43 protein-coding genes (2 of these 43 cut by a window edge) are annotated in these 57671 nt (G+C 71.9%); 14 read left to right on the top strand and 29 right to left on the bottom strand.

Annotated elements, in window-relative coordinates; translation table 11 throughout:
* The 7 genes from ACGFT2_RS16515 to ACGFT2_RS16485 all read right to left on the bottom strand — a co-directional run.
* Positions 1 to 983: the 5' portion of a type III PLP-dependent enzyme gene (locus ACGFT2_RS16515; protein ID WP_393278397.1), read on the bottom strand. 244 nt of this gene lie to the left of the window's left edge; the window shows 983 of its 1227 coding nt (coding positions 1-983); its start codon is at positions 981 to 983; the stop codon falls past the left edge of the window.
* Positions 980 to 2317: a DUF6271 family protein gene (locus ACGFT2_RS16510; protein ID WP_393278395.1), complete on the bottom strand. Its 1338-nt coding sequence runs from the start codon at positions 2315 to 2317 to the stop codon at positions 980 to 982. The genes ACGFT2_RS16515 and ACGFT2_RS16510 overlap by 4 nt, the downstream gene beginning before the upstream one ends.
* Positions 2314 to 3345, bottom strand: a complete 1032-nt coding sequence (locus ACGFT2_RS16505) for a phytanoyl-CoA dioxygenase family protein (RefSeq protein ID WP_393278393.1) — start codon at positions 3343 to 3345, stop codon at positions 2314 to 2316. Before ACGFT2_RS16505 ends, ACGFT2_RS16510 begins: the two co-directional genes overlap by 4 nt.
* Before the next feature lie 159 nt (positions 3346 to 3504).
* Complete coding sequence (locus tag ACGFT2_RS16500; RefSeq protein ID WP_393278391.1) at positions 3505 to 4992, bottom strand: glycoside hydrolase family 3 protein; 1488 nt, start codon at positions 4990 to 4992, stop codon at positions 3505 to 3507.
* Positions 4993 to 5000: 8 nt separating this feature from the next.
* On the bottom strand, positions 5001 to 5831 hold the full coding sequence (locus tag ACGFT2_RS16495) for a carbohydrate ABC transporter permease (protein ID WP_393278389.1): 831 nt from the start codon (positions 5829 to 5831) through the stop codon (positions 5001 to 5003).
* Entirely contained in the window at positions 5828 to 6826 is a 999-nt protein-coding gene (locus tag ACGFT2_RS16490) for a carbohydrate ABC transporter permease (RefSeq protein WP_393278387.1), read from the bottom strand. Before ACGFT2_RS16490 ends, ACGFT2_RS16495 begins: the two co-directional genes overlap by 4 nt.
* Before the next feature lie 120 nt (positions 6827 to 6946).
* Positions 6947 to 8227 (bottom strand): extracellular solute-binding protein, encoded by a 1281-nt coding sequence (locus ACGFT2_RS16485; RefSeq protein WP_393278385.1) that lies wholly within the window; start codon positions 8225 to 8227, stop codon positions 6947 to 6949.
* Between the two features lie 312 nt (positions 8228 to 8539).
* On the opposite strand from ACGFT2_RS16485, the gene ACGFT2_RS16480 reads away from it, so the two are divergent.
* Positions 8540 to 9370 carry a GntR family transcriptional regulator gene (locus ACGFT2_RS16480; RefSeq protein WP_393278383.1) on the top strand — a complete coding sequence of 277 codons (831 nt, stop codon included), beginning with the start codon at positions 8540 to 8542 and terminating at the stop codon, positions 9368 to 9370.
* A 183-nt stretch (positions 9371 to 9553) separates the two neighbouring features.
* Here ACGFT2_RS16480 and ACGFT2_RS16475 read toward each other — a convergent pair whose 3' ends face one another.
* The 3 genes from ACGFT2_RS16475 to ACGFT2_RS16465 form a co-directional block, all read right to left on the bottom strand.
* Positions 9554 to 10036, bottom strand: a complete 483-nt coding sequence (locus tag ACGFT2_RS16475; RefSeq protein ID WP_393278381.1) for a DUF6299 family protein — start codon at positions 10034 to 10036, stop codon at positions 9554 to 9556.
* 95 nt (positions 10037 to 10131) lie between these two features.
* Entirely contained in the window at positions 10132 to 10530 is a 399-nt protein-coding gene (locus ACGFT2_RS16470) for a RidA family protein (protein ID WP_393278379.1), read from the bottom strand.
* Complete coding sequence (locus ACGFT2_RS16465; RefSeq protein ID WP_393278377.1) at positions 10527 to 11660, bottom strand: acyl-CoA dehydrogenase family protein; 1134 nt, start codon at positions 11658 to 11660, stop codon at positions 10527 to 10529. The genes ACGFT2_RS16470 and ACGFT2_RS16465 overlap by 4 nt, the downstream gene beginning before the upstream one ends.
* Positions 11661 to 12089: 429 nt before the next feature.
* Between ACGFT2_RS16465 and ACGFT2_RS16460 the strand changes: the two genes are divergently transcribed.
* Together ACGFT2_RS16460 and ACGFT2_RS16455 are read left to right on the top strand one after the other, a co-directional pair.
* Positions 12090 to 13682, top strand: coding sequence for an AMP-binding protein (locus ACGFT2_RS16460; RefSeq protein WP_393278375.1), 1593 nt, complete (start codon positions 12090 to 12092; stop codon positions 13680 to 13682).
* Positions 13683 to 13697: 15 nt separating this feature from the next.
* Positions 13698 to 14510 carry a PaaX family transcriptional regulator C-terminal domain-containing protein gene (locus ACGFT2_RS16455; protein WP_393278373.1) on the top strand — a complete coding sequence of 271 codons (813 nt, stop codon included), beginning with the start codon at positions 13698 to 13700 and terminating at the stop codon, positions 14508 to 14510.
* A gap of 33 nt (positions 14511 to 14543) precedes the next feature.
* Here ACGFT2_RS16455 and ACGFT2_RS16450 read toward each other — a convergent pair whose 3' ends face one another.
* The gene (locus ACGFT2_RS16450) at positions 14544 to 16907 is read right to left on the bottom strand and encodes a bifunctional salicylyl-CoA 5-hydroxylase/oxidoreductase (protein ID WP_393278371.1); all 2364 of its coding nucleotides are present in this window, start codon (positions 16905 to 16907) and stop codon (positions 14544 to 14546) included.
* A gap of 6 nt (positions 16908 to 16913) precedes the next feature.
* A complete protein-coding gene (locus ACGFT2_RS16445) occupies positions 16914 to 17741 on the bottom strand; it encodes an enoyl-CoA hydratase family protein (RefSeq protein WP_393278369.1) in 828 nt (275 codons plus the stop codon).
* A 314-nt stretch (positions 17742 to 18055) separates the two neighbouring features.
* Between ACGFT2_RS16445 and ACGFT2_RS16440 the strand changes: the two genes are divergently transcribed.
* Entirely contained in the window at positions 18056 to 18508 is a 453-nt protein-coding gene (locus tag ACGFT2_RS16440) for an ATP-binding protein (RefSeq protein ID WP_393278367.1), read from the top strand.
* On the opposite strand, the gene ACGFT2_RS16435 is transcribed toward ACGFT2_RS16440, so the two are convergent.
* The 3 genes from ACGFT2_RS16435 to ACGFT2_RS16425 form a co-directional block, all read right to left on the bottom strand.
* Positions 18468 to 19913, bottom strand: coding sequence for an amino acid permease (locus ACGFT2_RS16435; RefSeq protein WP_393278365.1), 1446 nt, complete (start codon positions 19911 to 19913; stop codon positions 18468 to 18470). The genes ACGFT2_RS16440 and ACGFT2_RS16435 overlap by 41 nt on opposite strands.
* Before the next feature lie 100 nt (positions 19914 to 20013).
* On the bottom strand, positions 20014 to 21021 hold the full coding sequence (gene argF, locus ACGFT2_RS16430) for an ornithine carbamoyltransferase (protein WP_393278363.1): 1008 nt from the start codon (positions 21019 to 21021) through the stop codon (positions 20014 to 20016).
* Positions 21022 to 21109: 88 nt separating this feature from the next.
* Positions 21110 to 22333 (bottom strand): arginine deiminase, encoded by a 1224-nt coding sequence (locus tag ACGFT2_RS16425; RefSeq protein ID WP_393278361.1) that lies wholly within the window; start codon positions 22331 to 22333, stop codon positions 21110 to 21112.
* Between the two features lie 129 nt (positions 22334 to 22462).
* Here ACGFT2_RS16425 and ACGFT2_RS16420 point away from each other — a divergent pair, with 129 nt between their 5' ends.
* Entirely contained in the window at positions 22463 to 23569 is a 1107-nt protein-coding gene (locus ACGFT2_RS16420) for an SPFH domain-containing protein (RefSeq protein ID WP_393278359.1), read from the top strand.
* On the top strand, positions 23566 to 24465 hold the full coding sequence (locus ACGFT2_RS16415) for a hypothetical protein (RefSeq protein WP_393278357.1): 900 nt from the start codon (positions 23566 to 23568) through the stop codon (positions 24463 to 24465). The genes ACGFT2_RS16420 and ACGFT2_RS16415 overlap by 4 nt, the downstream gene beginning before the upstream one ends.
* A gap of 42 nt (positions 24466 to 24507) precedes the next feature.
* Here the strand turns inward: ACGFT2_RS16415 and ACGFT2_RS16410 are convergent, their stop codons facing one another.
* The 7 genes from ACGFT2_RS16410 to eccD form a co-directional block, all read right to left on the bottom strand.
* Positions 24508 to 25044: a DUF5825 family protein gene (locus ACGFT2_RS16410; protein WP_393278355.1), complete on the bottom strand. Its 537-nt coding sequence runs from the start codon at positions 25042 to 25044 to the stop codon at positions 24508 to 24510.
* Positions 25041 to 26888, bottom strand: a complete 1848-nt coding sequence (locus ACGFT2_RS16405; RefSeq protein ID WP_393278353.1) for a RiPP maturation radical SAM C-methyltransferase — start codon at positions 26886 to 26888, stop codon at positions 25041 to 25043. Before ACGFT2_RS16405 ends, ACGFT2_RS16410 begins: the two co-directional genes overlap by 4 nt.
* Positions 26889 to 27085: 197 nt before the next feature.
* Positions 27086 to 29629 (bottom strand): polynucleotide kinase-phosphatase, encoded by a 2544-nt coding sequence (locus ACGFT2_RS16400; RefSeq protein WP_393278351.1) that lies wholly within the window; start codon positions 29627 to 29629, stop codon positions 27086 to 27088.
* The gene (locus ACGFT2_RS16395; protein ID WP_393278349.1) at positions 29626 to 31257 is read right to left on the bottom strand and encodes a 3' terminal RNA ribose 2'-O-methyltransferase Hen1; all 1632 of its coding nucleotides are present in this window, start codon (positions 31255 to 31257) and stop codon (positions 29626 to 29628) included. Before ACGFT2_RS16395 ends, ACGFT2_RS16400 begins: the two co-directional genes overlap by 4 nt.
* 71 nt (positions 31258 to 31328) lie before the next feature.
* Positions 31329 to 32447, bottom strand: a complete 1119-nt coding sequence (locus tag ACGFT2_RS16390) for a DUF4232 domain-containing protein (protein ID WP_393278347.1) — start codon at positions 32445 to 32447, stop codon at positions 31329 to 31331.
* Between the two features lie 283 nt (positions 32448 to 32730).
* Positions 32731 to 34182: a PQQ-binding-like beta-propeller repeat protein gene (locus ACGFT2_RS16385; RefSeq protein ID WP_393278345.1), complete on the bottom strand. Its 1452-nt coding sequence runs from the start codon at positions 34180 to 34182 to the stop codon at positions 32731 to 32733.
* Between the two features lie 460 nt (positions 34183 to 34642).
* Positions 34643 to 36145 carry a type VII secretion integral membrane protein EccD gene (gene eccD / locus ACGFT2_RS16380; RefSeq protein WP_393278430.1) on the bottom strand — a complete coding sequence of 501 codons (1503 nt, stop codon included), beginning with the start codon at positions 36143 to 36145 and terminating at the stop codon, positions 34643 to 34645.
* Between the two features lie 299 nt (positions 36146 to 36444).
* Here eccD and eccCa point away from each other — a divergent pair, with 299 nt between their 5' ends.
* Entirely contained in the window at positions 36445 to 40410 is a 3966-nt protein-coding gene (gene eccCa / locus ACGFT2_RS16375; protein WP_393278343.1) for a type VII secretion protein EccCa, read from the top strand.
* A gap of 438 nt (positions 40411 to 40848) precedes the next feature.
* Here the strand turns inward: eccCa and ACGFT2_RS16370 are convergent, their stop codons facing one another.
* The 5 genes from ACGFT2_RS16370 to ACGFT2_RS16350 form a co-directional block, all read right to left on the bottom strand.
* The gene (locus ACGFT2_RS16370; RefSeq protein ID WP_393278341.1) at positions 40849 to 41130 is read right to left on the bottom strand and encodes a WXG100 family type VII secretion target; all 282 of its coding nucleotides are present in this window, start codon (positions 41128 to 41130) and stop codon (positions 40849 to 40851) included.
* A gap of 58 nt (positions 41131 to 41188) precedes the next feature.
* The gene (locus ACGFT2_RS16365) at positions 41189 to 41530 is read right to left on the bottom strand and encodes a WXG100 family type VII secretion target (RefSeq protein ID WP_393278339.1); all 342 of its coding nucleotides are present in this window, start codon (positions 41528 to 41530) and stop codon (positions 41189 to 41191) included.
* Positions 41531 to 41638: 108 nt separating this feature from the next.
* Positions 41639 to 42877 carry a S8 family serine peptidase gene (locus ACGFT2_RS16360; protein ID WP_393278337.1) on the bottom strand — a complete coding sequence of 413 codons (1239 nt, stop codon included), beginning with the start codon at positions 42875 to 42877 and terminating at the stop codon, positions 41639 to 41641.
* A gap of 57 nt (positions 42878 to 42934) precedes the next feature.
* On the bottom strand, positions 42935 to 44746 hold the full coding sequence (locus ACGFT2_RS16355; RefSeq protein ID WP_393278335.1) for a hypothetical protein: 1812 nt from the start codon (positions 44744 to 44746) through the stop codon (positions 42935 to 42937).
* Complete coding sequence (locus ACGFT2_RS16350) at positions 44743 to 45195, bottom strand: hypothetical protein (RefSeq protein WP_393278333.1); 453 nt, start codon at positions 45193 to 45195, stop codon at positions 44743 to 44745. The genes ACGFT2_RS16355 and ACGFT2_RS16350 overlap by 4 nt, the downstream gene beginning before the upstream one ends.
* A gap of 527 nt (positions 45196 to 45722) precedes the next feature.
* Between ACGFT2_RS16350 and ACGFT2_RS16345 the strand changes: the two genes are divergently transcribed.
* From ACGFT2_RS16345 to ACGFT2_RS16330, 4 genes are all read left to right on the top strand, one after another.
* Positions 45723 to 46241 (top strand): hypothetical protein, encoded by a 519-nt coding sequence (locus tag ACGFT2_RS16345; RefSeq protein WP_393278331.1) that lies wholly within the window; start codon positions 45723 to 45725, stop codon positions 46239 to 46241.
* 75 nt (positions 46242 to 46316) lie between these two features.
* Entirely contained in the window at positions 46317 to 48644 is a 2328-nt protein-coding gene (locus ACGFT2_RS16340) for a hypothetical protein (protein WP_393278329.1), read from the top strand.
* Positions 48645 to 48691: 47 nt separating this feature from the next.
* Positions 48692 to 49234 (top strand): hypothetical protein, encoded by a 543-nt coding sequence (locus ACGFT2_RS16335; protein WP_393278327.1) that lies wholly within the window; start codon positions 48692 to 48694, stop codon positions 49232 to 49234.
* Between the two features lie 51 nt (positions 49235 to 49285).
* The gene (locus ACGFT2_RS16330) at positions 49286 to 49906 is read left to right on the top strand and encodes a hypothetical protein (protein WP_393278325.1); all 621 of its coding nucleotides are present in this window, start codon (positions 49286 to 49288) and stop codon (positions 49904 to 49906) included.
* A gap of 144 nt (positions 49907 to 50050) precedes the next feature.
* Here ACGFT2_RS16330 and mycP read toward each other — a convergent pair whose 3' ends face one another.
* Positions 50051 to 51316, bottom strand: a complete 1266-nt coding sequence (mycP, locus tag ACGFT2_RS16325; protein WP_393278323.1) for a type VII secretion-associated serine protease mycosin — start codon at positions 51314 to 51316, stop codon at positions 50051 to 50053.
* A 32-nt stretch (positions 51317 to 51348) separates the two neighbouring features.
* Positions 51349 to 52878: a type VII secretion protein EccB gene (eccB, locus tag ACGFT2_RS16320; protein WP_393278321.1), complete on the bottom strand. Its 1530-nt coding sequence runs from the start codon at positions 52876 to 52878 to the stop codon at positions 51349 to 51351.
* Between the two features lie 197 nt (positions 52879 to 53075).
* On the opposite strand from eccB, the gene eccE reads away from it, so the two are divergent.
* The 3 genes from eccE to ACGFT2_RS16305 all read left to right on the top strand — a co-directional run.
* A complete protein-coding gene (eccE, locus tag ACGFT2_RS16315; RefSeq protein ID WP_393278319.1) occupies positions 53076 to 54413 on the top strand; it encodes a type VII secretion protein EccE in 1338 nt (445 codons plus the stop codon).
* Positions 54410 to 55198, top strand: a complete 789-nt coding sequence (locus ACGFT2_RS16310; protein WP_393278317.1) for a hypothetical protein — start codon at positions 54410 to 54412, stop codon at positions 55196 to 55198. The genes eccE and ACGFT2_RS16310 overlap by 4 nt, the downstream gene beginning before the upstream one ends.
* A gap of 306 nt (positions 55199 to 55504) precedes the next feature.
* Positions 55505 to 57671: the 5' portion of an SCO5717 family growth-regulating ATPase gene (locus tag ACGFT2_RS16305; protein ID WP_393278315.1), read on the top strand. Its footprint extends 1637 nt past the window's final position; the window shows 2167 of its 3804 coding nt (coding positions 1-2167); its start codon is at positions 55505 to 55507; its stop codon lies beyond the right edge, outside the window.

Below are 57671 nucleotides of genomic sequence, written 5' to 3'. Positions count from 1 at the left end.
TCGGGCCGGGCGGGGAAGACCAGCCGGTGCGTCAGCTGGTCCATCTCGTAGAGGCCGTTGTACTTTCCGCAGCTCAGGTAGAGCCAGTGGTCGTCCGTGCCGTCCGGCCGCCGGCGCCGGGTGAGCCGGGAGACGTGGGCGCGGACGGCACCGTGGTCGGCGACCAGGTGGCGGCCCGGCTCCATGACGAGGGCGAGGGGTGCGGGGGTGACACCGCGCAGGTGCTCGACGCCCTCGCGGAGCACGGTGAAGATCTTGTCCAGGGGCGGTTCGAGGAGGTGGCCGTGCCGGTCCCGGTAGCCGAGCGCGGGCAGGCCGCCGCCGAGGTTGACGTGGTCGGGTGTGATCCCCCGCCCGGCCAGCGCGGTCAGGGTCCCGGCGAGGGTGTCCAGGGCCTGTTGCCAGGCCTCGCCGGTCATCTGCTGCGAGCCGACGTGGACGGACAGCCCGGCCGGCGTCAGGCCGGCCGCGCGTGCCGTGGCCAGCACGCGGACCGCGTCGTCCGGTGCGCAGCCGAACTTGCGGTTCAGGCCCCACAGGGCGCCCTCTCCGCTGGTGGCGAGGCGGCAGAACACCCGGGCGCCGGGGGCGTGTGCGGCGATGGCGGTGACGTCCTCGACGCTGTCGGTGGCGAAGGTGCGGATGCCGAGCCGGTGGGCCTCGGCTATGTCCCGGTCGGACTTGACGGTGTTGCCGTAGTGGATCCGGTCCGCCGGGGCGCCCGCGCGCAGGGCCTGGGCCACCTCGGCGGGGCTCGCCGCGTCGAAGCCCGCGCCCCGGTCCGCGAGGCAGCGCAGCACCTCGTCGACGGGGCAGGCCTTCAGGGCGAAGCGGACCCGGAGGCCGGGCAGTTCGCGCACCAGGGTGTCGTACTGGTTCTCGATGCCGGTGAGGTCGTAGACGACCCGGTCCTCCGCCGAGGCGTCCAGTGCCGCGGCGAGGGCCGCGCTGAGCCCCGGGCCGGGTGGTGTGCCGTTCTTCACGCCGGTCCGTCCCCGGGGCCGAGGGCGGTGGTGCGGGCGGCGCGCACGAGCGCGGGCCAGGCCTCGACGAGGTGGGCGAAGTCCGCGATGTCCGACTCCGCCTCGTCCAGCAGCCGGTCGCGTTCGGCGGCCAGCCGGTCGGCGAAGGCGGCGTAGCGGCCGCCCAGTTTGCGGTAGGCGGTGTCGACGCGGTCCAGCCGCCACACGTTCTCGGCGCGGTCCAGACCGGTGCTCTCGCGCAGCAGGGCGGTGACCGCCTCGGGGCGGACGCGCAGTGTCCCGTCCAGCAGCCGGTCGCCCTCGGCCGCCATCCGGTCGTAGACGTGGTGGAAGTAGAGCATCGACAGCAGGAACTTCACGAAGCGCCGCTGGTAGGCGGGGAAGCCGGTGTCGGAACGGCGTTCGGGGGTGTGGAAGTTCTCGATGTGCCGGTTGTGCAGGATGCCGGGCAGCCGCGCGTCGTGCACGAGGTGCAGGAGGAAGTAGTCGCTGCCGATGGTGTCGGTGGCGGGTGGCAGCGGGATCCGCTCGTACACCTCCCGGTCGAAGGCGATGTTGCACATGTCGACGCGCATCGGGTCGACGAGGGTGAGGGCCGAGTGGTCGCCGGTGAAGGGGGTGGTGCCCGCGCCCGTGAAGGACTCCTCGACCAGTTCCCGTTTGCGCTCCTCCGGCCAGCCGGGCGGTGCCCAGAGACTGACCACGTCGTGGTGGACGCCCTCGTCCAGGCGCCGTATCTCGCCGATGTCGACGGAGAGTTCACCGATGAAGGAGGCACCGGCGAGTGACACGGGGCGGTCGGCGAGGGTGGCGTCGAGGTCGGTGCGGGTGACGCCGGCCGCCGCCTCGCCGGCGGGCCGGCCCAGCCAGGGCAGTTCGTGGTGGACGGGGAACACCGGTCGGCCGGCGTGGAGTTGGTAGGTGCTGTCCGAGTCCCTGCGGTGCACGGACCGGCAGCCGAGGGCGGCGGCAAGCAGGAAGGCGCGGTTGGTGCAGGCGCCGTAGGAGACGGCGGCCGGCAGCATCAGGCGCAGCAGCCGGTCGGGGTCGGGCAGGCCCGTGGCCCGGACGACCCGGCGCAGGAAGTCCCGCTGTGGTTCCTCGCCGAGGTGGTGGACGCTCACCCCGGGGACGGCCGGCAGGCCGGCGACGACCCGTGCGTGCTCGGCGCGGGTGGGGTGGCCGGAGGAGTCGAGGACCAGCAGCCGGACGTCGGCGGCGAAGCGGCGGGCGGCGTAGGCGGCCTCCTCGTGGATCGCGGGGAGGGTGGCGGAGCAGGCCCGGTTGGTGGGCAGGGTGAGGCAGATGCGGGGTGCGGTGCGGGGCTGGTTCACCGTGCCGTCCCGTCCGTGGTCCAGGAGTCCAGGCCGAGCAGTCTGCGGCCGAGCGGGTCGAGCGTGGCGGGGCCGTAGCGCAGGGCCTCCGGTTCGCGGGCGTCGCCGAGCAGGGTGCCGTTCCAGTCGGGGGTGGCGAGGGTGCGCCAGGAGTGCACGCGGGAGTCGCGCAGGGCGGTGTGCTCCTCCAGCGCGGGCATCATCGACACGTACTGGACCGCCCGGACAGCGTTGTCAGAGAGGTTCGGGGCCACGCCGTGCGCCAGCAGGCCGTTGAAGATCAGCAGGTCGCCGGCCTGGAGGTCGGGGCGGACCACGGGGAATTCGGTGCGGTCGATGTCCGGGCGGATCGGGTCCCGGCCGGGTGGCTGGGCGAGGCGCCACTCCTCGAAGCGGCGGAAGAGTTCCGGGGCGCACTGGAAGCCGCCGAGTTCGGGCCGGGTGTCGGTGAGGGCGATGATGCCCTGGACCCGCTGCGGGAGCACGGCGAGGGTGGTGTCGACGTCCCAGTGCAGTTCGATGTCGAAGCCCTCGTCGGTGGGCTCGATCAGGGAGCGGGAACGGGTGCGCACGTTGGGCGGGTTGAGGTTGAGCCGGTCCAGGGTGACCCACAGTTCCGGGCAGTCCCAGACGTCGGCGAAGGCGCCGTGGACCCGCGGGTTCTGGCGGCTGTCCCAGAGCAGCTGGTGGTGGTACGCCTCGACGAAGCCGTAGATGTAGAGGTGCTGGTCGAGTTCGGAGCGGAACTCCGGTTCCGTGTACCAGGTCTCGGGACGGTCGGGGTCGAGGCCCTGGAACTGCCAGGCGAAGTCGAGCAGGCCCTTGGCCTCGCCTGGGGTGATGGCCTCCCGTACGACGACATAGCCGTAGGTCTGCCAGAAGGCGTGATCCTCCTCGGACAGCACCCTGAGGGGTTGTGTCCTGTCGAGGTGGCGCAGGGGCGTCTGGGCGAGGTAGGTCTCGCCGTCGGCGCTGAAGTAGGGGCGGCCGGTCGCCGCTCGGTGGAGGTAGGGGGCGGACGTCTGCATGCGATCGCTCCGGGGTGACGGGAGGGCAAGCACAACGGGTCGGGCGTGAGACATGTGCCGGTGGCAAGCGCCAGGGCGCGAGGAGCCACCGGATTCGCCGGGAGAGGGGAAGAGGTGGGCCGCCCGCGGGGAGGTGCGGGCGGCCGGTGGGCCGGCGGGTCAGCCGGCGACGACGGCCTCGGCCGCCGCCACGCCACAGACGCGCGCGGCGCCGTAGGTGGCGATGTGCAGGGCGCCGCGCGGCGGCGCCTGGGGCAGGCCCATCTCGACCACGACGGTGTCGGGCCGGGCGGCGAGCAGGGTGTCGAGGGCGGAGCCCATCCAGTGGTGCCGGTGTTCGTCGCGGACCACGGCGACGATCCGGCGGCCGGCGGCCGCGGCGAGCACGGCGGTGGCCGCGTCGGCGCCGGTGAAGGAGCCGGACGCGCTGCCGGGCAGCAGCCGCTCCAGCTCGGCGGCCACGCCCCAGGGGGTCTGGTCGCCGACGGCGATGTTGGGGGCCGGGTTGAACTGGGCCGCGTACACCGGCTCGGTGAGCGGTGCGGCGGCGCCGGTGCGGGTCACGGTCAGAGCGCGGCGGGCCGCGACCAGGCCGATGTCCGGGTCGGGCTCGGTCTTCCCGGCGGCGCCGCGTGCCTCGGCCGTCCAGCGGGCCAGCCGGCGCACCCGGGCGGCGGCGTCGGCCAGCCGCTCCTCGGGCAGTTCGCCGGAGCGTACGGCGGCCACCAGGGCGTCACGCAGCCCGAGCACGGTGCCCTCGTCGCACAGCCCGCCGCCCACGCAGATGGCGTCGGCGCCGGCCGCGATGGCGAGGACCACACCGTGCTCCAGGCCGTAGGTGCCGGATATCGCGCGCATCTCCATGCCGTCGGTGACGATCAGGCCCTGGTAGCCGAGTTCGCCGCGCAGCAGGTCGGTGAGGATGCGCCGGGAGAGGGTGCCGGGGCGGTCCGGGTCGAGGGCGGGCACGAGGATGTGCGCGCTCATCACGGCCCGGGTGCCGGCGGTGATGGCCGCGCGGAAGGGCGGCAGTTCCCGCTCGTAGAGGGTGTCGGCGTCGACGTCGATGCGGGGTACGGCGTGGTGGGAGTCGACGTTGGTGTCGCCGTGGCCGGGGAAGTGCTTGGTGCAGGCGGCGACGCCGGTGGACTGCAGGCCCTCGACCCACGCGGCGGTGTGCCGGGCCACCAGGCCGGTGCCGGCGCCGAAGGAACGGACGCCGATGACGGGGTTGTCGGGGTTGGCGTTGACGTCGGCGGAGGGCGCCCAGTCGAAGTTGACGCCGCAGGCGGCCAGCCGGCGGCCCAGCTCGCGGGAGACGGCCCGGGTGAGTTCGGGGTCGTCGACGGCGCCGAGGGCGTGGTTGCCGGGGAAGGAGGAGCCGGTGCGCACGTCGAGGCGGGTGACGTCGCCGCTCTCCTCGTCGATGGCGACCAGCAGGTCGTCGCGTTCGGCACGCAACTGGGCGGTCAGGGCGGTGACTTGCCCCTCGCTGACGACGTTGCGGCCGAACAGGGCGACGGAGGCGAGGCCTTCACCGAGGCGGCGGCGCACCCAGTCGGGCGCGGTGGTGCCGTCGAACCCGGGCTGCAGCACCGCGAGGGCGTCCCGGGTGAGGGTGTCCGGGCCGGTGGCGAGTGTGGTCATCGGGGGCGTCATCCCTTCACGGCGCCGTCGGTCAGACCGCTGACAGCCTTGCGTTGCAGGAAGATGAAGAGGATCAGGATGGGCAGCGCGAACAGCGACGAGGCGGCCATCGTGGCGCCCCAGTCGTCGCCGAAGGCGGTGCGGAACTGCGACAGCCACAGCGGCAGGGTCTGCTTGTCGTTGGCCTTGTTGAGGATCAGGACCAGCGGGAACTCGTTCCAGGCGGTGATGAAGCCGAACAGCGAGGTCGCCATCAGCCCCGGCGCCAGCAGCGGGAAGATCACCTTGACGAAGGCCTGGAAGCGGTTGCAGCCGTCGACCATGGCCGACTCCTCCAGCTCCTTGGGCACGGCGGCGACATAGCCGCGCAGCGTCAGGATGGTCAGGGGGAGCACCATCATCGTGTAGAAGACGGTGAGCGGGACGAGGCTGTCGAGCATGTCGTTGTCCCGGACGATCATGTAGATGGCGATGATCATGACCTCCCAGGGGGCCATCTGCGCCAGCATGAAGGTCACGATGAGCCCGCGTCGGCCCTTGAAGCGCATTCGCGTGAGGGCGAAGGCGGCGAACAGGGCGATGACGAGCGAGAACACCACCGACAGCACCGTGACGGTGACCGAGTTGAGGACCAGCGTCCAGAAGTGGTCGGCGGCGACCGCCTTCCTGAAGTGCTCGAAGGTGACGTCGGTCGGGAACCACACCGGGTCGTCGGCGATGATGTCGCCGGCCGGTTTGAAGGCCGTGGCGAACATCCAGTAGACGGGGAACACGAAGCCGACGAAGAGGACGACGGCGGTCGCGTTGGGCCAGATACGGCCGAGAACCGAGCGCTTCACAGCTCGTCCTCCTCTTGCTTGAGCACCATGCGCAGGTAGTACGAGGTGATGACCAGCAGGACCGCGATGGTCAGGAAGGAGATCGCCGCGCCGACCCCGAAGTGCTGGTTGCCGACGCCCTCGACGTAGGCGTAGATCGGCAGGGTCTCGGTGAGGTGGTCGGGGCCGCCCTCGTTGAGCGCGAAGATCTGCGTGAACGACTTGAAGACCCAGATGACCTCGAGGAAGGTCGTCGCGTACAGGAACGGCCGCAGGAAGGGCAGGGTCACCGAGGTGAAGCTCTTCCACGCGTCGGCGCCGTCCAGGGCCGCGGCCTCGTACAGCTCTCTGGGGATGGTGGTGGTGGCCGCGTAGAGGTTGATCGCCACGAACGGGATCGACTGCCAGACGATCAGCAGGGTGACCACGGCGAAGGTGGAGAACTGGGTCTCCAGCCAGTTGTGGTCGGCCATGGAGTGCCAGCCGAGCTTGTCCAGGACCCAGTTGACGACGCCGAAGCGCTGGGCGAACAGCCACTGGTACACGGTGGTGGCCGCGACGATGGGCATGGCCCAGGCGAGGACCAGGCCCAGCAGGAGCAGCAGCCGCATCTTCCTGCCGAGCCGGGCCAGCAGCAGTCCGACCAGGGTGCCGATCAGCATGATCAGGACGACGTTGGCGGCGGTGAAGAAGACCGAGCGCTCGACGACGTGCCAGAACTCCGACTCCCCCAGGACGTCCCGGTAGTTGTCGACGCCGTTCCACTCGGTGAGGTGCTGGATGAGCTGCCGCGGGTTGAGGTTCTGGAACGACAGCATGCCGTTCTTGACCAGGGGCCAGCCGAGCAGGACCAGTGTGGCCAGCAGAGCGGGCAGCAGGAGCAGGTAGGGGGCGGCGGCGCCCCGGCGGGAAGGTCCCCGGGAGGTGCGGTCCTCACCTCGCGGCGGCGCCGGCACCCGGGCCTTGTGGACAGCGGGCTCCCCGGCCGTGTCCGTGCCTTCGGTCTGCACTGACATGAGTTGTCATCTCTTCCGTGGCCGTACGAACGACTTCCTCGGCCGTGCCTACGGCGTCCGTGGCCGTACGCACGGCACATGACTGCCGGGGGCGCCCGTGCGGCACCCCCGGCGCGGTCATCAGTTCTGCTGGGCCAGGCGCTTGTTGATCTCGCCCTCGACCTGCTTGGCGGCGTCCGCCGGGGACTTACCGTTCAGCACCGCGGTCATGTAGGACTTGATCGGGTTCGGGGTGTTCTCCACCGCGGCCCACTCGGGGATCAGCGGAGTGGTGCCACCGGCCGCGGCACCCGGAGCGGCGGCCTCGGCGGCGCCGTTGCCCTTGAGGTTGGTCTCCAGGGACGTCTTGTTCGGGATGACGCCGTTGGTCTTGGCCAGCTGGCCCTCGAACTCGTCGGACAGGGCGATCTTCAGGAACTCCTTGGCCAGGGACTGCTTCTTGCCGTTCTGGGCCACGGCGAGGTTGGAGCCGCCGAGGAAGACGCCCTCGGGCTTGCCGGCCGTCTCGCCGGGGATGGTGAAGTAGCCGAGGTCCTTCTCGATGGCCTTGTTCGTCTGGACCGCGGTGCCGGCCTCCCAGCCCATGCCGATGAAGGCACCGGTCTTGCCCTTGGCGAAGACGGTCGCCTGCTGCGGGGTGGCCTCGTCCTTGTCCTTGGGGGCCTTGGAGTAGGAGGCGTACTTCTTGTAGATCTCCATCGCCTGGGAGACCTTCGGGTCGGCGAGGTTGGAGACGTACTTGCCGCCGTCCTTCTTCACCAGGTCGGCACCCTGGCCGATGGTCAGGCCGTCGAAGAAGTACCAGTTCTGGCCGGGCAGGTAGAGCGGCTCGGCGTCGGTCTTCTTGCCGATGGTCTCCAGGTCCTTGAAGAACTCGTCCCGGGTCTTGGGGGTGTCCTTGATGCCGGCCTTGGCCCAGATCGCCTTGTTGTAGACGACGACACGGTTGGCGAAGTACCACGGGGCGGCGTACTGCTTGCCGTCGTAGACGGAGGACTGCGAGACCGACGGCGTCCAGTCGGCGCCGATCTGCTGCTTGAGGTCGCCCAGTTCGGCGAGGCCGCCGGTGGCCGCGTAGGCCGGGGTCTGGGTGTTGCCGACCTCGAGGACGTCCGGCGGGTTGGACTCGGAGAGGGCGGTGGTGATCTTCTGCTGGATCCCGTCCCACTTCTGGATCTCGAACTTGACCTTGGCGCCGGTCTTCTTCTCGAAGGCCGCCTGGACGTCCTTGGTCCACTGCGGTGGCGCGGAACCGTCCATCGTCCAGACCGTCAGCGTCTGGCCCTTCCAGCTCTCCGGACCCGCGTCCTTACCGCTGTCCTTGCCGTCGTCGCCGCCACACGCCGAGACGGAGACCATCATGCCCGCGATCACGATCGCGGCAGCAAGCTTGCGCTTCACGCCACCCTCCTCAGGGATGCCACTAACCCCCCACGCCCTCGGCGGTGACCTGCGTACGACGCTGTTGCACGTAGGGCTCGGGCCTGGCCACTAATGGTGTAGACCAGTACCGTGGAGCTTGGCCTAGACCTTTCGGGGTGTCAAGGGTGGTTCAGGAAGCCGGTGACTGCCGTTACGAGAACGTCATCGGAGCGCGTTCGCCCCTTTGGCCGCCCTCTTCGCCCGGCTTCTCCCGGAGCGTTCAGTTGGACTAGACCATAGGGCAGTTGGTCGCTATAACGGGAGCCCACCGACACAGCCGGGAAGGCAGGCATGACCACCGACGTCAGCAGCGCCCAGCCATACAGGGGGGCGCCCGGCCGCACCGCGCGCGTGCCGAAGTACTACCGGATCAAGCAACGGCTCCTCGCCATGGCCGAGGCGCTCGAACCGGGTTCGGCCATGCCCGCGGAGCGTCTGCTCGCCGTCCGGTTCGACACCTCCCGGACCACCGTCCGGCAGGCACTGCAGGAACTCGTGGGCGAGGGCCGCCTCGACCGGATCCAGGGCAAGGGCACCTTCGTCGCCCAGCCCAAGCTGTACCGCACGCTCCAGCTCACCTCGCACACCGAGGACATGCGCGCACAGGGGCTCACGCCCGCCTCGCAGACCCTGGACATCGGCGAGATCCCGGCGGACGAGAAGCTGTCGGGCCTGCTCGGCGTCGGCATCGGCGAACGGGTGCTGCGCATCGAGCGGCTGCGGCTCGCCAGCGGCGACCCGATGGCGATCGAGACGACCCACCTGTCCGTGCGGCGCTTCCCCGGCCTGCGCCGGTCCCTGGCCGGCCGCCCGTCGCTCTACACCACGCTCGCCGAGGTGTACGGCGTCCATCTCGCCGAGGCCGACGAGACCATCGAGACCTCGCTGTCCACTCCGCGCGAGGCACAGCTGCTCGGCACCGACGTGGGTCTGCCGATGCTGCTGCTGTCCCGGCACTCGCGGGACGCGGGGGGCACCCCGGTCGAGTGGGTGCGCTCGGTGTACCGCGGCTCCCGCTACAAGTTCGTGGCCGCGCTGCACCGGCCGGACCTGCGCCTGCCCCCGACCGTGGTCCGGCGGAGGAGCGCTCCGCCGGACCGGGAGGGCCTCGGCCTCGGCTGAACCGGGCGACGGCCGGGGCGAGGTGTACGACTCCGTGCGCTCCCGCTCGGTCCCGGGCGGGCGTGCCGTCCGGGGGCCGCGCGCTCCCGCTCGGTCCCGGGCGGGCGTGCCGTCCGGGCGGGCCGCGCGCTGCCGCTCACCCCAGGGCGAGCGAGACGTCCAGGCGGGGCCCGGCGCTCCCGCTCACGCCTTGGCGAGTGAGACGTCCTGGTCCGTGACGGCGTGGAAGGCCGGCAGCGGCACCAGGCCCGTGGGGCGCAGCTCCATGAGCGTGGCCCAGACGTGCGCCTTGCCCACCGCGAGCGAGTCGCCGGAGGCCGTGCCGGAGTTCAGCCAGCGGTGCTCGGCGCCGTCACACCGGGCACCGCTGCCGCCGATGCCGTACCTGACGTGGGGATCGCTCTGGCTGACCGAGGAACTGACGAACACCGGGCCGGTACCCGGGGTGCAGCGGTAGCTGCCCGACAGGGTGACCGTGCCGTCGGGCGCGATCCGGCCGACGGGGTCGACGGTGACGGTCTCGGAGGGCTCCGCGGGGGCTGGAGGGGGGGCGGTGGCACCGGCGGCGGCCGGAGCGGTCGCGGCGGCGGCCGGAGTCGCGGTGGCGGCGCAGAGCAGGGCGGAGGCGACGGCGGCGATCGCGGTGAGGGCGGGGCGTAGGGGCATGGGGCTGCCTCCCGGTCGTGGGGGGGGGTCGGGGGCCTCCACTGGTACCCGACGGCCGTGCCCTCGGCCGTGACCGTCACCCGCTCGGTGGCGCGTCATGGCAGTACGGCGAACCCGTCCAGCTCCACCTGCGCCCGTTCGTCCCACAGCCGTACGACCTGCACGACCGCCATGGCCGGGTAGTCGCGGCCCGCGAGTTCCCGCCAGATGCGCCCGAGCCGGCCGGCCTGGGCGCGGTACTCGGCGACGTCCGTGGCGTAGACCGTGACCCGGGCGAGGTCCGCGGGGGTGCCGCCGGCCGCGCGCAGGGCGGTGAGGAGGTTGCCCAGTGCCGTCTCGAACTGCTCGGGGAGCGTGGCGCCGGTGACCTTGCCCGCACCGTCCAGGGCGGTCTGGCCGGCGAGGAACACCACGCGGGAGCCGGCCGCGACGACGGCGTGCGAGAAACCCGTGGGCGGGGACAGCTCGGGCGGGTTGACGCGCTCGGTGCTCACCGGGCCTCCCGGTCGTGACTCGTGGCGTACAGCTCCTTGGCGATGATGCTCCGTTGCACCTCGCTGGCGCCCTCGTAGATGCGCGGGGCGCGCACCTCGCGGTACAGGTGTTCGAGGAGGTGGCCGCGGCGCAGCGCGCGGGCGCCGTGCAGCTGGACGGCGGTGTCGACGACGTACTGCGCGGTCTCGGTGGCGAGCAGCTTGGCCATCGCGGCACGTCCCGGCACGCCGGGGGCGCCCTCGTCGTGGGCCGTCGCCGCCGCGTACACCATCAGGCGGGCCGCCTCCGTGCGCAGGGCCATCTCGGCGACCTGGTGGGACACCGACTGAAGGTCCATCAGCCGGCCGCCGAACGCCTCGCGCTCGCGGGTGTGACGGAGCGTGGCGTCGAGCGCGGCCTGGGCCATGCCCACCGCGAAGGCGCCGACGCTGGGCCGGAAGAGGTTGAGGGTGCCCATGGCGACGGCGAAACCGCGGTCGGGCTCACCGAGCAGGTCGTCGGCCGTGACGGCCACGGCGTCGAAGTCGAGGGCGCCGATCGGGTGCGGGGAGATCATCTCCAGTGCGGTGCCGGTGAGGCCGGGCCGGTCGGCCGGGACGAGGAAGGCGGTCACGCCGCGTGCTCCCGCGCCGGGTGAGGTGCGTGCGAAGACGGTGTAGAAGTCGGCCTCGGGGGCGTTGGAGATCCAGCACTTGGCGCCGGTGAGCCGCCAGCCGTCGCCGTGCGGCTCGGCGGCGAGGGTCAGTGCCGCCGCGTCCGATCCGGCCCCGGGCTCGCTCAGCGCGAACGCGGCGACCGCGCTGCCGTCGGCGACGCGCGGCAGCCAGTGCCGGCGCTGCGCCGGGGTGCCGTGGGCATGCACCGGATGGGCGCCCAGGCCCTGCAGGGCGAGGGCGGTCTCGGCCTCCGTACAGGCCTGGGCGAGGGACTCGCGCATCAGGCACAGGTCGAGCGCGCCGGAGGTGAACAGCCGTGCCGTCAGCCGGAGCCGGCCGAGTTCGGCGAGCAGCGGGCGGTTGACGCGGCCCGGTTCGCCCTTGTCGGCCAGCGGGCGCAGCCGTTCGGCGGCCAGTGTGCGCAGCTCGGCACACCAGGCGGTCTGCTCCGGTCCGAGTGAGAATGCGGTCACCGGCGCTCCTCCCTCCGGGCCGGGCCACGGCGGCCCCGCCCACCATCCGGGGGCTGGACCACCGCGGCCCTGCCCGCCACCACCCGGGACGGACCATCGCGGCCCCGCCCGACACCGCTCCGGGTGGACCACCGCGGTCCCACCCGGCGCCCTTCGGGAGCGGGCCGCCGCGGACTCTCCCCGGCGCGCACCGGGGCGGCCTGCACCGCTCCTCCCCTGCGCCCACCGACGTTATCGCGCACAGTTGACTGCCGTCACCAACACGATACGCTCGAACCGGCAGGGGGAGTCCGGATCGAGTCGGCCGAAAGGCGCGGTGCCCGCCCGGGCGACGGCGGTATGCCGGAGGTCGTCCCCTGTGCCCGCCGGACGCCGGTGCCCACCACGACGCCCGTCCCGACGCTCGTCACGGCAAGGGGGCGAACCGCCATGCACCTCTCGGCCCACGTCGACACCTTCGCGCGCGATCATCTGCCCCCGCCCGGCGAATGGCCCGAGCTGCGGTTCGAGCTGCCCGGGCTGCACTACCCCGAACGGCTCAACTGCGCCGCGGAACTCCTGGCCGGCGCCGACCCGGGCCGCCCGGTCTTCCGCACCCCCACCGGGCCCGGCTGGACCTACGGCGAACTGCGCGGGCACGTCGACCGGATCGCGCACGTGCTCACCGGCGACCTGGGCGTGGTGCCCGGCAACCGGGTCCTGCTGCGCGGCTCCACCACACCCTGGCTCGCCGCCTGCTGGCTGGCCGTGCTGAAGGCGGGCGCGATAGCCGTGACCGTGCTCGCCCAGCAGCGTCCGCACGAGCTGGCGACGATGTGCGAGATCGCCCGGGTGCGGCACGCGCTGTGCGACGTCCGGGCGGTGGACGACCTGGCGAAGGCCGGGATACCCGGGCTGCGGATCACGACATACGGCGGCGACGCCCCCGACGACCTCCTCCGCCGCCCGGCGTCCGCCACCCCCTACCCGGCCGTGGACACCGCTGCCGACGACGTCGCCCTGATCGCGTTCACCTCCGGCACCACGGGCCGCCCGAAGGGGTGCATGCACTTCCACCGGGACGTGCTCGCCACGGCGGACACCTTCTCCCGGCACGTGCTGCGCCCCGTCGGTGACGACGTCTTCGCCGGCAGCCCCCCGCTCGGCTTCACCTTCGGCCTCGGCGGCCTGGTGGTCTTCCCGATGCGGGCCGGTGCCAGCGCGCTGCTGATGGAACAGGCCGGGCCCCGACAGCTGCTGCCCGCGATCGCCGAGCACCGCGTCTCGGTGCTGTTCACCGCCCCGACCGCGTACCGCGCCATGCTGGACGTCCTGGACGGCCACGACGTCTCGTCCCTGCGGCGCTGCGTGTCGGCCGGCGAGAACCTGCCCGCGGCCACCTGGCGGGCCTGGCACGAGCGCACGGGCGTGCGCATCATCAACGGCATCGGCGCGACCGAGCTGCTGCACATCTTCATCTCCGCCGCCGACGAGCACATCAGGCCCGGCACGACCGGCGTCCCGGTGCCCGGCTGGCAGGCACGCGTGCAGGGGGCGGACGGCACTCCGCTGGCCGACGGCGAGCCCGGCCTGCTGGCCGTGCGCGGCCCGGTCGGGTGCCGCTATCTCGCCGACCCGCGCCAGCGCGCGTACGTGCGCGACGGCTGGAACGTCACCGGCGACACCTATGTCCGCGATCCCGACGGCTACTTCCGCTATGTGGCCCGCGCCGACGACATGATCATCTCGTCCGGGTACAACATCGCCGGACCGGAGGTGGAGGACGCGCTGCTGCGCCACCCGGACGTGGTGGAGACGGCCGTCGTCGGGCGTCCCGACGAGGCGCGCGGCCAGGTGGCGGTGGCGTTCACGGTGCTGCGCGACGGGGTCCGGCGCGACCCCGAGGCGCTCCGCGCGTTCCTCACCCTGGAACTGGCGCCCTACAAGTGCCCGCGGGAGTTCGTCTTCCTCGACGCACTCCCCCGCACGGCCACCGGCAAGCTGCAGCGGTTCCGGTTGCGCACCGGAGGGGACCGGCAGTGATGCCGACGACCTAAAATGATCAACGTGTCCGAGCAGCACGCACCCAGGTCCCTCATCGTCACGCTCTACGGCGCGTACGGCCGCTTCATGCCCGGGCCGGTGCCCGTGGCCGAGCTGATCCGGCTCCTGGCCGCGGTCGGCGTGGACGCGCCGTCCGTGCGTTCCTCGGTGTCCCGGCTCAAACGGCGCGGTCTGCTGCTGCCGGCCCGCACCGGCTCAGGCGCGGCGGGGTACGAACTCTCCCCCGAGGCCCGCCAGTTGCTGGACGACGGCGACCGCCGCATCTACGCGACGGCACCTCCCGAGGACGAGGGCTGGGTGCTGGCGGTCTTCTCCGTCCCGGAGTCGGAGCGGCAGAAGCGGCACGTGCTGCGCTCCCGGCTGGCGGGCCTGGGCTTCGGCACGGCGGCCCCCGGCGTGTGGATCGCGCCGGCCCGGCTGTACGAGGAGACCCGGCACACGCTGCGCCGGCTGCACCTGGACCCGTACGTGGACTTCTTCCGCGGCGAGCACCTGGGGTTCGCGGCGACGGCGGGGGCGGTCGGCCGCTGGTGGGACCTGGCCGCGATCGCCAAGGCGCACGAGGGCTTCCTGGACGCGCACGCGCCGGTCCTGCACGCCTGGGAACACCGGCCGGGCACCCCCTCCGAGGAGGCCTACCGCGACTACCTCCTCGCCCTCGACTCCTGGCGCCACCTTCCCTACACGGACCCGGGCCTGCCCACCCACCTGCTGCCCGCCGACTGGCCCGGTGTCCGCTCGGCGGCGGTCTTCCGGGCCCTGCACGACCGGCTCCGGGACGCGGGCGGCGAGTTCGCGGGAGTCTGAGGCGAGGTCCCGCCGTCCACCGCCCCGGCCGCCTCAGCCGCCTGGACCGCCGAGCGACAGACGGGGTCTCGGGGCGTCGGTGCGTCCGGTCCGCGGCCGCCGGCTGCCCGCGCGGTAGGGGTCGGGCCAGCCGGCGCCGGGGCCCTCGTAGCCCTGCTCGGCCGCGGCGTGCAGGGTCCAGTGCGGGTCGTACAGGTGCGGGCGGGCCAGCGCGCACAGATCCGTACGACCGGCCAGGATCAGGGAGTTGACGTCGTCCCAGGAGGAGATCGCGCCGACCGTGACCACCGGGACGCGCACCTCGTGCCGGATGCGGTCGGCGAACGGCGTCTGGTACGACCGCCCGAACTCCGGCCGCTCCTCGGCCACCACCTGCCCGGTGGACACGTCGATGGCGTCGGCGCCGTGTGCGGCGAAGGCGCGGGCGATCTCGACCGCGTCGCCGGCCGTCGTACCCCCCTCGGCCCAGTCGGTGGCGGAGATGCGCACGGTCATCGGCCGTTCCGCCGGCCACACCGTGCGTACGGCGTCGAAGACCTCCAGGGGGAAGCGCAGCCGCCTCTCCAGCGAGCCGCCGTAGGCGTCGGTGCGGTGGTTGGTGAGCGGCGAGAGGAAACCGGAGAGCAGATAGCCGTGCGCGCAGTGCAGTTCGAGCAGGTCGAAGCCGGCCCGCGCGGCCCGCCAGGCGGCTGCCGCGAACTGCTCGCGCACGTCGGTGAGCTGGGCCCGGGAGAGCCGGCGCGGGGTCTGGCTGCCCGGCTTGTAGGGCAGTGCGGAGGCGGCGACGAGCGGCCAGTTGCCGTGCGGCAGCGGCTCGTCCATGCCCTCCCACATCAGCTTCGTGGAGCCCTTGCGGCCGGCATGCCCGAGCTGCACGCCGATCGCGGTGCCGGGTGCGCTGGTGTGCACGAAGTCGGTGATGCGCCGCCACGCCTCGGCCTGCCGGCCGGTGTAGAGGCCGGCGCAGCCCGGGGTGATGCGGCCCTCCTCGCTCACGCACACCATCTCGGTCATCACCAGGCCGGCTCCGCCGAGGCCCCGGGCGCCCAGGTGGACGAGGTGGAAGTCTCCGGGGACACCGTCGGTGGCGGAGTACATGTCCATCGGTGACACCACGACGCGGTTGCGCAGGGTCAGGCCGCGCAGCCGGAACGGGGTGAACATGGGGGGCGTGCCGGGCGGGCAGCCGAACTCGCGCTCCACGGCTTCGGTGAAGTGGGCGTCGCGCAGGCGGAGGTTGTCGTGGGTGACGCGGCGGCTGCGGGTGAGCAGGTTGAAGGCGAACTGGCGGGGCGGCTGGCCGAGGTACAGGCGCAGGTTCTCGAACCACTCCAGGCTGGCCCGCGCGGCCCGTTGCGTGGAGGCGACGACGGGGCGCCGCTCCTCCTCGTAGGCGGCCAGCGCCGAGTCGACGTCGGGCTGTTCCTCGAGGCACGCGGCCAGGGCCAGCGCGTCCTCCACGGCGAGCTTGGTCCCGGAGCCGATGGAGAAGTGGGCGGTGTGGGCGGCGTCGCCGAGCAGGACGACGTTGCCGTGTGACCAGCGGTCGTTGACGACCGTGCGGAACGTCGTCCAGGCCGAGTCGCGGGAGCGCAGGGGCCGGCCGCTCAGCGCGTCCGCGAAGATCTTGGCGCAGCGCCCGACGGACTCCTGTTCACCGAGTTCGTCGAAGCCGGCCGCCCGCCAGACGTCCTCGTGCATCTCGACGATCACGGTGGACGCCTCGGCCGCGTACGGGTAGCCGTGGAGTTGCATGACACCGTGCTCGGTCTCGGCGATCTCGAAGCGGAAGGCGTCGAAGGCGAAGTCGGCGGCGAGCCAGATGTAGCGGCAGCGGTGCCGGGTCACGCGGGGCCGGAACGCATGGGCGTGGGCGGCGCGGGTGGCGCTGTTGATTCCGTCGGCGGCGATGACGAGGTCGTGGTCCGCCGAGAGCACGTGCGGGGGCGGGGCCTCGGTGCGGAAGTGGATCCGCACGCCGAGGGAGAGGCAGCGGTCGTGCAGGATCTCCAGGAGGCGGTGCCGCCCCAGGGCGGCGAATCCGTGGCCTCCGGAGGTGTGCCGGCTGCCTCGGTGGACGATGTCGATGTCGTCCCAGCGGACGAAGTCCCGTTGCAGCGCCTCGTGGACGACCGGGTCGGCGTGTTCGATGCCGCCGAGGGTCTCGTCGGAGAGGACGACTCCGAAGCCGAAGGTCTCGTCGGGGGCGTTGCGCTCCCAGACGGTGATGTCACGGGCCGGATCGAGGCGTTTGAGCAGCGCTGCCGCGTACAGGCCGCCGGGGCCCGCGCCGATGATCGCGATGCGCCGGGCGCCGTGCCGGGGGCCTGCGGCCGCCGGCCGCGGGTCCGTCGTGGTCGCCCGCACCCCTGGGGCCGGCGCGCCTGAGGTCGGCATGAAAGATCACCTTCCCTGCCATTTCGGCGGGCGCTTCTCCGTGAACGCCGCGTGGAACTCCGCGTAGTCGTCGCCGTGCATCAGCAGGGCCTGGGTGGCGGCGTCCAGTTCGATCGCCGCCGCCAGCGGCATGTCCAGCTCGGCCGTGAGCAGGGCCTTGGTCTGGGCGTAGGCGAGCGCCGGGCCGTCGGCCAGGCGGCGGGCCAGCGCACGGGCCCCCTCGTCCGCGCGGCCCTCCTCCGTCAGCTCGCTGATCAGGCCGATGCGCTCGGCCTCGGGTGCGCGGACCGGCTCGCCGAGCATGAGCAGCCGGGTGGCGTGCCCCAGGCCGACGAGCCGGGGCAGCAGGTAGGCGGCGCCCATGTCGCCGCCCGAGAGGCCGACGCGGGTGAAGAGGAACGCGAAGCGTGCCGAGGGGTCCGCCACCCGGAAGTCGGCCGCGAGGGCGAGTACCGCTCCCGCGCCCGCCGCGACCCCGTGCACGGCGGCGACCACCGGGAACGGGCATTCGCGGATCGCCCGGACCACCTGGCCGGTCATCCGGTTGAAGTCCAGCAGCAGGGCGGTGTCCATGCCCAGGGTGGCGCCGATGATCTCCTCGACGTCGCCGCCGGAGCAGAACCCGCGCCCCTCGCCGGTCAGCACCAGGGCGCGCACCGAGCGCTCCCGGGAGAGTTCGGCGAGCAGATCACGCAGATCGGCGTAGGCGCCGAAGGTGAGGGCGTTGAGTTTCTCGGGGCGGTCGAGGGTGACGGTGACGACACCGTCGGCGAGGTGGACCCGCAGATGCTCCCAGTCGGAGGTGCGGGCGGCGGAGCCGGTGAAGGGACTCATGACGTGCGGCCTCCCGGGGCGGCGGTGCGTCACGTTGCGGCGGTCGGTTCCTCACGGTGCTGCTCCATGAAGTTATCACCTGTTTGTGACTGTCGTCACCAGCACGCGACAAGCCTCCGCCGAACGGCGGACCGGCCGGCCGCGTAACCGATCGTCGACAGGGCCGTAACAGTGGGCGCCGCCGGGCGAGCCGGGGCGTTCGGCCGGGTAGGCCGCCCGGTACCGGGGCCGAGGGTCCCGGGCGAAGCCCGTCGACGGCCCCTGTGGCCGGGCCCGTACCATTTCCTACAGTCGAAAGCAGGACAGCCTGCTCCATGAACGGACCCGCCTTGCACGAACGCCTCACCGAACCGGCCTCCTGGCGCATCGCGCTGCCGCACACCACGGCGGCGGTGCCCGTGGCGCGCGCCCTGGTGCGCACGGCCCTCACCGAGGTGGAGCACCCGGCCGACTGCGACACCGCGGAGCTGCTCACGGCGGAGCTGGTGGCCAACGCGGTGGAGCACACCGCCGGGCACGGCCCGATAGAGCTGGTGGTCGAGCTGCTGCCGACCGGCTGCCGGGTGGAGGTGCACGACCCCGATCCGGCGCCGCCCGGCCATCTGGCCCGGCCGGTGATCGAGGAGCCCGATCCCTGGTCGGAGGGTGGGCGCGGGCTGCTGCTGATCCGCGCCCTCAGCTCGTCCTGCGGTCACCGCCCCACCCCGTCGGGCAAGGCGGTGTGGTTCAGACTGCCTGCGGTTCCCGCTCAGCGGCGTCCGGCGTGACCTCGGGGGCCGTGCGGGCCAGCGTGGAGTGCCGGCGCCCGTAGGCGGCGTAGACGAGCAGTCCCACCACGAGGAACACGGCGAACTGCAGCCAGGTCCGCCAGCCGGTCTCGTACATCAGGTACAGGCAGAAGCCGATGCCGAGCAGCGGGGTCACGGGGTGGAAAGGCACCCGGAAGCTGCGGGTGAGGCCGGGCTCGCGGCGGCGCAGGGCCATGACCGTGATGTTGACGACGGCCATGATGGCGAGCGTGCCGATGGTGCACAGGTTCATGACGGCGTCGAGGGACGCGAAGGCGGCCGGCAGTGCGAAGACCACGGCGACGATCAGCGTGCCGGCGACCGGCGTGGCGGTCTTCGGCGACACCTTCTCGAAGACGCGCGGGATCAGGCCGTCCCGGGACATCGACATCAGGATGCGGGTCTGGCCGTACATGACGGCGAGGACCACGGAGGCGATGGCGACGACCGCGCCGAAGGCGATGATTCCGCCGCCGATGCCGGAGCCGGTGACCTCGTTGACCACGTAGGACAGCGCGGCGGGGCGGCCGGCCACCTGGTCGCCGCCGATGGCACCGATCGCGGCGACCGCGACCGCGCAGTACAGCAGCGTGACCAGGCCCATGCAGACCATGATCGCCACGGGGATGTCCCGGCGCGGGTTCTTGGCCTCCTCGCCGGCGGTGGTGATCGCGTCGAAGCCGATGTACGAGAAGAACGCGGCGGTGGTGCCCGCGCCGATGCCGCCGAGACCGGCCGGGGAGAACGGCGTGAGGTTGCCGTCCTTGAAGGCGCTGTAGCCGATGGCGCAGAAGGCGATCAGCACGACGAGCTTCACGGCGGCCATGGCGGCGGTCGCCCGGGCGCTCTCCCGCACCCCGCGCACCAGCAGCACGGAGGCCATGGCGATGACGATCACGGCCGGGAGGTTAACGATCCCGCCGTCGCCCGGCCCCGCGGACAGGGCGGCCGGCAGCTGCGCGCCGGTGAGGCTGTGCAGGAGTTCGTTGACGTACTGGCTCCAGCCGACGGCGACGGCCGAGATGGAGATGCCGTACTCCAGCAGCAGGCACCAGCCGACCAGGAAGGCGGTGGACTCCCCGAGGCCCGCGTAGGCGAAGGAGTACGAGGAACCGGAGACCGGGATCGCGCCGCCCAGCTCCGCGAAGGAGAACGCGGTGAAGACGCAGGTGAGCGCGGCGAGGACGAAGGAGACGACGACGGCGGGTCCGGCCTTGGCGACGGAGTCGGAGAGACCGACGAAGATGCCGGTGCCGACGATGGCGCCGACGCCGAAGCAGATGAGCTGGAAGAGGCCCATGGTGCGCTTGAGGCCGTGTCCCTCGCGGTCGGCACCGGATTCGGCGACGAGCAGCTGCGGGGACTTGATGCGGGGAGCGGGCATGCGGGTGGTGCTCGTTTCTGGTGGTGCGGGCGCCCGTCGTAGAGGCGCGGCGACGGCACCGGAAGGGGTGGCTCCGGGCCGCCGGCCAGGATAAGGCTGGTCAGGCGAGTGTGGCTACCAGCACCGCCTTGATCGTGTGCAGACGGTTCTCGGCCTCGTCGAAGACGACGGAGTGGGCGGACTCGAAGACCTCGTCGGTCACCTCCAGCGACCGCAGACCGTAGGCCTCGTAGATCTCCTGGCCCACCTTGGTGCCCAGGTCGTGGAAGGCCGGCAGGCAGTGCAGGAACTTCACGTCCGGGTTCCCGGTGGCGTCCAGGACGTCCATGGTCACGGCGTAGGGCGCGAGGGCCTTGATCCGCTCCCCCCAGACCTCCTTGGGCTCGCCCATCGAGACCCAGACGTCGGTGGCGACGAAGTCGGCACCCCGGACGCCCTCGGCGACGTCCTCGGTGAGCGTGACGACGGCACCGCTGGCCTCGGCGAGCTTGCGGGCCCGGGCCACGATCTCGCCGTCCGGCCAGTACCGCCGGGGCGCGACGATCCGTACGTCCATGCCGAGCAGCGCCCCGGTGACGAGGTAGGAGTTGCCCATGTTGAAGCGGGCGTCACCGAGGTAGGCGAAGGTGATCTGCCGCAGCGGCCTGGTGCTGTGCTCGGCCATGGTCAGCACGTCGGCGAGCATCTGGGTGGGGTGCCAGTCGTCGGTGAGCCCGTTGTAGACGGGCACTCCGGCGCAGGCGGCCAGCTCCTCGACCTTGGCCTGACTGTCCCCCCGGTACTCGATGCCGTCGAACATCCGGCCGAGGACGCGCGCCGTGTCCCGCACCGACTCCTTGTGCCCGATCTGGGAGCCGGAGGGGTCGAGGTAGGTCGTACGGGCGCCCTGGTCGGCGGCGGCGACCTCGAACGCGCAGCGGGTGCGCGTCGAGGTCTTCTCGAAGATCAGCGCGATGTTCCGCCCGCGCAGGTACTGGATCTCGGCCCCGGCCTTCTTGGCGGCCTTCAGCTCCGCGGCCAGCTCGACCAGAGCGCGGAACTCCTCCTCGGTGAAGTCCAGCTCCTTGAGGAAGTGGCGGCCGGCGAGGGCGGTCGGGACTGTCGCCATGAGGGCGCTCCAGGGTGACGGCTGACAAGGACGTTGAAATTCTATACGACAGTCAGCATTTCTATGCGACCTTCGGACGTCCGCCCGGTCACACCGCGTCGCGTTCGACCGGGCAGCTCATGCAGCGCGGACCGCCCCGGCCCCGGCCCAGCTCGCTGCCGGGGATCTCGATCACTTCGACGCCCTGCTTGCGCAGATGGGTGTTGGTGGTCGAGTTCCGCTCGTAGGCGATGACGACCCCGGGTTCGACGGCGAGGACGTTACAGCCGTCGTCCCACTGCTCGCGCTCGGCGGCGTGCACGTCCTGGGTGGCGGTGAGCACCCGGATCTCGCCCAGGCCGAGGGCGGCGGCGATCGCGCGGTGCATGTGCTCCGGCGGATGGTCCGTGACCTTCAGCTCCCGATCACCGGTACCCGGTTCGATGGTGTACGAGCGCAGCATCCCGAGCCCCGCGTACTGGGTGAAGGTGTCGCCGTCGACCATGGTCATCACCGTGTCGAGGTGCATGAAGGCCCGCCGCTTGGGCATGTCGAGCGCGACGATCGTGCGCGCCGAGCCGGCCGCGAACAGCTTGTGCGCCAGCATCTCCACGGCCTGCGGGGTGGTGCGCTCGCTCATGCCGATCAGCACGGCGCCGTTGCCGATCACCAGGACGTCGCCGCCCTCGATGGTGGAGGGGTAGTCGGCCTGCCCCCGGGACCAGATGCGGAACGTCTCGGCACGGAAGAGGGGGTGATGGCGGTAGATCGCCTCGAAGTGGACGGTCTCGCGCTGCCGGGCGGGCCAGCGCATGGCGTTGATGGAGACGCCGTCGTAGATCCAGGCCGAGGTGTCACGGGTGAAGAGGTGGTTGGGCAGCGGGCGCAGCAGGAAGTCGTCCAGGTCCATGACGTGGAAGCGGACGGAGGTCGGTTCCGCGTGCGCGTCCAGGAACTCCCGCTTGGTCATCCCGCCGACCAGCGCCTCGGCCAGCTCGCCGGGGGGCAGCTCGTCGAAGGCGGCGCGCAGGTGGTCGGTGGCGAGCGGACCGTACTCCTTCTCGTCGAAGACGCGGTCCAGGACGAGGGTGCGGGCCTCGGGGGTCTCCAGCGTCTCGGTGAGCAGGTCGCCGAAGAGATGGACGGCGACCCCGCGGTCGCGCAGGACGTCGGCGAAACCGTCGTGCTCGGCGCGCGCCCGGCGCACCCAGAGCACGTCGTCGAAGAGGAGGGCGTCCTTGTTGCTGGGGGTGAGCCTTTTGAGCTCGAGATCCGGACGGTGGAGTATGACCCGGCGCAGCCGCCCGGCCTCGGAGTCGACTTGGAATCCCATGCCTCCATCCTGACCATCGCGCCCCGGGTTCACCCGCTCCTCGGCGGTTTCCGCCGCCGGTTGTTTTCGTCCCCTTGACGACAAGTGACACGGCGATTATCGTCTCACTGACGAAAAAGAGGGGGTCGCATGGCCGACATCACCCGGCGCCTCGGTCGGCGCCATCTGCGCGGAGCGCCCACCGCGCACATCCGCCACCACCGTTCGGGCCGGCTGGTGCACGACGGTCCCGGACTCAGCTTCTGGTTCCGCCCACTGACCGCCGCGCTCTCCGAGATCCCCGTGGACGACCGCGAGCTGGCCATGACCTTCCACGCCCGGACGGCCGACTTCCAGGACGTGACGGTGCAGGCGACGGTGACGTACCGGATCGGCGACCCGGCGCTCGCCGCCGCCCGCCTCGACTTCTCCATCGACCCGGACACGGGCGCATGGCGCGGCACCCCGCTGGAGCAACTCGGCACCCTGCTCACGGAGACGGCCCAGGAGCACGCCCTGGACGTCCTGGCCCGGGTGCCGTTGTCGACCGCGCTGACCGACGGCGTGCGCACGGTGCGCGAGCGGCTCGCCGCCGGGCTGGCCGCCGAGCCCCGGCTGCCGGCCACCGGCATCGAGGTGGTCGCCGTCCGCGTGGTGGCCGTGCGCCCGGAGCCCGAGGTGGAGCGGGCGCTGCGCACCCCCGCCCGGGAGCGGATCCAGCAGGACGCCGACCGGGCGACGTACGAACGCCGGGCCGTGGCCGTCGAGCGGGAGCGGGCGATCGCCGAGAACGAGCTCGCCAGCCGCATCGAACTGGCCCGGCGCGAGGAGCGGTTGGTGGACCAGCGGGGTGTCAACGCCCGGCGCGAGGCCGAGGAGCAGGCGGCCGCCGACGCCGTACGCGCCGACGCCGAGGCGTCCCGCACGGTGCGCCTCAGCGAGGCGGAGGCGACCCGTACGGAGCGGCTGGCCCAGGCGGAGGCGATCCGCACCGAGCGGCTGGCCGAGGCGGAGGCGGCCAAGGCGGTACGGCTCGCCCGCGCCGAGGCCGAGAAGGCCCGCGTGGTGGGCGAGGCCGGTGCCGAGGCACGGGCGGCGTGGCTGCGGGTGCACGCAGAGGTGGAGGTGGCGGTCCTGCACGCTCTCGCCGGCATACAGCTGGCCGAGAACGTGCCGCACATCGACAGCGTGACCATCTCGCCGGACGTGCTGACCGGGCTGCTGGCCAGGCTCGCCGCACCGGGGGCGCAGCCGTGAGCCTCGCCCCGCGCGCGGTGCTGATCCACCGGACCACCGAGTACGAGGAACTGGTGGCCAGGCACGGCACCCACGGCCAGGCCGCGTTCTTCCTCGCCTCGCGCGGCCGGGACGTCGAGGAGGTCGCCGATCGCCACCGCCGGGTCCGCCGGGCGCTGGCCGAGGTGACCGCCGCGGTGCCGCTGACCTGGCGCCGGACCACGGTCGAGCGGGCCGATCTGGAGCGGTTCCTGTTCGCTCCCGAGGACCTGGTCGTGGTGGTCGGGCAGGACGGACTGGTCGCGAACGTGGCCAAGTACCTGGCGGGGCAGCCGGTCATCGGCATCGACGCCGATCCCGGCCGCAACCCCGGTGTGCTGGTACGGCACCGTCCGCGGGACGCTGCGCGCCTGCTGACGGCGGCGGAGGCGGTGGGGACGGGGTGCGACGAACTCACCATGGTCGAGGCGGTGGCCGACGACACCCAGCGGCTGGTGGCGCTCAACGAAATCTATCTGGGCGCGCCCGGTCACCAGACCGCCCGATACCGCCTGGGCCTCGACGGCGACGGGGGTGCCGCCGAGGCCCAGGCCTCCTCCGGGGTGCTGGTCGGGACCGGCACCGGCGCGACCGGCTGGCTGCGCTCGGTGTGGCGGGAGCGGGGAAGCGCGCTCGCGTTGCCCGCCGCCACCGAGGAGCGTCTGGTGTGGTTCGTCCGGGAGGCCTGGCCGTCGCCGGCCACCGGGACGCGCCTGGTCGCCGGTGAGCTGGCCGCCTCGGCCGCGCTGACCGTCACCGTGGAGTCCGATCGGCTCGTCGCCTTCGGCGACGGCGTCGAGTCGGACGCGCTGCGGCTGACCTGGGGGCAGACGGTCCGGTTCGGGGTGTGCGGGCAGCGCCTGCGGCTGCTCGGCTGACGGTGCCGGACCCGCTTCGCCGCCCGTAGGGCCGGCCCGGGATCAGATCGCGGTGCAGGGCACGGGCCACTGCCGCAGCCGGGGCGGCAGCGCCACCGCCCAGCCCCCGCAGGTCAGGACCAGCCGCTCGGCGGCGAGCAGGCCGGCGGCCTCCCGCTCGGTGTCGTCGAGGACGCCGAGGCGCGTGGGCTCCAGCAGTCGCAGGAAGACGGCGTGCAGGTCGGGGTGGTCGAGGGTGAGCCGGACGGCTCGGCCCGCCTCCCGCCGGTCCAGGACCGTCACGAAGCCGGGGCCGCGGCGGTGGTACAGGCTGCCGTAGGCGTACGCGGACCGCCAGGCGGCCCACTCGTGGACGCCCGCCGGTCCGGTGGGCGGTGGCAGGTGGCGCAGCACGGACGGGTCGTACGACGGCCGGCCCGTGGCGCGCCAGCTCACGCTCAGCCCGCGGCTCTGGCACTCGCGCAGGAACCGCACCGCCTCCACCGTCTCCCGGCCCTGCCCGCCGAGGTCCAGGGGCCCCGTGGTCTCGACCCGGCGGCCGGTGAGCCGGTGCGGCACGGCGGCCGGCAGCCCGCTCACCCGGCCCCCTCGGTCAGACGGACCGGCTCGCCCCAGGTCGGCAGAGCGACATAGGTGAGTCCGTCGCGGAACAACAGGCCCAGCGCGAATACCTGTTGGACCCATTCCGCCAGTGCGTCCGGGGTCACCTCGTGACCGTCGGCGGTCAGCAGCCGGTGCACGGCGGGGACGGTCCGGCCGTCCTCCAGCCGCCGCAGGGCCGCGGCCCGCCAGCCCGTGAAGCGGTGGGTGGCCGGGGGCCGGCCGTGCCGCCGGTCGTGGACCAGCAGGGCCCCGCCGTCCTCCTCGAACAGCAGCCGGGAGTGTGCGTGTCCCGCCCGCCACGCGGCGACGGCGTCCGTCAGCCGCTGCTCGGCCGGGCCCGCGATGCCCGCGTCCTCCGTGTCGAACAGGTAGACCAGATCGGCGAGTTCTGCCTCGGGGAGGTCGTAGACGTGCTGGTACATCTCGGCCGGCCGGCGCTTGCCGAAGCCGCGTGCCGGGTCGGTGAAGTGCGGGCTGAAACGCTCCAGCTGGATCCGGTGCGCGCCGCTCGGCGGCTGCAGGTGCACCAGGGCGGGGAGCTGGTCGACGACCGGCGTGTAGTCCTCGGCCCGCTCGCCCGGGAAGCCGTACAGGAGGTTCCAGGAGCAGGTCAGCGCGTGGTTCTCGCACTCGCGCAGGGTGCGCACGTTACGGGCGCCGGTGACGCCCTTGTCCATCAGGTCCAGGACCCGGCTGCCCAGGCTCTCGATGCCGGGCTGGATGTGCACGGTGCCGGACTCGCCGAGGATCCGGAGCTGCCCGGGGGTGAGGTTCGACTTGACCTCGTAGTGCAGCCGCAGGTCCCAGCCGCTCTCGGCGACGCGGGGCAGGAAGTCCCGGAAGTAGGCCATGTCGATGATGTTGTCGACCGTGACCACGTCGAGGACGCGGTGGCGGCGCACCAGCCGGTCGATCTCCGCCCACAGCCGCTCCCCCGGCTTGGCGCGGAACGCCATGGCCGAGCCGTTCAGGCCGCAGAAGGTGCAGTGGTGCTTCTCGCCCCACCAGCATCCGCGGGCCCCCTCCACGACCAGCTTCGGGTGGACGTGTTCCCGGACCGGGGAGGCGTCCAGCGCGGCCTGCCACTGGTCGTAGTCGGGCGAGGGGATGTCGGCGGGTGCCACGGTCCGCCGGGTCTCCGGATTGGCCCGCGAGCGGGTGCCGTCCCACCAGCACAGGCCGGGCACGTCGACCGGGGCGGTGCCGGCGTCCAGGTGCCGTAAGAGGGCCGGGAAGGCGTACTCGGCCTCCCCGCGGACCACGTGGTCCACGAAGGGATGGTTGCGGTGCAGGGCGTGGCCCATCGGGCCGTCGCAGTTGCTGCCACCGAAGACGATCACCGACTCCGGGCGTCTCCGGCGGAGTTCGCGGGCGAGCGCCAGGGAGGCGACGTTCTGCATGAACGTGCTGGTGAACCCGATCACGTCCGGCTCGGCCGCCAGCACCTCGGTGGCGCACTCGGCGATGAAGGCGGCGGCGTACGGCCGCATGGCGACGGCGGTGTCGATGAAGACGTCCCGGCCGGCCGCGTAGTGCCGCAGCCGGGCCAGGCCCCAGCCGGGGTCGTCGTAGAGGGCCCCGGAGAACACCCAGTCGCCCAGGCCGTGGAAGATCGCGTCGCTGCCGACGGCCACGTAGTCCCCCGGGCGCAGCCGGCCGCCGGAGTGTTCCAGCAGGAACTCCGCCCAGCGCAGGGACCCGTGGAACTCGGTCACCTCGTCGCCGGGGCGGGCCCCGCGCACGACGCGGTGGAGCAGGCCCAGCTGCAGCGAGGGCAGGTCGATCGGGTGCCACGGCATCGTGACCAGGTGGACGCGCATGCTCAGCGGGTCGGCCGCTTCTCCAGGATCGCCGGTCTGCGAGTGGTGCTCCGCTGGTCCTCGCGGACCACGACCTTCTTGATCTCCATGTCCACCGCTCCCCTCGGATCCGCCAACGCCCTTGTGCCGCACAGGTGTCCACCATATGGACAGATGCTTGCGCGGCACAAGGGTCGCGTGGGCCGGGCTCGCCGGGCTCAGAGGCGTGGGTCCACCGGCTCCGACTCCAGTGCCAGCACCCCGAAGACCGCCTCGTGGACCCGCCACAGCGGCTCACCCGCCGCGAGCCGGTCCAGGGCCTCGAGGCCGAGGGCGTACTCGCGCAGGGCGAGGGACCGCTTGTGGTTCAGGAACCGCTGCCGCAGCCGGGCGAGGTTGTCCGGCCGGGTGTACTCGGGACCGTAGACGATCCGCAGGTACTCGCGGCCCCGGCACTTGATGCCGGGCTGCACCAGCCGCCCGTCCCCGTCCCGGACCAGCGCGCCGACCGGCTTGACGACCATGCCCTCGCCGCCCCGGCCGGTCATCTCCAGCCACCAGTCGACGCCCGCGCGCACCGACTCAGGGTCACCGGTGTCGACGTACAGGCGGCGGGTGGTCTGCAGCAGTCCGGTGCCGTCGTGCTCCACCATCCGGTCGACCAGGGCCAGTTGCTCGTCGTGCGGCAGCCCGGCGAGGCTGCGTCCGCTGCTCGCGAGGATCTGGAAGGGGGCCAGGCGGACGCCTTCCAGGCCTTCGGTGGTCCAGCAGTAGCGGCGGTAGGCGGTGGTGAACGCGTCGGCGTCGGCCGCGCGTTCGCGCTGCCGGTCCAGCAGTCCGTCCACCTCGGCGCCGCGCGCGGCGGCGGCCTCCAGGGCGGCCAGCGCCCCCGGGAACACCGCGCCGGCTGCGGCGCCCACGGCCGCGTACTGGCTGCGCAGCAGCCCCGAGGCCTTCAGCGACCACGGCATCAGCTCGGCGTCCAGCAGCAGCCAGTCCGTGTCGAGTTCCTCCCACAGGCCGGCGTCCGCGATCGCCGAGCGCAGGCGGTCGAGGATCTCCCCCGTCACCTTCTCGTCGTCGAAGAACGGCCGCCCGGTACGGGTGTACAGCGAACCCGCCGGACCGTCCGCGACGCCGAAGCGGGCGCGGGCCGCCTCCGCGTCCCGGCACACCAGGGCCACGGCCCGCGAGCCCATGTGCTTCTCCTCGCACACGACCCGCGCGACCCCGTCCCGCGCGTACTGCGCGAAGGCCTCCTGCGGGTGCTCCAGGTAGCCCTCCACCCGCGAGGTCGCCGTGGGTGCCATGGTGGGCGGCAGGTACGGCAGCAGGCGCGGGTCGATCGCGAAGCGGCTCATGACCTCCAGGGCCGCCGCGGCGTTCTCCTCGCGGATCGCCACCCGGCCCGCGTGCCGGGTCTCCACCGCCCGGCGGCCGTGCACGTCCGCCAGGTCCAGCGGCCGTCCATCGTGACCGCCGGGCGCCTCGGTGCGCAGCGGCCGCGCCGGCTCGTACCAGACCCGGTCGGCCGGCACGTCGACCAGCTCGCGCTCGGGCCAGCGCAGCGCGGTCAGCTTGCCGCCGAAGACGGCTCCGGTGTCCAGGCAGATGGTGTTGTTGAGCCAGGTCGCCTCCGGCACCGGCGTGTGGCCGTAGACCACCGCGGCCCGGCCCCGGTACTCCTCCGCCCACGGGTAGCGCACCGGCAGGCCGAACTCGTCCGTCTCGCCGGTGGTGTCGCCGTACAGGGCGTGCGAGCGGACCCGGCCGGAGGTGCGGCCGTGGTACTTCTCGGGCAGACCGGCGTGGCAGACCACGAGCCGCCCGCCGTCGAGGACGTAGTGGCTGACCAGCCCGTCCAGGAAGCGCCGGACCTCGGCCCGGAACTCCTCGCTCTCGCCCTCCATCTGCGCGACGGTCTCGGCGAGTCCGTGTGTGTGCTGCACCTTGCGGCCCTTGAGGTGACGGCCGTACTTGTTCTCGTGGTTGCCGGGGACGCACAGGGCGGCGCCGGACCGCACCATCGACATCACGCGGCGCAGCACGCCGGGACTGTCCGGGCCACGGTCGACGAGGTCGCCGACGAAGACGGCGGTACGGCCCTGTGGGTGCACGCCGTCCACATAGCCCAACCTGACCAGCAGCGCCTCGAGTTCGGACGAGCATCCGTGGATGTCGCCGATGATGTCGAAGGGGCCGGTGAGGTGGGTCAGGTCGTTGAAGCGCTTCTCGGTGACGACGGTGGCACTCTCCGCCTCCGCCACCCCGCGCAGGACGTGCACCTTGCGGAAGCCCTCGCGCTCCAGTTGCCTGAGCGAGCGGCGCAGTTCACGGACGTGCCGCTGGATGACCCGGCGGGGCATGCCGGCGCGGTCGGTGCGGGCGGCGTTTCGTTCGGCGCACACCTCCTCCGGCACGTCCAGCACGATGGCGATGGGCAGCACGTCGTACTGCTTGGCCAGCTCGATCAGCTGCCGCCGGCTGTCCTGCTGGACGCTGGTGGCGTCGACGACGGTCCGGCGGCCGGCCGCCAGCCGCTTGCCGGCGATGTAGTGCAGGACGTCGAAGGCGTCCCGGGAGGCGCTCTGGTCGTTCTCGTCGTCGGAGACCAGACCGCGGCAGAAGTCCGAGGAGATGATCTCGGTGGGCTTGAAGTGCTTGCGGGCGAACGTCGACTTGCCGGAGCCGGAGGCGCCGACGAGGACGACCAGGGAGAGGTCGGTGACGGGCAGGGTCCGTCCCGTGCGGGTCTCGGTCATGCGGCCTTCGCCTCCTTCTCGTCCGTCGGGGTCCTGAGCTCGAACACGGCCATCTGGGTGGGCGGCCCGACCTCCGGGTCGTCCGGTCCGACGGGGACGAACCCGACGTCGTAGCCGTGCCGTCCGGCCACCTCGCCGGCCCAGGCGCGGAACTCCTCGCGGGTCCACTCGAAACGGTGGTCGCCGTGCCGGACATGCCCGGCGGGCAGGGTCTCCCAGCGGACGTTGTACTCGACGTTGGGGGTGGTCACGAGGACCGTGCGCGGGTGGGCGTGCCCGAACACGGCGTACTCCAGGGCGGGCAGCCTGGGCGGGTCCAGGTGCTCGACGACCTCGCTGAGCACGGCGGCGTCGTAGCCCTTGAGCCGGTTGTCGGTGTAGGCGAGCGAACCCTGGACGAGCCGCACCCGGGACGCCCGGCGCTCGCCCATGCGGTCGAGCCGGAGCCGGCGGGCGGCGATGGTCAGCGCCCGCATCGAGACGTCCATGCCGACGATCTCGGTGAAGCGCACGTCCTCGAGGAGGGCCTGCACCAACTGGCCCTGCCCGCACCCAAGGTCCAGGACCCGGGTGGCACCGGACGCGTGCAGGGCGGCGAGGATCGCCTCCCTGCGCTGCACGGCGAGCGGCACCGACGTCAGCCCGGCATCCGAAGCCTCCGGCTGGGCCCCGGTCTGCGCCTGGGCCCCGGTCTGCGCCTGGGCCTGGGTCTGCGGCCGGGCCCCGGTCTGTGTCCGTGCCCCGGCGTCGGCCTCCGGGACGGCGTCGCCGGCGTCCTCGACCGCGTAACCGGCGTCCTCGGCCACGTCGATGTCCTCGACCGCGTTGTCGATCTCCTCGACCCGGCTGTCGTCGGCCTCGGCCAGCCGCACGAGTTCCAGCCGCTCCATCGCCTGCCGGGTCAGGGACCAACGGCGGGACAGATATCTGCTGGTGATCAGCTTCTGCTCCGGGTGGCCGGGCAGCCAGCCCTCGCCGGCCCGCAGCAGCTTGTCCACCTCGTCGGCGGAGACCCAGTAGTGCTTGGCGTCGTCGAGGACCGGCAGCAGGACGTACAGGTGGCGCAGCGCCTCGGCGAGGGTGAGCGTCCGCGCCTCCAGGACGAGGCGGACGTAGCGCGAGTCGCCCCACTCCGGGAACTCGGTGTCGAGCGGCACCGGATCGGCGCCCACGGTCCAGCCGAGCGGCGCGAAGAGGCGCCGCACCAGCTCGGCGCCCCCTCGGGCGGGCAGGGCCGGTACCTCGACACGCAGGGGCAGCGGCGCGGCGGCGCGCTCCGGGCGTGCGGCGCACACCCCGCGCAGGGCGCTGGAGAAGACGCCGCTCAGCGCGACCGCGAGCAGCGAGGAGGCAGCGTAGGGGCGGTCGTTGACGTACTGCGCGAGCGCCGCGTCGGGTGCGCCGCCCCGTCCCTTGCCCTTGCCCCGCCGGACCAGCGACACCGTGTCGATCTCCAGCAGCAGCGCGGCCGTGCAACGCCGGTCGTCCGCCTCCGGGTAGAAGACATGGGCGGTGCCGTAGGACGTCGAGAACCTCTGCGCCTTGCCGGGATGCTTGTGCAGCAGGTACCCGAGGTCGGTGGCTGGTCTGGCGGCGTCGCCGCTGGTGGTGGAGATCGTCAGGAACACATGTCCGAGTCTCCCCTGCTCCCGCCCCGCCGACCACCGTTTTTCGCCTGACGCCCGGCTCCGTCGTCCCGCTAGCGGCCGGTGTCCTCCTTCTTCCACGGGCCGACGCCGAGCCGGCCCGTCGTCCCGAGGTCGAGCTCGGGTGTCACGACCACCGGGGCGGCGCCCGGTCCGGGCCGTACGCGGACGTAGGGGGCGTTGACCGGGTCGCCGGACTCGGTCGTGTTGCGCCAGGTGAGGACGGCGTAGGCGCGCTCGCCGGGGGCCAGGGAGAGGGGGCTGGGCGTACCGTCCGCGCCGGTGCCGGTGGCGATCTCCTCGCCGTGCACGACGCGCACGCCGCTGACGGGTTCGTGGTCGGCGTCGACGACCTGGACGGCGGGGCGGCCGTTCAGGGGGTAGGCGCGCGTGCCGCAGTTCTCCAGGTGCAGGCTCACCGCGCGCAGCCCCATGGCGGCGTCGCCCTGGTCGGCGTAGACGTGCACCCCGGAGGGCGGACAGGGGCCGCCCGCCGAAGGGGCCTCGCCGACCGGGACACTCCTCACCTTCTCGACCGTCACGTCCGTCACCGCCGGGACCCGTGCGGCCGGTTCGTCCATGTCGGCCGTGCCCGTCACCGTCCGGCCCGGCGGGACCGCGGCGACGATCGTCCTCGCCGTGCCGGCGGCGCCGTGGGACTCCGACAGGAAGCCCAGAGTGATCGTGTACGTCATGGCCGTGCCGGTGTCGTTGGTGACCGTGAAGTCGGCGGAGAAGCCGGCGGCCGCGCAGTCCTGGCCGGACGTCCGGCCGTACAGCCCGGTGATCCGCACTCCGTCCGTCGCCGGCCGGGTGCCACCGGGCAGGGGCAGCGGTGCCCGGGAGGGCCGGGGGGTCGTGCTCGCGGACAGCCCGGCGCCGGTGGATGCCGGGCTCGGGGCGGAGGGGCGGCCGGCCGTGGCGACGGAGGCGGGTGACGGGCCGCCGGCCCCCGCCGGGTCCGGGGTGGCGCCGTACCGGGGCATGCCGGACGGGCACGGCCGGTCGGCACCGACGGCTCCGGCCCCCGCGACGGGACGGGCGCTGCCGTCCTTCTCCGCACCGCAGCCGGTGAGGACGAGGACCGCGGCCGTGAGGGCGGCGGTCGCCGCGGCGCCGGGGGTGCGGACCGGCCTGCTCATGAATTCCAGGCGCATGACACCCGTGCTCATGACACCTCTGCCGACAACACCTCGGCGTGTACATCCCGGCCCATGGCTTCTCGGACCGCGGTCGCTCGGACCGCGGTCGCTCGGACCGCGGTGCCTGGGACCCCGGTCGTTGGAACCCCGGGGGGTGGAAACCCGGGCGTGGGGTCCCCGGGGGCGGGGGCCAGGGGGGCGCGGTCCCCGGGGGGCGGGGCGGGGGGGGGGGCTCGGGGGGGGGGGGGGGCCCCCCCCCCCCCCCCCCCCCCCCCCCCCCTCCCGTATGACAGTGCCGCAGTCCCGCGCTGTGTCAGTGCCGCAGTCCCGCGCTGCCGATTCCGATCACCGACAGCACCGGGTCCTTCGGGTGGCTGTCGTCGCGTTCCATCGCGCGCCGGGCGAAGAAGGCGTGTCCCTGCTCGTACAAGACGTCCGACTGCTCGGGGTCGCCGAGTTCGGACGCGTCGTCCTCCGGGAGGTGGAAGAGGAGGTAGGGGGTCTCCTTGTCGGTGCGGGGGTTCCAGCCGACCACGGCCGCGGGCTGCACGTCGTCGAGGGTGCTGCGGAAGACGATCAGATCGTCGCCGCTGGTGCGGACGGGGAGCACCGGCTGGAAGGGGCGGCCGTCGAACCGGGCCACGGCGGTTCCCTTGACGGGGTCGAAGGCCGTGATGTGGTTGGCGGGCTTGCGGATCTCGTCGCTCTCCTTGCTCATCACGAAGATCCGGTCCCGGCCGGTCACCACGCCGTAGCACTTGTCGACCGTGCCGAAGAACGGGCCGGGGTACATCGCGGCGCCGCAGTCGGGCTGGTAGCCGCGCATCGAGATGCGGGCCCGGCGTTCGCCCGACGCCGGGTCCAGTGTGATCAGGTCGGTGACCAGGGTGTCCCCCGCCGCTACGGCGACCACGGGCGGGTCGGCGGACGGCAGGTAGACGTCCTGGACGCCCTTGCTGACCGAGTACCGCCACCGGACCTTGCCGGTGCGCGGGTCGAGCTTCTCCACCCGGTAGTCGGTGTCGTCGTCGTCACCGCAGGTGACGAGGGCCAGCAGGGCGCGGCCACCGGCGAAGCCCGTGTCGTGGCACTGGGAGGTGGCGAGGGTGGTGTTCCACAGCCGCTTGCCGCTGCCGATGTCGTAGGCAACCGATCCCTTGCCCCAGGCGACGGCCACGACACCCCGGGTGAGTGCCAGGTTGGTGTTGGTGACATAGGCGAAGTCGGCCGACGGCATCTTCTTCTGCCAGAGCTTCTCGCCGGTGTCCAGGTCGACGACGAGCACCTCGTTGCAGACGCCCTTCTTGGCTGCGTCGGGTGGCTGGACGACGACCGCGGTCCGGCCGTCGGCGGTGACGTCGCGGCTGACGGCGCAGACGTGGCCGTCGAGCCGCAGCTTCCAGGCGGTGCTGGTGAGGTCGAAGCGCGGGTCGATCGGGTAGCCCTCGATGCGGTGGCCGACGGCCCGCGCGAGGATCTTGCCGGTGGCCCAGGTCCCGGGTGCGTACAGCTGATCGTCGGGGAGGCCGGTCTCGTTGTGCATGACGACGGCCTGGCCCTCCGGTGAGCGAGGCGGCCTCTCCACGGTCTCGCGTACGGCGTCCGGTGCTTGCCGGGGCGCCTTGGCGTCGCTCCGCTCCTGGCCGTGACCGCCCGAGTTGTACCAGAGCAGGCCGGCGCCGACACCGAGCACGGCGACCACCAGCGCCGCGACCGCGCCGAGCAGCCGCCTGCGGCGCTTGGACCGCGATGTGTTCGCGGCCACGGTGGACTGGGTGTACATCGATGGAGGTGGGCCGAAGCTCACGCTGAACTGTCCTTTCGGAGGCTGTGAGGGTGACCGGGGTGGCGCCGGCGTCGCGGTGGCGCCGAGCGTGCGACCGGGCCGGCGCGGGCGGTGATCCCGGCGCCCGGTCGGTCGGGATCAGCCGCTGGTCGCCCACCGTGCGGTGGGGCCAGCGGTCACTCGCAGGTATCCCACCGGGCTGTCGAGCCGGCGGTCACTTGCTGGTCATCGACCGTGCGGTCGGGGCGGGGTCACACGCAGGCGACCCACCGTGCGGTCGGGCCGGCGGTCAGTTGCAGGTATCCCACCGTGCGGTCGGGCCGGGGTCACACGCAGGCGACCCACCGTGCGGTCGGGCCGGCGGTCACTTGCTGGTCATCGACCGTGCGGTCGGGCCGGAGGCACACGCAGGTATCCCACCGGGCTGTCGGGCCGGCGGTCACTTGCTGGTCATCGACCGTGCGGTCGCGTACACGTCGAAGACGGCGAGGGTGAGCGGGATCAGCGTCAGCAGCACGAAACCCTCGCAGATCTCCAGGAAGCGGCCCCAGAACGGAGTCAGGCCCCGGCGGGGAAGGATCAGGCCCAGCGCCGTCACCAGAGCGGTCGCGGCGGCGATGGCCGCGCTCAGCCAGACGGTGCGGATGTCGAGGTCGGTGCGGTGGCCGTCCAGCGCGGCGGCGACGATGTGCGGCGGCGGATTGAGGGCGAGACCGAGACCCAGCAGGACCAGCACGCCGAGGCCCGCCGCCAGAACGGGGGCTACCTGGGCGGTGTAGCGGAAGAGACCGGCACGCATCAGCATCGCGACGCCGGTGGCGAGCGCGAGCAACTGGGCCCAGACGTCGTCCGAGAAGCCCAGGACCGCCGAGGCGCCGACGGCGAGAAGCGCGCAGCCGCCGACCAGGCCGACGAGGAGTTCGTGGCCGCGCCGGGCCTGCGCCTCGACGCGTGCGGTGTCCACGGGCTCGGGCCCGGCGGCCTCGGCCCCGTAGGCGGAGCGGGAGGCGCCGCTGCTCGGGTTCTCGAAACTGATCGGCAGCCGGGCGAAGCGCATCGACATGCCGGGCAAGAAGGCGAGGGCGCCGACGGAGACAGGGGCGCACAGGCCGGCCGTCTCGATCGGGGACCAGTCGGTCAGGGTCGCCACGAAGACGACGACCAGGGCGACCGCCGAGGCGAAGACGAAGGCCACGAACGGCCCGTCGCCCTGCGGTGAGCACAGGGCGAGGACGAGGGCGGCGAGGAGGACCGCGGCGCAGGCCAGCAGGAACTGGAGTCTGCCGATGCCCTCGCCGCCGCTCAGGGGCAGCAGTCCGCTGCCCGCGACGCCGATGTTGGGCAGCGCGCCGAGACCGAGGGTGAGGGCCGAGCCGCGGTCGTCGTAGACCCGGGCGCGGACCGCGGAGAGCACCACCAGGAGGACGCCGGTGACGGCGGCGAGGATGCCGGCCAGGCCGTGCATGTCGTGCCGCGGGTCGGCGGTCCAGGCGACGAACGCGAGCAGCGCCGGCAGCACACCGCCGCCGACGAGTCCCGCGGCGCGCGTCAGGTCGCCGCTCCACAGCTTGTGCTGCCGGGTCACGGCCGAGGCGACGGCCTCGGCGACGTCGTCGAAGACGGCCGGGGGCAGCGATTCCGCGAACGGGCGCAGGGTGAGGAGTTCGCCGTCGAGAATGCGCTGCGCGGCGAAGGAGCGGGCGCTGTCCAGCACGGTGCCGTCGGTGCGGACGAGGTGGTAACCGACCGGGGCGCCCGCCTCGGCGCCCTGCTGCGACAGCCGGAGGACCTCCGGGTAGAGGTCCGCGACGGGGACGTCGTCGGGCAGTGCCACATCGATGCGGCTGTCCGGCGCGACAATGGTGACCCGGCAGAAGCCGAGTCCGTTGCCGGACCCGGAAGGCGCGCCCGTGCCGGGTCCGCCGGTGGCGGCGGCCGTCATGCTCACCTGCTGTTCCCCCTCGGTGGTGGTGGTGCGTCTGTGTCGTGAAGGTCTGGTGCCGGTTCGCGCCGGGCACGGCCAGGAAGGTGCCGGCAGACGGAGTTCCGGGGCCTCCTCGCTCCGACATCGGGCGAGTTGGCCGTATATGTCCAGTCGACTCGGCGTGTGCTCACGCGAACATCCGGCACCCTACCGCTCACCCATGTGCGGTGAACTCAGTAGGATCACGCGGCGGCCTGCGCTCGCCGACACGGGGCGGTGGGTGGAAAGCCTGGGTCGGGCAAGGGAATTGGTGAGCAGTGAGCCAGATCGTCGTCAAACGCCCGCCACGGGCGCTGCCGTCCGAAGTGCCCACGGAGGACATCGCCGTCCAGCCGCCGCCGGAACTGCCGCGCGGGGCGCAGGAGAGCGTGCTGATGCAGCTCCTGCCGACCCTGGGCATGGGCGGCTCGGTGGTGTTCTTCTTCACGAACGGTCAGCCGTTCATGAAGATCATGGGCGTGATCATGATCGCCTCGACGGTGGCCATGTCCATCGCCATGGTGGTGCGCTTCCGCCGCGGCTCCCAGGGACAGCTCGCCGACATGCGGCGCGACTACCTCGGCTACCTTTCCCAGGCGCGCGCCTCGGCGGTCGAGACGGCGAAGCGGCAGCGGGACGCCCAGTACTACCTGCACCCCTCCCCCGAGCAACTGTGGGCGCTCGTCGCCGAGGGCAGCAGGGTGTGGGAGCGGCGGCCCGGCGACGAGGACTTCGCGCACGTGCGCGTCGGCCTGGGGCCGCAGCCGCTGGCCACCGCGCTCATCGCCCCCGAGACGGGGATCGCCGAGCAGTTGGAGCCGCTGACCGCGAGCGCCGTGCAGCGCTTCCTCGCCGTCCACAGCACGGTCGCCGACCTGCCGATGGCGGTGTCCCTGCGCGCCTTCTACCACGTCACCGTCAGCGGTGAGCCGCAGTCCGTACGGTCCTGCACCCGCGCCCTGGTCGGCTCGCTGGCCTCCCTGCACTCGCCGGAGGACCTGGTCGTCGCCGTGTCCACGGGCCGCGAGGCGCTGGCGCACTGGGACTGGGCGAAGTGGCTCCCGCACACGCAGATCGCCGGCGAGGTGGACGGCGCGGGCTCCCGCCGGCTCATCAGCACCGATCCGCGTGAGCTGGAAGACCTGCTCGCCGCCCGGCTGACGGGCCGGCCGCGCTTCCACCCCGCCGCGTCGCCGCTGCTGGACGCGCCGCACATCGTGCTCGTCCTGGACGACGTCTCCCTGCTGCCGGACTCCGTGCTCGCCAACCCCGAAGGCCTGCAGGGTGTCACGGTCGTGGAAGTCGTCCCCGGGGAACTCACCACGCCGGGCGGCGACCTGTCCGTCGTCGTCCAGCCGGGTGTGCTGCGCCTGGAGTCCGGACACGGTGAGGTCTACGAGGGCACCCCCGACGGCCTCTCCCTCGAGTCCGCCGAGGCGCTGGCCCGGCAACTGGCCCCGCTGCGCATGGCCTCCGGCGGCGACGACGACCAGCCGCTGCTCGCCAACCTGGAGTTCACCGACCTGCTGGGCCTCGGTGACGCGGCGTCGGTCGACACCAAGCGGACCTGGCGCCCGCGCGCGCTCGCGGAACGGCTGCGGGTGCCGATCGGTCTCGGCGAGGACGGCCGGCCCGTGATGCTCGACCTGAAGGAGGCCGCGCAGGAAGGCATGGGCCCGCACGGCCTCTGCGTCGGCGCGACCGGTTCCGGCAAGTCGGAGCTGCTGCGCACGCTGGTGCTGGGGCTGGCGGTCACCCACTCCTCGGAGACGCTGAACTTCGTCCTCGCGGACTTCAAGGGCGGCGCCACCTTCGCCGGCATGGCCCAGATGCCGCACGTGGCGGCCGTCATCACCAACCTGGCCGACGACCTCACGCTGGTCGACCGCATGGGCGACTCGATCCGCGGCGAGCTCAACCGCCGCCAGGAGATGCTCCGGGACGCCGGCAACTACGCCAACATCCACGACTACGAGAAGGCACGCGCGGCGGGCGCACCGCTCCAGCCGATCCCCTCCCTCGTCCTCGTCATCGACGAGTTCAGCGAACTCCTGACGGCGAAGCCGGACTTCATCGAGATGTTCGTGCAGATCGGCCGGATCGGCCGTTCGCTCGGCGTGCACCTGCTGCTGGCCTCGCAACGCCTGGAGGAGGGCCGGCTGCGCGGCCTGGAGACGTACCTGTCGTACCGCATCGGCCTGCGGACCTTCTCGGCGGCGGAGTCCCGGGCCGCCCTCGGCGTCCCCGACGCCTATGAACTCCCGAACGTACCCGGCTCCGGCTTCCTCAAGTTCGGCACGGACGAGATGCTCCGCTTCAAGGCGGCCTACGTCTCCGGCGTCCACCGCACCGGTCCGCACCGCACGGCCCTGGACGGCGGCCCCCTGCCGGTCGACCGGCGGCCGGTGCTGTTCACGGCCACCGAGGTGCCCGTTCGGCACACGGCCATCCCTCAGCAGCGCGCCCAGTCCGCGCCCGAGGTCGACGAGGCGCTGGCCGACACGGTCCTCGACGTGATCGTGCGCCGGCTGGAGGCGCAGGGCCCGGCGGCCCACCAGGTGTGGCTGCCGCCCCTGGAGAGCCCCCCGTCACTGGACGCCCTGCTGCCCGGCCTCGCCACGGTGCAGGGCCGCGGACTGACCCAGCCCAACTACGACGGCGCCGGGCGCCTGGTGGTCCCGGTCGGCCTGGTCGACAAGCCGTACGAGCAGCGCCGGGACCGGCTGATGCTCGACTTCTCGGGCGCGGCAGGCCACATGCAGATCATCGGCGGCCCCCAGTCCGGCAAGTCGACGCTGCTGCGCTCCCTGATCTGCGCGTTCGCGCTGACGCACACGCCTCACGAGGTCCAGTTCTACGGCCTCGACTTCGGTGGCGGCGGCATGGCCGCGGTGGACGGCCTGCCGCACGTCGGCGGCATCGCCTCCCGGCTCGACCCCGAACGTGTCCGCCGCACGGTCTCGGAGGTCTACGGCGTGCTGACCCGCCGCGAGGAGTACTTCCGCTCCGCGGGCATCGCCTCGATCGCCGACTACCGCAACCGCCGTGCCCGCGGCGAGATCTCGGTCACCGACCAGCCGTGGGGCGACGTCTTCCTGATCGTCGACGGCTGGGGCAACTTCCGCACCGACTACGAGGCCCTGGAACCGGTGGTCCTGGACATCGCCGCACGTGGCCTCGGCTACGGCATCCACGTGGTCGTCACGGCGTCCCGCTCCATGGAGGTCCGCTCGAACCTCAAGGACCACCTGATGAACCGCCTGGAGCTGCGCCTGGGTGACGTCATGGACTCGGAGATCGATCGCAAGGTGGCCGTGAACGTCCCCACGGGCGTACCCGGCCGCGGTCTGTCCCCGCAGAAGCTCCACTTCATGGCCGCGGTCCCGCGCATCGACGGCCTGACCTCCGACACCGACCTGGCCGAGGCGACGGCCGCGCTGTCCACCGAGGTCGGCCGCCACTGGCAGGCACCGGGCGCCCCGAAGGTACGGCTGCTGCCACGCCAGCTGGAGGCGACCGAGCTGCCGCCGGGCGACCGCTTCCCGAAGCGGGGCATCTCCTTCGCGCTGGACGAGGAGAACCTGGAGCCGGTGTACCTCGACTTCGATCAGGATCCGTTCTTCCTCGTCTTCGGCGAGAGCGAGTCCGGCAAGTCCAACCTGCTGCGGCTGCTGATCCGGCAGCTGACTCTGCGGTACGGCGGCGACGAGGCGAAGTTCTTCGTCGTCGACAACCGCCGCTCGCTGCTGGACGTCACCCCGGCGTCCCACCTCGCCGAGTACATTCCGATGTCCAGTCAGATGGACCACCACATGGCCGCCCTGGCCGACCTCATGCAGCGCCGCACCCCGACGGCCGACGTCACCCCGCAGCAGCTGCGGGACCGCAGCTGGTGGCGAGGCCCGCAGGTGTACGTCGTCATCGACGACTACGACCTGGTGTCCACCTCGAGCGGCAACCCTCTCAACGGCCTGACGGAGATGCTGCCCTTCGCCCGCGACGTCGGCGTCCGCTTCATCATCGCCCGCTCCTCCGCGGGCGCGGGGCGCGCCTCGTACGAGCCGTTCATGCAGCGCATGAAGGAACTCGGCGCCCAGGGCCTCGTCCTGGCCGGCGACCCGGGCGAGGGCGACATCCTCGGCGGCGTCCGTCCCCGCCCGATGCCGGCGGGACGGGGCGTCTTCGTGTCGCGGAAGCGGGGGAAGCCCCTGGTCCAGACGGGGCTCGTGGACGTGGAGTACTGACCTCGGTGCCGTCGACGGCCTGCCCGGGGGGGATCCCCCTCCGGCCGGGTCGACCGGGGCCCTCGCCTGCGAGAGGGGGGGTGGCCGGGAGCACTGGGCTCCGGGCGGATCGGCCGGCAACACTGGGCTCCGGGCGGATCGGCTGGGAACCCGCGGCCTCGTAGGGGGCCGACCTGAGATGCTCGGCTTCGGGCGGGCCGGCCGGCCGGCCGGGAACACACGGCCACAAGCGGGCCGGCCCGGGATGCTCGGGTTCGGGCGGGCCGGTCGGAAATGGGGAGAGTCATCGGAGGTGGGGAGAGTCACCGTCGCCCGCGCGTCTCCCGCACAGCTCGCGTACCCCCTGCCCCCTCCCCCTCCCCCCGCGCATGACGACGGGGTGGACACCCTCCGTGCGTGTCCACCCCGTCACCGCGCCGTCGCGCCGTACCCGGCCACTTACTGGAAGTAGCTCGCGGCCTTCTTGTCGCCGCCCATGTAGTCACCGCCGGCGGCGTGGACGACCTTGCCGATGGCGACGAGCGCCTCGTGGATGCCACGCGCCTCGCGGTCCCAGGCGGCCTGCTCCTGCACGTACGTGTTGTGGGCCTCGCCCTCCCACATGCTGGAGACGCTCTGGACCTTGCTCTTGATGGCCTCGAGTCCCTGCTCCAGCTTCTGGGCCTGCTGGCCGATCTGGGTGGCCATCTCGTCGAGACGGTCGTAGTGAACCTCTGTCACGCCACTGTCGTGAACGCCCATGATTCCTCCGTTGGTGAGAAGTGTGGTCCGGCCGGGGTCAGTAGTTCGTGAGCGCCGAGTGCGAACCGCCCAGGTCCACGTCGATGCTCTGCACCTTGGCGCGGACCTCGTCCTCGGTGTTGTCGTTGATCTTCATGGTCGTGTTCATGGCCTCGATGAACTTGACCAGGATGTTGCCCATGCGGACCATGCGCTCGTTGATCTCGGTCTGCTTGGTGTTGAACGCACCGGCGCCGATACCCTTCCAGTGGCCCTCGAGCGTGTCGATCAGGTGCTGGAGGCGGCCGAGCTGACCCTTGATGTCATCGAACTGGTTGAGCAGTTCCTTCTCGAGGCCGGCTACCTGATCTTTGGTGATCTTCTGCGTGCCTGTCGCCATTTCGATGCCTTTCTTCGTGGACTGACCTCGCCGGGTGCCGAGCAGGACTCGGCACCGCGGCAAGCGGGACGCTGCTCGCCCGGTGGCGAGCAGGTGTGCGGAGGGAACTCAGCGGTGACGACGCGCCCGCAGTACGCCGTAACCAGCGCCCACGATGACCAGTACGGCCGCTGCGGCGCCGAGGATCACCCCGGTCTGGACACCGCCGCCGGAGTCGGTGTCCTTCGCGGCGGCGGAGCTGGGAGCGCCGGCGGAACCGGCGTTCCCGGTGGGCTTGCCGGAGGGGGACTTGGCCGAGGGGCCGGGGTCCGGCGACGCACCGCCGCCGTTCTCCTCGGCCAGTGGGTCTACGCCGGCCGGCCCCGGGTCGATGTCCTTGTTGACCAGGACGCGCCGGGGGCGGACACCGCCATAGCCGAGGTACTTGCTGGGCTTGCCCTTCGGCCAGTCCCGGGCTGCGGTGTCGATCAGGGTCCGCAGGACCTGGTTGGCCGTCCAGTCCGGGTGAGCGGACCAGACGAGGGCGGCGGAGGCGGAGGCGATGGCGGAGGCGGGGCTGGTGCCGTCGGTGTCGCAGTACTCGGTGAACTGTCCGTCGCACCAGGAGGGGACGTTCAGACCTGGAGCCGCGAGGTCCACGTAGCCGCCATAGGAGGAAAATTTTCCCACCGTGCCGGACTTATCCAGAGCGGCCACACCGACCGCGTATGGGTAGATGGCCGGATATGCGGCGTAATTCCCCTTGTCCCCGTCGTTGCCGATGGAAACGAACATCAACTTGCCCTTTTCCGCCGCGTACTTCATGGCGGATTTGACACCATCTTCAGCGGTCGGACCACCGAAGGACATGTTGATGATCTTTGCGTCGCTGTCGGCCGCGGCCCGAATCGCTTTAGCTTGATCCGGTGTCCTGCTGATTTCCTCGGCGCCCCTCAAGCCCCCCAGGTCGATACGGAAGGGAATGATCTTGGCATCCGGAGCAAGGCCCTTGATGCCGCCGCCGGCTCCGGTACCGGCGATGAGTTCGGCCATGGAAGTCCCGTGGCCGTTGCGGTCGCTGGTGACGTGGTAGGCCACGGACTTGGGCACCTCATCGACCAGCACCTGCCCCTTGAGAGAGGATGTGGCCGGGTTGACCCCGCTGTCGATCACGGCAACCTTCACCCCCTTGCCCGTGCTGATCTTCCAGATTTCGTCAGCACCCATCGCGTCCAGGTACCACTCCTTGGACTGAACGTCGAGGGCGACGGCCTCCGGAGCAAGCGCTGCCGACGTGATGACGAGCGCACCGAGCGCCGAACACACGGCCGACAGACGCCGTGCATTGCGCCTCGTCAGGAGGGCCACCCTCGTGCTGCCTCGGCCGGTCCCTGGCTTCATGCCTATGTACGTCCTCGCTCGTGTTCAGTCGCTCGTCTGGGGCACATCGGGCCGCTTCTGCGACTGGGGGCGCTGTTCCCTGTCCGCCGTTCCACCCGGGCGGCCTCCCCCTCCACCCGGGGTCTGACGACTGCCCACGGCACCACGACCGAGCCCCGCACCGCTGGACTCGGCGCTCTTCGCAGACTTCCGGGGCGCGCCGATGGCACCTTCAGGGTTACTCGCCGCGCGCAGGGGCGCTTGGCCCGCGCCGGGTTCGGCCTTCGCCGCCGGAGCGCCCACGACTCCTCGCTGTCCGACGGTGCCCTTCGATGGCGTGGAGGTAGCCGGTTCCTCGGCGCCGACGACCATACCGCGCGGGACACGGGGATTGGTCGTCCCTCCGGGTGTACGACCGGTGACTGGCTTGCCGCCGACGACGCCGTTGCGCGCCTGACCGATAGGGCCGGTTGATCCCGTGCGCCCGCCAGGCGTGCCGGTGGGCCTGGGAGTTCCGCCGGTGACAGGACGACCCATCGGCGAACGACCGGCCTGAACAGGTCCTCGCGCACCCGGCTGGCCCGTTGGGTTCACCCTTCCCATGGCGCGAGCGGCCTGTGCCATGGGCCCCTGCGGCACACGACCACCGGATCCGGTCCGACCTGCCTGACCCATCGGGCCCTGAGGAACGCGTCCGCTCGAGACGGTACGTCCTGTCTGACCTGCGGGCCCCTGCGGTACTCGACCGCTCCCGACGGTACGCCCCTGGGCTGTCGCAGGAGGCCTGCCAGCCGGTCCATACCCGGAGGTACGACCCGAGGTGGGTGTGACGGGAGGCGCCATCGGCCCAGTGGGCAGCGGGGGCATCTGCCCTCCACCCCCACCGGAGGTCGGCAGGGTAGGCCCAGAGGGGCTGGGCGGTGTGGCCGGCACCTGGGGAGGCAAAGTGGTCGTTGTGTTGATTTCCGTGCCGACGTCGCGGCCGGGATGCGCAATGGGTTCGTGCACTTCCCGGGGGTGCGGAACGTGCCCCTTGGCCTCTGTGTCATTCAACGTAGTCGCACCGGCGTGACTCTCAGCCACATCGCCCCGGACCACGGCCGTCGACGCCGACTTCGACCCACCTGAACCGTACCGTCGCTTCTCCTCGCCGAAGCCATACACCTTCGGCACCCCGACGTCCGTGATCGGCTTGAGCGGCTGCGGCTCCTCCTGCTTGCCCAGGTCGATCGCGGCGACCTTGTAGTACGAGGCCAGCCGGTTCATCTGGTTGACGGCCTCTTGCCGGTGCTTCTCGACCCTCACCGCGGCCGCGTAGTCAGGATTGCCGTCGACCTGTTTGGCCTTGGGAAGCTCGGTGGGCAGCTTCTGCTCGTGTGCCGGCCGGGTGTCCCTGGGCGGCATGGAAACGCGCGCGGACGCCAGGCCGGTAGCCGCCACGGAGATATGGGTGCCCGCCTGGTCGGCATAGCCGGCCAGGCCGTGGGTGTACGCGATGAGCTGCTGCGTCCATCCGTGGAAGGAGTCGGCGCCCTCGCCCTCCCAGTCGACCTTGAAGTGCTGCTCCAGGTCCTTCGCGGCCTTGCGGATGGCTTTGCCGGCGTCGAAAAGGGACTTGCTGGTCAGTTCGAGGTGCTCGGGGTTGGCGTGCTCGACCAGGTCGATCATGTCGTTGAGGTCGTGCCCCTCGAAGTTCGTCGACCCGACGAGGTTGACCCGGACGCCACCGCCGAAGAACGGCATGTGCGCCAACATGTTCTGCGCGGTCGTGAGAGGCGCGACCTGCCGGCCGACCTCTTGATCGACCCCCTGGACGGCCGCTTTGTACTCGGGCTTCTGCTTCCAGTCGTCACTCACTTGAGGTTCGTCTTCCCCGTCGACTTGTTGCCGCCCTGGTGTCCCGCCTCCTGCTTGTCGGCGGGAGCAGCCTTCTTCAGGTCCTCCTGGTACTTCTTCATGTCCTCTTCGTACTGCGTACCGATCCGCGTATGCAGCTGCCAGAAGCGCTGCCGGACCTCTTCCTCGGTTCCGTCGTACGTGGCATCGGCCGCGTGCGAAGCGAGCTTCAGCGACTCGATGTGCAGCCCCAGCGTCTTCGACAGGTGGGTGAGGCGTGCGTGCACCGTCTCGTACGCCGAGTGCAGATCCCCCGCCTCGTTGAAAGGTGCGTGCGTTCCACCGAACGACGCCCTGCTGAGCGACTGCTGCGCGACCTTGGACGGGCCTCCATGGCCGCCCTCGAAGTCCGCTAGCGCGTCGTCGAGCTTGCTCTTGAACGCCTGCAGCGCATCGATGCCTCGCCTCATGCCTGAGCCGCCACCGCCAGCCACCGCGACCCCTTCCCCGTCTCCCCGTTGATACAGCCCCGCAGACCGAGCGGCTCCCGGCCGCATCCGGTCCATCGCCGACCACTGTAGTCACTGTGTAAATCGCGGCCAACTGAACTCTGCGACGGTTCAGTTGCAGTGCCGTCCCGATGTGACCGACTCGCGGCTGACAGAGATCGACAAGGCGGTCAATCGCGACAGAAGGGTTCCATCATCTGCACGGAAGCTTCACGTGCACGCGTCGGACGCGGTATGAGCGGGGGCTGGGGAGGGAACTTTGCAACCACAAAACCCGACTCGCGGACGGTCGGTCCGCGGGCGCCGGTCCGTTCGGGGGTCGGTCCTCGGCGTACCCCGCCCGGACGACTGACCGACGGTCGCCGGACCCCTCTGCGCCGAATTTTCACGCCCGACAGGTCGCACATAGCAGACATGACGCAAATTTTTGCCAGCCGTGGTTGCTAGTTTGGCGGACGCCGGACTAACCGCGGGGGAAGGGGCCTTCCATGGCATGGGACGAATGGGAGCAGCTCAAGACTGAGGCTGCTCAGGGGCAGCCGACACATATGCGGCTCAACCATGTCGATCCGGGTGGTGGCACCTACGGCCCCTATGTCCTGCCGAGCCAGACCGGTGACCTCAAGGTGGGTCACCAGGACCTGGAGAAGATCGGCGGCTCCGCGCACCATCTCTACAACCAGCTCTGGGACAAGGCGCGCGTGGCGACGCCCAGCAGCGACTCGGCGGCCGGTGATCTCTCCAAGCAGGGCTTCGCCCTCGGCGCCGGGCTGCAGCACGTGTCCACCCGCTGGGAGGAGCAGTTGAAGTCCCTGATGGACGCCTGCGCCCAGATCTCCAATCACATGCAGACCACCAAGAAGGTGCATGCGAACGACGAGAACTACATCCAGCGGCAGATGAGCAGCATCGACGCGTTGGACGACGGGTTCGACGAAAGGGTCGGGGCCCCGGGGAAGAAGAACTCCATCTACGGAGAGAAGGCCAAGGGCGAGAAGAAGGAGTAGCGGCACCGGAGGAGGCGGCGACACCTCCCTTCGCGTCAGAACCGACACCGCTACCCAGAGGACGACCGACCCACCATGGACTTCAACGCCCTGTACCACGCCAACTTCAAGCTGTTCGACGACGCGGTCTCCGACTGGTCGACGCTGGTGGAACATCTCGCGGACCTGAAGAAGGACGCGGAGGACGACCTGCACAAAGCCGCGCTCAAGGCCGACTGGGCCGGCGTGAACGCGCAGGTGTCCCGGCAGTTCGTCGGCAAGACGGCCGGCGAGTTCGGCGACGCCCACACGCAGGCCACCACGATTCACAACATCCTGCTCGACACCCAGGGCGAACTGAAGGCCTTCCACCAGCAGTTGAAGGACGCCGTCGCACGCGGCCAGAAGAAGAACCTCACCGTCGTGGACGACGGCGGCGGGAAGTTCTCGGTCATGGGCAACACACGGCCCGACTGGAGTTCCGACCCCAGCGGCAAGACGGGCGCCACCGACCAGAAGGACGTCGACGACCTCCGCGACGAGATCCAGGGCATCCTCGGCAAGGCCACCGAGAGCGACAACTCGGCCAAGACCGTCCTCATGGCTCTCGTAGACCAGACCAGGCTGGGCTTCTCCGACGCCAGCTATGCGAACCGGGATGCCGCCGCGGATGCCGTCAAGGAGGCCGACAAGCTGGCGAAGCTCGCCGCGAAGGATCCGGACGACCTGTCCGTGGAGGACTTCGACCTGCTCAACGCCGGGCTGAAGAAGTACGCGAACGACCCGTTGTTCTCCGAGCGCTTCGCCCGCGATCTCGGGCCGCAGAAGACGCTGGAGTTCTGGACCGGGCTCAGCGATCCCACCCGGGGCAACTACGAGGTGGGGCACAAGCGCCTCGACCAGCTCGACGACCTCCAGCGCAACCTGGGACTGACGCTGGCCCACGCCACGCAGAGCGATTCCGCCGACATGACCGAGTGGAAGCGCAAGATGATCGACCTCGGCGACAAGCCGCTCTACGGCGACCGGGGTGGCCCCATGGGCTTCCAGGTGATGAGCAACCTCATGCGCACCGGGGACTATGACGACCAGTTCCTGAAGGACTACGGGACCAAGCTCATGGTCACGGAACGGAAGATGACCGGTAACGGCGAGCACGGGAACCCGTTCTGGCAGCACCTGGGAGGGAGTGCCTGGCTGAACCGGATCGGCGACGACAGCGGAAACGACCCGCTCACCGGCTATCTCAAGGGCCTGTCCAACAGCCCCGACGCCGCGACCGACTTCCTCAACCAGGAGTACGTGTCCAAGGACGACCCGGACGACCCCTTCGAGCGGGACACGGACGGCAACGGCAAGAAGGGCAAGGTGTCGCTGTCGAACTTCCAGTACCTGTTCGAGGAGCGGGACTGGCCGCAGGAGTCCAACCTCCACGGCGACGACATCGTCACGGGCCAGAACAACCTGGCCCTGGCCCTGGAGGCCGCCACCACGGGGCACCCGGCCGGCGAAATGCCCACGGCGGACACACCTCCGCATTCGGCCGATCAGGCAAAGCTCATGCGGGCACTCGTCGACTCCGTTTCGGACGACCCGAGCCGCGTGAAGGATCACTCCTACATGTCGGACAGTCTCGGGCAGATCGGCTCCGAGTATCTGCCCGACATCCACCGCGCCATGGCCGACGGTCCTACGGTCCGGGACGGCAAGTCCGGCTGGGATCTGCTTTATCCGCTCGGGGGCACGGACGCCAAGCTCGATCACAGTGCCGTGACCCGTTTCCTCGTCACGGTCAGCCAGAACCCCGAGGGTTATGCAGCTCTGAACGTCGGCGAGAAGGCGTACACGGCGAGCCTGATGGACTACCACCTGAACCCCGATCTGCCCGCCGACCAGCGCTACCCTCATGACGCACACGAAACCATCACGAGCATTTCCCGCAAATCGGGAGAATTCAACGGCCTTCTCGCTCAGGGACGTCAGGAAGCCGTCCTGGGCCCCGCGGGTGAGCAGGACAGCGACTACGACTACGCCGTGAGCCAGAAGAAGAACTTCATCTCGGGTTTCGTCGGAACAGGCGTCGGAGTCGGCACCAGCTTCATCGCCAGCCCCGTGGTGGGCGCTGGCGTGGGCGGTGCCGCGGGCACGGTCACGTCCATGGTCCTCGAGGCTTTCTACAAGGACGACTCCGGCCAGTACCGGTCCGAGGCGGGACAAGACATCGCCACCCGATGGGAGACCATCAAGGATTCGACCAACAACATCAACTACACCGCGGCTCACGAAGCGGCCAAGGCCCATCACGCCGGCTACACGAACCAGATCGACTCGTGGGTCAGCGAAGGAACCGCCAGCGGCTTCAACGACGCGAACACTGATATCCACGCCATGGCCAAGGACATGGACACTCCGATCTCGGGCTGAGCCGAAGTCGACCGGGCGTACTTGCCATCTCTGCTTGAGGAAGCGATATGTACAGAATCTTCCGGGACGGTGTGCGCTCCACGGCTTGTCTTCTGGGCGCGGCGCTGCTGGTCGGGCTTACGGCATCCTGCTCGTCCTCTCCCACGCGGGCCTACGCGGTACCCGGCGACGTGTGTGGCACCAAGGTGACGAAGGCCGTGTTGGAGCCGTTGCTGCCTCCGGGAAAGGAGATCAGCGCTCGGCCGACGTCCGCAGTCGGCGTCAAGCGCTGTCGGCTGGTGGTGGACGAGAAGATCGTCTTCTCCAGCAGTGTGGAGAAGCATGGTGCCGGCACCACCGCCCGGGACGTGGCCCTGTCCGCCTACGGCGTGGAGCCGAACGACGCATCAGCGGACGGCGGCTACGTCGTCTATTCGCGAACGGGGGCGGTAGGTCTGGTCAAGTGTCCCGCCCGCTCGTCGGAGAATTCCGTCTGGGCCACCGTGCGAACCGAGCGCGGCGTGGAGCAGTCGGACATGCGCCGATACATCGAGGCATACGCAAAGGCCCTCTCCGAGAGCGGCGGATGCCGGTCACTGGAAGACCACTGAGGTGCGGCCACGGGCTCACAGGAGGAACTCATGAGAATGCGTGGGACGGCTGTGGTCGGCACGGTCGTGCTCGGTCTGTTGGCCGGCTGCGGTGGAGGGGGCTCCGGTGAAACCCGCTCTCTCGATGCCCGGCAGGCTGAAGCCGTGCTGCCGGATTCCGCTGCCATGCCCGGATGGGAGACCGTCGTGAAACCGGTCGCCTATCCGCTGAGAAAGTCACAGCAGTTCGGCTTCAGTCGCTGCTTCCCGGTGGGCGCGAGGAGTTCTTGCACCGGTGCCCGCTTTCTGGGCTTCTCTTCCTTCCAGGGCCGGAAGGGTCCGGACATGACCTTCCAGATCCAGACGTACTCCGACGACAGCGCTGCCCGGTCGGCGTACGGGGTCGTCTGGAAGGCGTGGAAGCAGCGCGTGCCGGAGGCGAGGAACCACTCGATCGAGAACCTGGGCGATGAGTGCAACGCGGTGCTCGGGCTGAGCGGAGCGGGGGTGCAGGGAACCGAGGGTTCGGTGATCGTGGTGCGGGAGGGCAGCGTTCTCATGATGTCGATGGCCGAATCCGGTACGCAGTTCGACATGGCGGATTCCTTCCTCACCCGATTCGCCGGCGCCTTCGCGAAGAGGGCCGAGGAAGCTCAGGCGGGCAGGACACCGACTGCCGGGGTCCGGGGCTGAGGCCGAGGCCTGGGTCCGGGACCGAGGCCGCAGTCCGGGCCCGGGGCCGAGGTCGCGGCCAGGGTCGGGGCCGAGGTGCCGGCCGCCCCCGCTCAGCCCGGTGAGGGGGGCGATGCATTGGACGCCCGTGTGGTGGCCGCGACGTCAGACTCGGCTCTCCAGGGCGCGGCGACGGCGTCTGGCGTCGCGTAGGGCCACCGCTCCCCCGCCCAGACCGGCCCCCAGGACGGCCACGCCCACCACGACGTACGTCGCGATCCGGGCCGTGCGCTCCTGGGGCGTCTCTCCGAGGGTGAGTTCGGCGGGGGTGGGGGCCTCGGCGTGGGTGAGTCCCGTGTCCGGGCGGGGAGACTCGATCGGGTGATCGTCCTCGGTGAGGGCACGCACCGGGTCCACCACCCCCCAGCCCACCAGGCGGTCGTTGCCGGGAATGGAGCGTTCGGCGGTCTGCTCGATCTGGGCCACGATCTCGGCCGGCGTCCAGTGGCGGTGCTTGGCCTTGATCAGTGCCGCCACCCCGGCCACGTACGGGGCGGAGAAGCTCGTGCCGTTGTCCGAGCAGTGGCCGCCCTTCGGGACCGTGGAGATCATGTCGACGCCGGGGGCCGCGACGTCGACGAAGTCGCCGGGCTGGGAGAAGGGCGCGCGTTCGTTGTTGCGGTCGGAGGCGGCCACGGCGAGGACACCGGGGTAGGAGGCGGGGTAGGTGTCCTTGTTCTTGCCGTTCAGGCCGCTGTTGCCCGCCGAGGCGACCACGACGATGCCGGCGTCCAATGCCTCGTCGACCGCCCGGTGCAGTTCCTCGTCCGGAGCGCCGGTCGTGTCCTGGGAGATGTTGATGACGTCGGCCTTCTCCTTGATCGCGTGCCGGATGGCCGAGACGAGGGTGTCGGCCGTGCCGTCGCCCTCGGCGTCGTTCTGCTTGATCGGGATGATCGTGGCCTCGGGGGCGAGGCCGACGAAGCCCGTGCCGTCCATGGGGCGGGCCGCGATGATGCCCGCCACGCGTGTGCCGTGGCCGACCGTGTCCGTCGTGCCCTTGGCGTTGCCGCGGTCCTTGATGGGCTGGCCCTTCTTGTCCTTCGGCGGCAGGAAGTTGGCGCCCAGGGACGCGTTCACGGCACTGGTGAGCTGCGGGTTGGCCGGGTCGACGCCGGTGTCGATGACGGCGACCCGGACGTTCTTACCCTTCGACTCGTTCCACAGCTCGTCGAGGTTGACGCGCTGCAACGCCCAGGGCGTGCTGGAGTACTTGTGGTTCGTCCTGGAGAACGTGCACTGGTCGGAGGCCGCGTCCGCCCTGGCGGAGGGCGCCGCCAGCAGGGTGGCGGCCATGGCCGCGGCCGCCGTCAGGGTGGTGCGGCGGCTGAGCGCGGACGTCAGGGTGGTGCGGCGGAGGACAGGGGTCATCGGCGCAGGCCTCGGGAGCATCGTCGTACCCCTCAGGAGCCCTGCGGCTGGCGGGCCGCCGCGGTCGACAGGCGGGGGCCGGTCGGCAGGAACTCCGACCAGGGCGCGGGGATGGGGGCGGGAGCGACGCCGGCGTATCCGAGACGGGTCTGCGCCAGCTTGGCCTCCTGCTGGAGCTGCTTGCGCTTCTGGTCGGACATGCCGATGCCCTTGTCGTCGCCCGCGCTGTCGTCGTTGGACTGGAGGGCGTAGCGCAGGCCGGTGTCGGTCACGAGGAACACACCGCCGACAGTGGTCTTGGTGCCCTGGAACTGCCGGTAGAGCTGGCCGGAGCCGGCGGTGACGTACGCGCTGGAGGAGCCGGTGGGCAGGACGGCCGGGAAGTCGGTGCCGGCCCAGGTGCTCAGGGTCGTCTCGCCGTCGTCGGGGTCGACGTGGTTCAGGACGTTGCAGACGGTGTTGCGGCTGCCGTCGGTCGTGGAGGCGCTGTTGACCGCCTTGGGCTTCTCGGTGGGCCACTTGTGCTCGGCGGCGAACGGCTCGCCCCGGACGATGGCGCCCGCGCTGACCTCGAGGGCGTGTCCGGCCTGGTTCAGCTTCACGAGGCTCTCGCTGGTCAGGAGGAGCTGGGCGACGAAGTCGGAGACCGGGGCGACCCGGCCGGGCAGCACGACGAAGTACTGCTCCTGGCCGTTGACCGGCGCCTGGAGCACCATGCCGACGCGGTTGGCGTGTTCGTCCAGCTGACCTGGGGCGTGAGCGGCGGCGGCCGGGACACCGGTGATCGGCGGGAAGGTGATCTCGTCGCCCTGGTGCAGGGTCTCGATCCACTCCTTGGTCACCTGCTGCGGGGTGCGGTCGGCACCCACCAGGGTCTGGAGGAGCAGCCTGTCGTCGGCGGCCACCGGATACGCCCGGCCGTGCGCGTCGACCACGTAGCGCTTCTTGTCCGGAGTGGCGACGTAGAGGAGTTCGCCGCCGTGCAGCTTCTTCTCGGCACCGGCCAGCTTGTCCCGGTCCCGCTCGGCCAGCACGAACGCGGCCTTCTGGATGGAACTGCCGCTGCCGCTCGGGCGTTCACAGACGGCCCACTCCTTGGCCGCCCCGGCCTCCTTGTCCGAGGGCAGCCGGTCGGGGGCGTAGGGGATGCCGATGGTGACGCCGTGCGGGATCTCGCCGTTGTCGAGGATCGACTCGTCGACGGTGACGACGTCGACGTCGCTCTGGGTGTCGAGGACGAGCTTGGCCGATGCCATGTTCAGGACCGGGTGGAGCTGGACCTTGTGCTTCGTCTCCAGCACGACGTACCGGGTGGTGGACTTGCTGGCGATGATCACCTTCTGCCCGGGCTTGTCCCAGTCCTGCGGGGCCGTCGGCTTGAACATGCCCCAGGCCCCGAAGGCCGCCAGCACGACCACGCCGAGGATGGCGCTGGGCACGATCGCGCGCAGCGGCCGGGGCGCCCCCTCGTCGGAGCCATCCGGTGACGACTGCACGAACGACGCGAGCATGCGGCGCTTCGCGAAGGTGTAGGCGTTGAGTTGGTCCCGCCGAGATGCCATCTGTGCCTGTTTCTCCCCGTGTCTCACGCGGAGCGCGCCAGGGGACCACGCTCCCCCGCCCTCCGTTGTCGGACCCGGCCCCTACTATGCCTGGTACGGAGCTGGTCTCGTGGAGCGGGTAGGGTACCTGGGCCCTCAAGGGCCTTGTTCGGTGGCCTGGTTCCAGCGAGTTGTGAGCAAATCGGGGGGATGGAGTGATGGCTTCCGGAACGCGGACGCGAGCGCGCGGCCGGTCGGCGGCACGAGGCGGCGCCGCCGGGTCCGTGACGCCGCCGCGGGGAAGGTCCGCCCAGCGCGGCGGCGAGCGACAGCAGGTCGTCCTCAGCCTCAGGCAGCGAGCGGGACAGGCCGGTTCGTTCCGTTTGCAACGGCTCATGCTGGTGGAATTGGCGGCGGCCGTGCTGCTCGTCGGCTGGGCCCTCGGCATGGCGGCCCTGGCGCCGGCCGCGGTGCTCGCCCTGCTGCTGGTCCTGCTGGCCTTCGTACGGCGGCGGGGGCGGTCCCTGCCGGAGTGGCTCGCCACCGCGCGGGAGTTGCGGGCGCGGCAGAAGCGGGCCGAGAACACCCCGATACCGCCGGGCACGGAGCCCGGACTGGTGCCGGCGGTCGAGTGCGAGCCGGCCCTGCGCACGTACTCGTACGGCGCGCGTGACCGCCGGCCGGTCGGCATCGTCGGGGACGGCACGTTCGTCACGGCCGTGCTCCAGGTGGAGGCCGACGCGACCGCGCTGCGGGCCGAGCGGAACCGCCAGCCGCTGCCGCTGGGCCTGGTGCGGGACGCGCTGGAGGTGGACGGGATCCGCCTGGAGTCGGCCCAGATCGTGCTCCACACCCAGCCGGCCCCCGCGCTGCACCTGCCGCAGCAGTCCGTGGCCGTCGCCAACTACCTTCCGCTGCAGGAGCAGACCGGTGCCCCGGCGGTCCGTATCACCTGGATCGCGCTCAAGCTCGATCCCGAGTTGTGCACGGAGGCCGTGGCCGCGCGCGGCGGCGGGCTGACGGGGGCGCAGAAGTGCGTCGTCAGGACCGCGGACCATCTGGCGAGCCGGCTGACCGGCGCCGGGTTCCGGGCGCGGGCGCTGGACGAGGAGGAGCTGGTCGCCGCGCTCGCCACCTCGGCCTGCGCCAATCCGCTGGTCACCGCCGAGGCGGGGCGCGGTGAGACCCGGGAGCGGCGCACGGAGGAGTCGGGGCGCAGCTGGCGCTGCGACAACCGGCGGCACACGACGTACTGGGTGCGGCGCTGGCCCCAGCTGGGTGGTGGCCGGGCCGAGTCCCTGCCGCAGTTCGTCGCCGGGGTCACGGCGGTACCCGCCCTGGCGACCACCTTCAGTCTGACTCTCGCGCGTGGGGAGCGGCAGGAGGTTGCGCTGTGCGGGCACCTGCGGGTGACCGGCCGCAGCGACGACGAACTCGTGGCGGCGCGGCGCGCGTTGGAGGGAGCGGCTCGGCAGGCCGGGGCCGGTCTGACCCGGCTCGACCGCGAGCAGCTGCCCGGCATGCTGGCCACTCTGCCCCTCGGAGGTGCGCGGTGACGACCATTCCGACGACTGCCCCGGCGCCGGGCGCAACCGCGCAGGGGGCGCGGCAGCCGTCCGGGCCGCGGCGGGCGGTCGAGCGGCTGCGGCACGGGCTCGGACTGGTCGGGCCCCGGCACGGCCGTCACGGCCTGTCCACGCAGCAACTGGACGCACTCGCCCTGCCCATCGGCGACGACGGCGTGGTGGCCGGCATCGACGCCGAGGGCCAGCCGGCCGTGCTCGGCATCAACCGGCCCACGCCGTACGACGTCGTCCTGATCAGCGGCCTGTGGACGGCGCAGGTGCTGGCACTGCGCTCGGCGGCCACCGGCGCCCGGGTCGCCGTGGAGACGGGCCGGCCGCAGGCATGGATGCAGATGGTGCATGCCATGGGCGGCGGGCAGAACGGACTGTCCGTGTACGACGTCGGACGAGTGCCGCCACAGGGCGCCTCCGCCGGTACGCCGGTGCTGGTGGTGCGGGACTGCGGTATGCGGCCCCCGCGCGGCCGGGTGGTGTCCGGACCCTGGCAGTCGGTGCTGACCCTGCTGCCTTATCTCAGCCCCGTCGCGCCCCGGCTGCTCAGGCAGGCACGGCTCGCCGGCATCCAGCGGGTCTCGCCGGACGAGGCGGCCGAACTGGGGCGCACGATGGGGCTGTCGCGGACCGAGGTGGAATCGCTGCCGGCACTGCCCGACGGCGTCACCCTGTGGTGCACCGACCGTGACCGGCAGTACGTGCTGACGCAACCCACCGACGCCGAGATCGGATTGTTGGGCACGCCTCGACGGATGGACTGAACTGCCCTTGTCCGTCCCTTTTGTTCAGGGTGTCGTACGCGGTTGTCCGGGGGTTGCGCAGGGATCCGGCCGTGCGGTGACCCGCTGGGCGGGTGCGCAGAGGCGGGCGGGCCTGCCACGGTGTACCTCGTGGTGATTAGGCTGGGAGCGGGCGCGATGGCAGGAACGTGGAAGGACCGGGCGTCGGTGTCCCGGGGGGAAGGTCCGATACGCCGGACCGCCCCGAACGACTACGGCCGACTCGGTACGACACGACATGGTCGCCCCGGCATGGCATGAGGGTGCTCGACCACACCAGGAGGAACTGTGAGCAGCGATCGGGACGGGATGCGCGGGGGCTGGGACACACCCGGCGATGACCAGCCCGACGCGGAGGCCGTCGAGACCACCGGTGAGTTCACCATCGACTACGCTCCCCCCGCCTGGTACACGCAGAACGCGTCCGGTACGGCGGCGGGCTCCGGCACCCCCGCGGACCCCGGAGGCATGAGCGGTTTCGGTGGGTCGAGCGGCTCCGGTGCCGTCGGCGCCCCGGGAGCTCCGGCCGCCTCCGGGATGCCGTCGTTCCCGGCGGCCCCACCGGTAACCGACCCGACGCCGCCGCACGCACAGCAGCCGGCCGCGCAGCCGGTGGGCACACCGCCGCAGGGCACTCCGTTCACCCCGCCGCAGGGTGCTCCGTTCACCCCGCCGCAGGGGAACGCCTACGTACCGCCCGGACCGGCGCAGGGGCCCTCCTTCACCCCGCCGCAGGGGACGCCGTACGGACCGGCCGCTCCATCCGCGGCGACGGAGGGCGCGCCGTACGCCCCGGTCGCGCAGTCCGCGCCGCCCGTGCCACCGGCCGGCGGTCCCGCCCCGGCGCCGCGACTGCCCGAGGGCTTCGAGCCGCGGCACCCTCAGCCGGATCCGCAGGAGGCAACGGCCGCCGCGGCCGAGCCGGAGACGGACAACGGCGACCTGGAGAGCGGGGCGACCATGCGGTTCTCCGCCGTCGCCCTGAAGCGCCAGATGGCCGAGATCGCCGAGCGCACGGCGGCTCTCGGGGAGCCGGAGGAGTCCGCGGGCGAGCGCTCGGCGGATGTCTCTGCGGGTGTCTCTGTGGAGAGTTCCGCTTCGGTGGGCCGGGACGACGCCGGATCCGTCCCTCTTACGACAGGCTCCGCCGGTTCCTCGGATGCCTCCGGTCACCCGGGTGCCTCCGGTCCCTCGGACGTCTCCGGTGCGGAGGAGCCCGCCGGTGCCGGGTTCTCGGTCGCCTCGAACGCCTCGGGTACCGAGGGCGCCGTCGACGGTGTCACCACCGAGGAGTCCGGGGACGGTGCCGCGGCGCGGGACGACGCTGTGGCGGAGGCCGCCGTGTCGGGGGGCTCCACGTCCGGCGGGGATGAGGAGCGGGGCGGAAACGGCCCGACGGACGCGGCCGGGGAATCGGCCGTACCGGGTGCCGTGGAGTCGGCCGCCATTGAGGCGTCCGCGGCGGAGTCGGGTGTCGCCGAGACGTCCGCGGCCGAGGAGAGGGCCGCCGAGGCCGTGCGTCCCCACGCGCCGGAAAACGCCATCGGCGCCGAGCCGACCGACGCCCCGGAGTCCTCGGACACCGGGGTGGCGAACGGGGGTTCCGGGGACGCCGTGGACCCGGACAGTGCGCCTCAGCAGGGCCCCTCGGTGAACAGCACTCCGGGAGACGGCACCGCGACTGACGGCGCCTCGGACCACACCTCACTTCCGGCAGCCGCGCAGCACGCGGACGCCGAGCAGGCGGGCACCCCGCAGCCCGGCGCCCCCCAGCCGGGCGGCCACGGCTTCCCCCAGCCCCACGCGGCGCACCCCGGAACTCCGGAGCACGGTGCCCCACAGGCCGGTGCCGCTCAGCCCGGCCCCGGCGCCCCGCACGCCGCAGTACCGTCCGCTCCCCCGGCGCCGCCGGGCGCCCAGCCCGGCTGGACCCCGCCGCCCGCGCCGCAGAACGGGCTGCCCCCGCTGCCGCCCTCGTACCAGCCCGCAGCCCCGGCTCCCGCAGCCCAGTGGCCCGCCCAGAACGGGCAGCCCACCACGCCCGGGCAACAGCAGGCCGCCCCGCAGCAGCCCGGGCCGCTGCCCGGCGACCAGCCGCAGCCGTCGTCCGGGCCGGGGCCGGCCGGCGCCGGTATGCCCGGTCCGCAGCCGCCGTTCCAGCCGCAGGCCCCGCAGCCCGCACCCGCCGCGTGGAACCAGCCGCATCAGTCCCCCCAGCCGAACCAGCCGCATCAGCCCGCCGCGCCCGTGCCCGGCCAGCAGCCGGCACCCAGCGGCCCTACCCCGCCGAGCGGCTACGGCTTCCCTCAGCCCGGCGTGCCCAATCCCCCGGCACAGCCGAGCGGATACGGCTTCCCGCAGCCGGGCACACCCAACCCCCTTGCCCAGCACGGCGGTTACGGCGTCCACCAGCCCCCGGCACAGGACCAGGCCCAGGCCCAGGGTCCCGCCCAGC

The sequence above is a fragment of the Streptomyces sp. NPDC048514 genome (genome assembly GCF_043199955.1).
In the GTDB taxonomy this organism is placed as follows: domain Bacteria; phylum Actinomycetota; class Actinomycetes; order Streptomycetales; family Streptomycetaceae; genus Streptomyces.
This window is presented reverse-complemented; position numbering and strand designations above follow the sequence as displayed.

Excerpts from the sequence above, each read along its gene's own strand:
- ACGFT2_RS16505 (WP_393278393.1), bottom strand. The coding sequence starts at position 3,345 with ATGCAGACGTCCGCCCCCTACCTCCACCGAGCGGCGACCGGCCGCCCC.
- ACGFT2_RS16500 (WP_393278391.1), bottom strand. The coding sequence starts at position 4,992 with ATGACCACACTCGCCACCGGCCCGGACACCCTCACCCGGGACGCCCTC.
- ACGFT2_RS16490 (WP_393278387.1), bottom strand. The coding sequence starts at position 6,826 with ATGTCAGTGCAGACCGAAGGCACGGACACGGCCGGGGAGCCCGCTGTC.
- ACGFT2_RS16480 (WP_393278383.1), top strand. The coding sequence starts at position 8,540 with ATGACCACCGACGTCAGCAGCGCCCAGCCATACAGGGGGGCGCCCGGC.
- ACGFT2_RS16475 (WP_393278381.1), bottom strand. The coding sequence starts at position 10,036 with ATGCCCCTACGCCCCGCCCTCACCGCGATCGCCGCCGTCGCCTCCGCC.
- ACGFT2_RS16460 (WP_393278375.1), top strand. The coding sequence starts at position 12,090 with ATGCACCTCTCGGCCCACGTCGACACCTTCGCGCGCGATCATCTGCCC.
- ACGFT2_RS16455 (WP_393278373.1), top strand. The coding sequence starts at position 13,698 with ATGATCAACGTGTCCGAGCAGCACGCACCCAGGTCCCTCATCGTCACG.
- ACGFT2_RS16450 (WP_393278371.1), bottom strand. The coding sequence starts at position 16,907 with ATGCCGACCTCAGGCGCGCCGGCCCCAGGGGTGCGGGCGACCACGACG.
- ACGFT2_RS16445 (WP_393278369.1), bottom strand. The coding sequence starts at position 17,741 with ATGAGTCCCTTCACCGGCTCCGCCGCCCGCACCTCCGACTGGGAGCAT.
- ACGFT2_RS16440 (WP_393278367.1), top strand. The coding sequence starts at position 18,056 with ATGAACGGACCCGCCTTGCACGAACGCCTCACCGAACCGGCCTCCTGG.
- ACGFT2_RS16435 (WP_393278365.1), bottom strand. The coding sequence starts at position 19,913 with ATGCCCGCTCCCCGCATCAAGTCCCCGCAGCTGCTCGTCGCCGAATCC.
- argF (WP_393278363.1), bottom strand. The coding sequence starts at position 21,021 with ATGGCGACAGTCCCGACCGCCCTCGCCGGCCGCCACTTCCTCAAGGAG.
- ACGFT2_RS16425 (WP_393278361.1), bottom strand. The coding sequence starts at position 22,333 with ATGGGATTCCAAGTCGACTCCGAGGCCGGGCGGCTGCGCCGGGTCATA.
- ACGFT2_RS16420 (WP_393278359.1), top strand. The coding sequence starts at position 22,463 with ATGGCCGACATCACCCGGCGCCTCGGTCGGCGCCATCTGCGCGGAGCG.
- ACGFT2_RS16405 (WP_393278353.1), bottom strand. The coding sequence starts at position 26,888 with ATGCGCGTCCACCTGGTCACGATGCCGTGGCACCCGATCGACCTGCCC.
- ACGFT2_RS16400 (WP_393278351.1), bottom strand. The coding sequence starts at position 29,629 with ATGACCGAGACCCGCACGGGACGGACCCTGCCCGTCACCGACCTCTCC.
- ACGFT2_RS16390 (WP_393278347.1), bottom strand. The coding sequence starts at position 32,447 with ATGAGCACGGGTGTCATGCGCCTGGAATTCATGAGCAGGCCGGTCCGC.
- eccD (WP_393278430.1), bottom strand. The coding sequence starts at position 36,145 with ATGACGGCCGCCGCCACCGGCGGACCCGGCACGGGCGCGCCTTCCGGG.
- ACGFT2_RS16365 (WP_393278339.1), bottom strand. The coding sequence starts at position 41,530 with ATGGCGACAGGCACGCAGAAGATCACCAAAGATCAGGTAGCCGGCCTC.
- ACGFT2_RS16350 (WP_393278333.1), bottom strand. The coding sequence starts at position 45,195 with ATGAGGCGAGGCATCGATGCGCTGCAGGCGTTCAAGAGCAAGCTCGAC.
- ACGFT2_RS16345 (WP_393278331.1), top strand. The coding sequence starts at position 45,723 with ATGGCATGGGACGAATGGGAGCAGCTCAAGACTGAGGCTGCTCAGGGG.
- ACGFT2_RS16340 (WP_393278329.1), top strand. The coding sequence starts at position 46,317 with ATGGACTTCAACGCCCTGTACCACGCCAACTTCAAGCTGTTCGACGAC.
- ACGFT2_RS16335 (WP_393278327.1), top strand. The coding sequence starts at position 48,692 with ATGTACAGAATCTTCCGGGACGGTGTGCGCTCCACGGCTTGTCTTCTG.
- mycP (WP_393278323.1), bottom strand. The coding sequence starts at position 51,316 with ATGACCCCTGTCCTCCGCCGCACCACCCTGACGTCCGCGCTCAGCCGC.
- eccB (WP_393278321.1), bottom strand. The coding sequence starts at position 52,878 with ATGGCATCTCGGCGGGACCAACTCAACGCCTACACCTTCGCGAAGCGC.
- eccE (WP_393278319.1), top strand. The coding sequence starts at position 53,076 with ATGGCTTCCGGAACGCGGACGCGAGCGCGCGGCCGGTCGGCGGCACGA.